The organism is Mannheimia indoligenes (assembly GCF_036880405.1).
GTDB classification, from domain to species: domain Bacteria; phylum Pseudomonadota; class Gammaproteobacteria; order Enterobacterales; family Pasteurellaceae; genus Mannheimia; species Mannheimia indoligenes.
This window is the reverse complement of record NZ_JBAJJM010000012.1, coordinates 1-57,671: the sequence shown is the minus strand read 5'-3', so window position 1 is coordinate 57,671 and position 57,671 is coordinate 1. Positions and strand designations below refer to the sequence as shown.

Genomic DNA, 57,671 nt, shown 5'->3' with positions numbered 1-57,671 from the left:
AACTGGTTAAAACCAGCAATAAGCTATTTGGGTTGAAAGTGGTTAAATCCGTTTCATTAAGGGTGGAAAGGCTCATTGAGTAGTGATTTAAAAAAGGTTGTTGGGCTAACTGTTGGGCAAGTTTCTCTGCGTTGCCAGACTCTGAACCATAAGCGATGTGAATATGGGTAATGAGAGACATAAAAACTCCTCGAAAACTAAAAGGAATAAAAAATTGCGTGCAAAAGAGAGCTTCTTTTACACGCAATCCTAGCTTTTTAATTATTCGCCGTAGAAGTCATCAAAGATTTCTTTTGATAATTCAACTGCTTCAAAGTTTGTCATTAAATCGTTAATTACACGGCGAACGCTGATGTAACCTGTGATATTGCCTGCTTCATCAAACATTGGCTGAACGGTGGTATCAACCACATAAACTACACCACCTTTACCGCAGTTTGGTACGATACCCGTCCAAATTTTACCTGCTTGAATGGTATCCCACATATTTTTATAAACTTCTTTCGGCACTGCTGGGTGGCGAACGATATTGTGAGGTTGTCCGATTAGCTCTTCGCGAGAAAAACCTGTTAAACGACAGAAAAGATCGTTAGCATAAGTAATCACACCTTGTAAATCGGTGGTTGAAATTACTAAGGTATCTTGTACTGCTTTTAAGATAGCTTCATTTGAAGGAACAATTTGTTCAGCCATTTTAAATCTCCCATTAGATAGATTGATGTTGTAATTTACCAGTATCAGCACTGATGAATACAATTAGCATAATAGATAGCCATTGTGATGTAAATTAGAAATAGTGCGAGTTTGTGAAAAATATCCTAGTAAATTAATAAGGTTACTTTTTTGTTAAATATCAATTCCAAAATCATTAAACACACGTTATTTAAAAGTTTATTTTTTGTTGCAAAGTTATTTGTTTGAATATATTTTGCAATTTAATTAATTTAGCCTACAATCACTTTATTGAATTAATAATATGCAAACTCAAAAGGAAAACTTATGTCCAGACCACTCAATTTTGTGATGATTTCCCCACACTTTCCTACGAACTTTGAAACTTTTGCCGTTCGTTTGCGTGAAGCGGGTTTTAATACCTTAGGTATTGCCGATGCACCTTATGAATCGCTCAGCGAAAACCTTCGTAATTCTTTAACGGAATATTATCGTGTTGATAATATGGAAGATTATGAACAGGTTTACCGTGCAGTTGCCTATTTTGCTCACAAATATGGGCGGATTGATCGCATTGAATCGCACAATGAGTATTGGTTGGAATTGGATGCCAAATTGCGTACCGACTTTAACGTGTTTGGTTATAAAACTGACGATATGTTGGCAATTAAAACCAAAGCCCAAATGAAAGAAGTTTTCCGTAAAACAGGCTTAAAAGTGGCAAAAGGTCGAGTGTTCAAAAATGATGAAGATGCTCGCAAATTAGCGAAAGAATTAAAATTCCCGGTGATCATCAAGCCAAACTCAGGCGTCGGAGCAAGCGATACTTATAAAATTAAATCTGCTGAAGAATTAGAAGCCTTCTTTGGTTATAAAACGCCAACCGTTGAATACATTATGGAAGAGTTTATTGATGGCGATATTATTACCTTTGACGGTTTAACCGACCACCAAGGCAATATTGTGTTCTACTCCAGCCTGGAATATTCTGAAGCGGTATTAGATACCGTATCTAAAGATAGTGATATGTATTACTACGTGCCACGCGAAATTTCACCAAAATTAGTTGAAATGGGCAAAAAATGTGTGGACGCTTTTAACGTCAAAGAACGCTTTTTCCACTTTGAATTTTTCCGTGTGAAAGGCAGTAAAAAAGACGAAATATTGCCACTTGAAATTAATTGCCGTCCACCGGGTGGTTTAACCATTGATATGTGGAACTACGCCAACGATTTTGATGTATTCCGTGAATTTGCAAATATTGTGAAAGAAAACAAATTCTACTCAGATATTCAACACCCTTGGAATGTGGTTTATATTTCTCGCAAAGCAAATCAAAACTATGTAAATTCAATTGAAGCCGTATGTGAGAAGTTTGCAGGCAATATTATTAGCGTGCAAACTGTACCGGGCGTATTTGCCAAAGTAATGGGCGAGAAAGGCATTTTAGCTCGCACTGAAACAATGGAACAAATGCGTGAAATCGCACAATTCGCACAAGCTAAACAATAAGAGGTGAACTATGCATTTTGAAAAAAGAAGCCACTGGAGTGGCGAATTAGGGCGTGAGATGTCATTCAACGTTTACGGACACGCAGGCAAACCCGTTATTGTTTTTCCGTCATCAGGCGGTAATGAAAATGAATATGGCAATTTTGGTATGATTGATGCGTGCCGTTCGTTTATCGAAAGAGGTTTGATCAAATTCTATACGCCGGACTCTTATGATGCAGAATCTTGGTTATCTAAGCATAAATCAGGACACGATATGGCATTGGCTCACAATGCTTACGACCGCTACATTATTCACGAACTTGTGCCGTTAATACGCCACGAATCGCAATGGAATGGCACAATGATGGCGACAGGTTGCAGTATGGGGGCATTCCATACGGTGAATTTTGCCCTACGCCACCCTGATTTATTTGATGTTGCTATTGCGTTAAGCGGTGTTTACGATGCACGTTTCTTCACAGGTGAATTTTATGGTGATCAAGCGGTCTATTTTAACTCGCCGATTGATTATGTATGGGGACAAAACGATGATTGGTTCTTAGATCGTTATCGTCAAAACCATTATGTTATTGCCGTTGGACAAGGTGCTTGGGAAGAACAACACGTTGAAGATACCCGTCGCCTACAAGAAGCCTTTAAGGCAAAGGGTATTGAGGCTTGGTTTGATTATTGGGGTTTTGATATCGACCACGACTGGCCGACTTGGCGTAAACAGATGCCTTATTTCTTAAATAAATTAGAAAGACAAGGGATTATTTAATTAGATTAAATAGACAAGCGGTTGATTTTGTAAAAAATTTTGCAAAATCAACCGCTTGTAATTTATAGATAGAAATTAGAAAATCGCTTCTAAACGTACAAATGTGTGAACAAAGTGCTTACGATCTTTATCTTTATCGTTGTAGAAACTAATTTCCGGTTGGATAAAGAGCCAATTACGCCAAATTGGTTGGCGGTAAGTTACAAATGGTCCCCAATAATTAAATCTTGCGAAATCCTTATCCATTCGCCCTCCCATACCAATACCATAGCTGATATGCGTAAGCGGTTTGAAGTTATGCTGACGATATAAACTGTTTCCCCAGCTTCTTTCTTCATCTAAATCATTACGATACTCAAAATGAGTATGGTTCATAATGAAGGTTGTATCCGTTTCATTATATTTATTTTCAAAGTTTGTGCGTAAATAGTGCTTACTCTCTGAACCATAACGATAGATTTGTTCTAAACGAGTAGTAAATTGGTCGGTAATTTTCCAATCTTTACTGACACGGACACGCCCGAAAATATCGCTACCGGAACGAACACCAACGTCAAAATCGGTTTCAATCCCTAATGCTTTAATACCATCAGACCAACGTAAACCGATAGAAGCGTTAGAATCTCTTGCTTCGCGGGAATTATAACGTTTGTTAGCCTTAATATCTTTGTATAATTTTCCAACGTGGTTTTTATCGGTTAATTCATTATCAAGCTCGTCATCACCAAATACCACATTTAGATGTTTTTTTAATACGGGCAATTTGATTTTACCGCGAACACGAGGCTTAACGGTAAATTTGTCATATTTATCCCAGCGGCTGTCTAGCATAACACGCAAAGAAGCCGTACCGGGCTTGTCTGGGTCAGCTTCACCTAACCAATCGTTAATATTATTCGCCCAACGGTCCAATGTATTACTGGCTTTGCTATGTTGCTTATCAACCCAATTTGGATCATTTGGTTGTGCCACAGCAAAAACAGGGGTAAGTGCAAGTAAAGAAACAAGGTATTTTGTTCTCATAATAACTCCTCCTTTTAAAGTAGTTCCCATCATAATTCAATTTATTTGCCATTACAAAGAAAATTACAATGCTGTTTGAGGAAAATAACGTTCAGTTAATTTCACACATTCTGCTAATGAAATGGTGCGAAATTCAGAGAGAGTTTGTTGTAATCCTCTTGCGATAACATCTTGTTCTAAGAGATAACAACGGGGCAAATTTGCAAAAAATTGTGGATTTTTGACCGCTTGTAACACGCCATCTTGCCATAAAATGACGGCATCATTGTCATTCAAATGATGTAACAGACTAAGCATTTCATCATCATATTGTGCTTTGGAAAGGGTATAAAGCATTGTATTCCTTAAAAAGTCATCACTTTTTCAGCTTGATTGAGTAACATCATTATTTCCGCTTGCGTTTTACATTGAACATTTGGCAATATCCAATGTGCATTCTCCAATCTACGCACATTCACGCTCTCTTGGCAGACAAAACATTCTCTTAAATCATAAAGATCTAACAATTTAAACGTAGAGATATGATCTTTTTGCAGAATTTGTTCCGGCTGTTGATTTGAAATTAAATTGAACACGCCATCATTGATAAAGCAAATAGCGAGCTCTTGCTCATCACAAAATGCACTTGCCGCAAGTAAAGCATCTAGCCCTTCACGGCTAACTGATGAGCCAAAAGGAGGCTGGGTAAAAAGAAAGGCAATTTTATATTTTTTCATTTTAAAACGTGAGAAGTCTGTCCGCTTTTAATACAGCCTGGCTGAATTCACCAAGCCCTGCGAGGGTAAAACCTTGTGCTAAATTGGTAGTGGCGGAAGAGGAAGTTTGCTCGTCCACAATACCTCTACGCTGAGCGGCGGCGATGCACAAATGCAGTTGCAAGCGGTGTAATTCGGCTAATTTTTGCCATTTTTCGATTAAATTGATTTCATCACTTGCAGGATTAACCAATGCATTGGCATTGCTTACGCCTTCTTGAAAAAAGAATACTTGGCGAATATTGTGCTTGGCTTGCAATAATTCTTCTGCCACTTGGTAGGCTAAATACGCCCCTTGCGAGCCATACACGGGAGATTTTATCGCTAATACATAGTCCATTAATCACTCTCCCCTTTCTCCGGTTGCTTGATTTGGCGAATGTAGAGATAAACCGTATGGCGGGAAATATCCAGCTTCTCAGCTACTTGGTTAATCGCATCTTTAATATCAAAAATGCCTTTTTCAAACAGAGAAATCACGATTTGGCGATTTTTATTATTGTTAGAAATCGTTCGATCTGCCATCACATCATCAATCGTGGTTTGAATGGTTTGAGCCACTAAATCTTCCACCGAGCTGGCAAAGGTAACATCTGCCGCTTCGTCTTGCGGAGCAATAAAGGAGCTGAGGAATTGCGAAGTCGGCACTTCTAAATTGATATTAATGCACAACAGTCCGATAACGTGTTGCTTGCCGTTACGAATAGCCACCGTGATAGATTTCATCAACACGCCGCCTTTTGCTTTGGTGAAATAAGGCTTAGACACGCTATCCGTTGCCATATGATGTAGCGATTTCAACGCACGGTCAGTAATCGGCGAGCCAATTTTACGATTGGTATTGTGTCCGTTTGCAATATAAATCGCGGAATGTTCAAGAAACTCTAAAGAATGGAGAACAATTTCACAATGCTCGCCGATAAGGGCGGCAATGCCATCTACAATGGGGAAGTAAGAAGCAAGAATTGCGTGATCTTCATCAGAAAAAGGCGTGAATTTTTTGGTCATAATATAAATTACAAGCGGTTAGTTTTATCACATTTTTTGCAAATCTTATAATAAATCTAACCGCTTGTGTAGCTTCAATGAGAATTGAATATCAATTATTTCTTAGCATCTGCCGCTTTGAAATCTAATAATTCAATTTCAAATTTTAAGGTTGAATTGGCTGGAATTTTACCTGCTGCACGTTCACCATAGCCTAATTTCGGTGGAACAACAATTTCCATTTTACCGCCTTTTTTCAACATTGGGATTGCTTCAATCCACGCCGGAATAAGTTGGTTTAATTGGAATTCAATCGGCTCACCACGATCGTATGAGCTATCAAACACCGTACCGTCTGTTAAAGTACCTTTATAATGAACTTTAACCGTATCTTGCGGTTTTGGAGATTCGCCTTCACCTGCTTTTTCAATTTTGTATAACAAGCCCGAAGAGGTTTCTTTCACGCCGGCTTGTTTTTTGTAATCTGCACGGAATTTATCGCCTGCTGAAACAGTGGCTTTCGTTTTTTCTTCGTTAATTTTAGCTTCTTTCGCTGACAAATAAGCATCTAAAGATTTTAACTGTTTTTGTAAATCTTCATCAGTTAATTTACCTGTTTTCTTCAGTGTGTCTTGCACACCCGCTAAAATTTTATCCTGATTATAAGTAAAAATCTCTTTTTGTGATTCGATCACACCATTGATATTTTTACCCATTAATACACCAACCGCATAAGATGATTCATCAACAAATTTTGGATCAGCTTTTTCTTCAGCCATTGCATTTGTTGCAAAAAATGCCCCTGCAAGAACGGCAGCTACGGATAACTTCATTTTTAACATAATTTTTCCTTATAAAAATAACTGTTAAGAAGACTTTAGATAGGGTAAAGTGTAATTTCATTTCACACAACCTTTTTTTCACTAAAATGGATAATAATTGTACATTATCGGCAAGAATTACCGAATTGGAGACGAAAGTTGCCTTTCAAGAGTTGATTATTGAGGAGTTAAATCAATCATTAATCGAGCAACAATTTGCGATAGATAAGCTACAAACTCAAATTCGCCATATTGCTGAAAAATTAAAAGGGGCTCAAGTAAGCCAAGTGGCTTCACGTTCTGAAGAAACACCCCCACCTCACTATTAATGCTGTTAAAATAGCATTTTTTAATTAAATAGAATTGTAGAGAAAGCAAAATAATGAAAATTGGTATTATTGGTGCAATGGCACAAGAAGTTGAAATTTTACGCAACTTAATGGTTGAACCGAAAATCACGGAATTAGCAGGCTGTAAAATTTTTGAAGGAAAAATTAACAATACGCGTATTGCGTTATTACAATCAGGCATTGGTAAAGTATCGGCTGCCATCGGTACAACATTACTTATTCAGCTCACGCAACCTGATATGATTATTAACACGGGTTCTGCTGGTGGCTTAGACTCAAACTTAAATGTGGGCGATATTCTCATTTCAACCGAAGTACGCCATCACGATGTTGATGTAACCGCTTTCGGCTATGAAATCGGGCAACTTCCTGCAAATCCAGCCGCATTTGAGCCAAACGAACAATTAGTCGAACTCGCCCAAAAAGAAGCGAAAAAAGCAGGTTTTAATGTGGTTTCAGGCTTAATTTGTAGTGGCGATGCCTTTATCAATGGCAAAGAAAAAATTAACGAAATCCGCCAAAACTTCCCCAATGTTGTGGCAGTAGAAATGGAAGCGGCGGCGATTGCTCAAGTTTGTAATGGTTTTGGCGTGCCGTTCGTGATTGTGAGAGCAGTTTCTGATGTGGCAGATAAAGAGTCTCATCTATCATTTGAAGAATTTTTACCTTTAGCGGCTGAGAAATCATCTGCTATTGTATTAGCAATGCTGAATGATATTGACTAACTATTTGCAAAACTTTATCAAAAAATGACCGCTTGTTATCGCTATTTGCGGCAATTTTTTGTAAAATCTCGCTAGTTTTTTGCCTACAAGACAAAAGTTGTAGGCATTTTCTTTTTTAATTGTTGAGAGTTATATGAGTGCTACCCCGAATATTGGTTTTATCAGCTTAGGCTGCCCTAAAAATTTAGTTGATTCCGAACGTATTTTAACCGAGCTGCGTGCTGATGGTTATAACATTATTCCAAGCTATGAAGATGCCGATTTAGTGATTGTAAACACCTGCGGATTTATTGATTCTGCGGTGCAAGAATCATTGGAAAGCATTGGCGAAGCCTTAGAAGCAAACGGAAAAGTGATCGTTACAGGTTGCTTAGGTGCAAAAGAGAACCAAATTCGTGAAGTTCACCCGAAAGTATTGGAGATCACAGGTCCGCACAGTTATGAAGCGGTGATGAATCACGTTCACAAATATGTGCCGAAACCGGAATTTAACCCTTACACTAGCCTCGTACCAAAACAAGGCGTAAAACTCACACCAAAGCATTACGCTTACTTAAAAATTTCAGAAGGCTGTGATCATCGTTGTACATTCTGCATCATTCCATCAATGCGTGGCGATTTGGCAAGCCGCCCTATCGTACAAGTATTAGATGAAGCAAAACGCTTGGTGGACGCTGGTGTAAAAGAGTTATTAATTGTCTCTCAAGACACCTCTGCTTACTCATTAGATCGCAAAAAAGAAGAAGCCACTAAAACCGTTTTCTGGAACGGTATGCCGATTAAAAGTAACTTAATCACACTTTGTGAGCAATTAGGTTCAATGGGCGTTTGGGTGCGTTTGCATTATGTGTATCCGTATCCGCACGTCGATGATTTAATTCCACTAATGGCAGCAGGCAAAATTCTGCCGTATTTGGATATTCCACTTCAGCACGCCAGCCCGAAAATTTTAAAAGCGATGAAACGCCCCGGCTCGATTGAAAGAACCCTTGAGCGTATCAAAAAATGGCGTGAAATCTGCCCTGAATTAACGCTACGTTCCACTTTTATTGTCGGTTTCCCGGGCGAAACGGAGGAAGATTTCCAACTATTACTCGATTTCTTAAAAGAAGCCCAACTTGACCGTGTTGGTTGCTTTAAATTCAGCCCTGTTGAAGGTGCAGTTGCAACCGATATGCCGGATCAAGTGCCGGAAGAGGTAAAAGAAGAACGCTTCCACCGCTTTATGCAGTTACAACAAGAGATTTCCGCTGCACGCTTACAAGCTAAAATCGGTAAAACCTTACCTGTAATCATTGATGAAATTGATGAAGAAGGTATTATCGGGCGTTCAATGGCTGATGCACCGGAAATTGACGGTGTCGTGTATGTTGATAATATTGAAAATAAAGACGTGAGTGTCGGTCAAGTTATTTCAGTAACCATTACCAATGCAGATGAGTACGATCTGTGGGGAACGTTGAACTAAGGACAAAATTATGTCAGAAGAAAAACAGCCGAGTGTCATTCGCTTCGAACAAGCGGTGGCTAACAAAGATTATGATTTAGCTTGTGCTGAACTATTATCTATTCTCAACAAGTTAGATAGTCATTTTGGGAATATTTACGATATTGAATTTGATGCACCTCATCAATTAGATGAGTTAGAGCCAGATAGAACAATTTATTTTTGTACTCGTATGGCAGTAGCCATTACGCAATTATTCCAAGACCCTGAATTAGAAATATCGGAATCTGATGCAATTAGCTTTCTAACTGCACAACGTTGGATTGCACTTATTTTTGCAAGTTCTCCGTATATCAATGCAGATCATATATTGCGTACTTATAATCAAAATAAGACTTCCACTAATCCAAATGCAGTAGATTTAGAAGCAACTATACAAGCCTTAACCAAATTCTGTATTTTATATTTACCAGAATCGAATATTCTGTTGAATCTAGATGCTGCCTGGAATGCTTCTAAGGAACTTACAGCTTCACTGTGTTTTGCATTACAATCACCTCGTTTTATTGGAACACCTGTTGCATTCACAAAACGTGCTGCTATTTTACAATGGTTTCCTGAAAAATTAGCCCAATTTGAGAACTTAGATCAACTGCCTAATGCAATTTCTCACGATGTATATATGCACTGCAGTTATGATGTTAAAAACAATAAACATAATATCAAACGAGCATTAAACAGTGTTATCCGTCGCCACTTACTGGCTGCCGGCTGGGAAGATAGGGAAATTAGAACTCTTGGCTATAAGAGTGGAAAACCTATTATGGTAGTATTAATTGAGAATTTTACTTCCTCACATTCTATTTACCGTACACATTCGACTTCTTTAATTGCAGCTCGTGATCATTTTCATATAATTGGTTTAGGGGGAAATTCCATAGATGAAGCAGGCAAATCTGTTTTTGATGAATTTTACACCTATCCACAAGGTGGCACTTTATTCGACAGATTGCTCTTGCTAAAAGAAATTTGTGATAAATATAATCCAGCGGTTTTTTATATGCCTAGTATTGGTATGGACTTAACAACTATCTTTGCAAGTAATACCCGCTTAGCTCCAATCCAAGCAATTGCATTAGGTCATCCGGCAACCACGCATTCAGATTTTATAGAATATGTGATTGTGGAAGATGATTATGTCGGCTCTGAAGAATGCTTTAGTGAACAATTACTACGTTTACCAAAAGATGCTTTGCCTTATGTACCTTCAGCATTAACTCCAAAAGAGATAACCTATAACCTACGTGAAAAGCCTGAAGTAGTTAATATTGGTATTGCTTCAACAACGATGAAATTAAACCCATATTTCTTACAAGCACTAAGGGCTATTCGTGATAACGCAAAAGTGAAAGTCCATTTCCATTTCGCATTAGGACAATCGACAGGTATTACACACCCATATGTAGAGCGTTTTATCAAAAGTTATTTAGGTAATGATGCAACCGCCTACCCACATCAGCCATACGCTCAATATCTAAATATCCTAAAAAACTGCGATATGATGCTAAACCCATTCCCATTCGGGAATACTAATGGCATTATTGATATGGTAACCCTAGGTTTAGTCGGCATTTGTAAAACTGGGGATGAAGTTCACGAACATATTGATGAAGGATTATTTAAACGTCTTGGATTACCTGAGTGGCTTATTACTCAAACCGCAGATGAATATGTTGCTCAAGCAATTCGTTTAGCGGAAAATCACGAAGAACGTTTAGCTCTCAGACGGGATATTATTGAGAATAATAAACTGCAAACCTTATTCTCTGGCGATCCAAGCCCAATGGGGAAAATATTCTTAGCCAAAGTAAATGAATGGCTGGAAACCCAACATTAAATTACCGATAAAGTTAAAGCCTAAGTAATCATTAATTACTTAGGCTTTTTGCAAAAAATTTATCGAATTTGACCGCTTGTATTAACCTAAAGCAGCACCACTTAAGCCGATAAAGAAACCTGCAATAGTTGCACTCATTAAGTTTGCTAATGTACCGCCAATTACCGCTTTTAAGCCTAAGCGAGCGATGTCTGAACGGCGATTTGGAGCCATACTGCCGATACCACCAATTAATACCGCAATGGAGCTAATATTAGCGAAACCACATAATGCGAAGGTAATAATTGCTTTGGTTTTATCGCTTAGTTGCACAACTGAATCAGGTTGCAGATACTTGGCAAATTCCAGATAACCTACAAACTCATTTACCGCTAATTTCATACCGATCATCTGACCTGCAATATCAGCATCTTCCCAAGGCACACCAATAATAAATGCAAGTGGTTGGAAGATGTAGCCCAATAGAATTTGTAGCGTTAAATCTTCACGCCCAAATAAACCACCAATTCCGCCGATAATGCCGTTAAGTAATGCAATCACCGCAATAAAGGCAATTAACATCGCACCAACATTAATCGCTAAAGATACCCCTGAACTTGCACCGTTAGCTAAGGCTTCCACTACATTATTCGGTTTTTCGATTTCAACATTTTCATCAATGGTATCTGAAATGTGCTCATTTTGCGGATACATTAATTTCGCAAATAACAAACCTGCCGGTGCAGCCATAAATGACGCTGCAATTAAGTAAGTTAAAGGCACGCCCATTCCTGCATAACCAGCCATTACAGAACCTGCGATAGATGCTGTTCCACCCACCATCACCGCAAAGAGTTCTGAATCACTCATTCGGCTGATATAAGGTTTTACCACTAATGGCGCTTCTGTTTGCCCAACGAAAATATTCGCTGCCGCAGACATTGATTCCGCCTGTGAAGTGCCGAGTAACTTTTGTAAGCTGCCACCAATAATTTTAATCACCCATTGCATCACGCCAATGTAGTAGAGTAATGAAATCAGTGCAGAGAAGAAGATAATAATCGGTAATACCTTAATGGCGAACACAAAGCCAATGCTGCTATTGCTTGGATCAGCTAAGTTACCAAATAGAAATGAAATCCCTTCATTACCGTAATTGATCACCTTACTCACGCCATTTGCGGTAGCAAGTAACGCATCACGCCCTGCCGGTACATACAGGATAAGTGCAGCAAAAGCAATTTGAATGGCTAATGCTCCAAATACGGTTCGCAAATTAATTGCACGTCGATTATTAGACAGTAAAGCCCCTATACCTAATAGGACAAATACGCCGATAATGCTAATGAATATATCCATAGAGAACTCCGTTAATAGATAGTAATAATTTTGTTTATTCCACACTGTTTGGCAAATGCCGCCAGTTTATCTGTTTGCTCAATGCTTGGTACAAAGCAGGCTAAACCTTCTTCGTCTCTTGCTCCTTTAGTATGCACCCGAATAATTTTGAGCAATACGTTTGGATAAGGCTTAAGTAATTGAGCTACTTTTTCGAGTAAATGATAGGCATCATAAAACTCGTTGAGGTAAACCAAACGCACTTCTTCCACCTTATCAAGCGGTAATAATTTGGCTAAATTTTGCAAATTACGAGCCAAGTTTTCAGGCTTAATATGATTAACGCTTGGAATAACCTGTTCAGGCACTTTGCCGGTTTGATTTTTTCGATCAAAGCAGAGCGTTTGTAAACCTACTCCATCACCTTTAAGGTCAAACAGAAATTTATCGGTAACCTTAATTAACGGCTCTGTTGCCTCAAAATCAAAAAAGCCACTGCTATCTAAATAACAGGTTAAGCCTTTTCGGCGAAATGCTTCAAACAGCGGAACTAATTTTTTATGATGAATCGTCGGCTCGCCCCCCGAAATAGTTACCCCTCGAATAAAAGGCACAGCCTCCATCACCTGATCATATAAGTATTGCAAACTAACCTGTTTTGCCTCCTCTGTATAACGAGGAATTGTTTCCGGATTATGGCAATACAAGCAGTTCAGCTTACAGCCTTGTAGAAAAATACTTGTGCGGTTACCCTGCCCTTCCACATTAGAAAAGGGAATAATGCGATGCAACGGCACAAAAATATCAGAAAGTGCAGCCATTTTATTGTGCCGCAGTTACATTTTCTTCATCACGCAACTGACGGTCGAATACTTTGGCACAATCGTCCGTACCCGCACCATACCAAGTGGTATCACGCAATACGGCTTCGCCTTTACGGTAACGTTCCACCTCACTTTTCTTCACTAAATAACCCGTTACGCGAATTAAATCGGTATTTTTCAAGTAAGTGGTAATGTAGCGATAACCTTGTTCAAATGAGCCATCAATAATATCCACAACGGCATCTAAATGGTCGGTGTAGGTTTGGTCAAACGCAAACAAATCGCCTGTACCCGATGGGAAATATTTATGGAAAGGGGCGGATTGTTTTAAATGAGCCAACAGTGTTGGTTCTTGACCGACACGAATACGGTGAGCCGGCGTATTCAATTTATCTTCTGCGTGGTTACTTGCCCCAACTTGAGCGTGTAGTAAATAGTGATCGTTGGTACGTTCTGCATACACACCTTGATGAGCATTATTGACTTCTTGAAGTTTATCCATAATCAGGGTTGCAATTTCATCGCCACGCTTGCTCTGTCCGAAGGTTTCGCTTAAACCTTCTTGCTCTAATAAATGATTTACCGCATCAGCAAGCCCTACAATCGCAAACATACCCGTGAAGTTCGTGCGTTTAATAAATCCTTCGTGAACTAAGAAACTACTTTCAAAGAAGTTACTTTCTTCTACCAAAAATTTATGGCGTTTATCCATTGTAGAAAGGGCTAACTTCGCTACTTTTGGCAATAGTTTATTGACCATTTCATCTACCGTTGCACACGCTCGCCCAATCGTCCCCAAACGTAAACGGGTTAAGGTGTAAGCACCGCCACATTCCGGTAAGGCGTTATAACAACTCGCAATGCCGTATTCATCGCCTAAATCTTGGCGGTAGTAGGCATCATTGGCGAAAGAAGGTTTTGAAACCAACAAGCAAGCTTTCGCTGCTAATTCCGCAAATTCACGAGAGGTTTTGGTTTTATCATAACGAATCGTCATATTCGGCGTGGTGTTTTCAAGTTCAATCACAGCTTTTAAGATTAAACGCCCTGCTTTGGTATCATAAGGTCCAATATTAGCGTGGCAGAATGAGTCTGAAATGGTTTTATCGATATGATTTAAGAAACGTTTAATTTTGATGTAATCTTGTTCTTCATCGGTAATAAACGGATCTAATAATTCATCTAAACGCCCGATATAGACAGGGAAAGTGGTAATTGACGGAACGTGAGAGTAGAGAATCAATAACCCGTCCAGCACTTCATCAAGATTGGTTGGCGGTGGTAAATCTAAGAATTTACAACCTTTTTGAATATAAACATTATAATCAGGCAGAATATAACGAGGGCGGTAAATCGCATAACCTTCACACAGATCGCAAATCATCTGATTGTTAATATACGCCCACTCTTCTTCGGTATAACCGAGTAACTCAACGGGGCTAAATAACCGCTCGGCAATATTACCCAAACTCATCAACTTTTGTTGATAAGTTAAATTTTTTGCTTTTACCACATCAAGTATATCTTGTAATGAAGCCTGCATAGCATTCTCCTTTTATTGGAAATATCAGGAGGAATTTTAACTAAGCCCGGCTAAAATTACTGTGATTTAGATCACAGTTTCTCTTTTATATATCGAAAAAGAATAAGGCAAACGATTGCTTTAATTTGCAAAAAATTCACTTTTTATGACCGCTTGTTTCTCGTCATAAAATTAAGGTGTAAAATAAGGTTATGACAACATTTAATATCAGAAAGGAATAAACATAATGGCACATAAACATTTCAATCACCACTATCTGGAAATGCAGGAACATTTTTTATATGTGCCATACTTACATCACCATCGCCGTATTCGGGTATTGCTGCCGAAAGATTATCATCACGAAAAATGGGAAACTTACCCTGTGTTATATATGCACGATGGGCAAAATGTGTTTTACAGCAAAGAGTCTTACTCCGGGCATTCGTGGAAAATTATTCCAACCATTAAATCGCACCCGGAGTTACCAAAAATGATTATTGTCGGCATTGATAATGCAGGCACAGAACGTTTAAATGAATATGGTCCTTGGAAAACCACCACAGGTTCAACACCTGAAACCAAAAATGCAGGTGGTTTAGGCGGCGATTATGCCAAATGGGTGGTGGAAACAGTGAAGCCGTTTATTGATATCCACTATCGAACCAAACCACAGCGTGAGCATACATTACTTGCCGGTAGCTCAATGGGGGGCATTATCACTGCTTATATGGGAAGTGCCTACCCTCATATTTTCGGGCATTTAGGCGTATTCTCTCTTGCCTCGTGGTTTAGCGAGCCAGATTTCCTACGCTTTACGCACCAGCACCCAATCCAACCAAACACCAAAGTGTTTATTCAAGTTGGCACAAATGAAGGCGATGAAATCGATTCACACTTTATCTCCAATATGAACCAAACCTACATCGACTGCTCGCTCAATTATTACCGGTCGCTAATTCGCACCGGCGTGCCACTGGACAACATTCTCCTACGCATTATGGCGAACGAAATCCACCACGAAATGCACTGGGCTGATCATTTTGTCGAGTTTTTACATTTCTCGCTCTTAAAACGCTAAACAGGCTGTGCCGATTGCAACAGGATAAAAGATGAAACTCAACCGAGCCATTGCTGACCGTATTGTAAAACGCACGATGCAGATTATTCCCAATTCCGTCAATGTGATGGATAACGAAGGCGTCATTATTGCCTCCGGCGATACCACTCGTATCGGGCAGCGACATACCGGGGCGGTGTTGGCGTTACGCCAAGATCAAGCGGTCGAAATTGATGAAAATCTTGCAAAACAGTGGCACTATGAGGCAAAGGCAGGCATTAACTTACCACTACACTATCTCGGCTCTACCGTGGGGGTAGTAGGAATTTCAGGGCAACCGCAAGACATTCGCCAATATGCTCAGTTAGTGAAAATGGCTGCAGAGCTGATTATGCAACAAGCCTTTGAGCTGGAACAAGAACGTTGGCAACGGCGTTATCGTGAAGAATTTGTGCGAGCTTTGCTAAAAGGCACACTCAGCACGGAAGAAATTCACGAACAAGCGGTCTTTTTTGAGCAAGATTTTGCAAAACCACTGTCGGTTATCTTGATTAAAGTGAATACGCCAACCGCTGAAAAATTGCAACACTTAATAGATTTCTTCGAGCACCATTTCCCAGCATTGCTCACTGCGGTAATTAGCTTGGATAAAATCGCCTTATTGAATAATTTATCCAATGATAAATCACTTATTCGCAATGCGTTAAATAAACTGACTGATCCCGATATTTCCTTTAAAACAGTGGTTGGGTTGGCGGTTGAGAATTTATCGCAAACCAACATTTCATATCAAACCGCCCGCCATACGCTCAACTATGCCGAGCAGATCCAAAGTCGCAAGCGGATTATTTATTTTGAAGATTTCAAACTGCCGGCTTTGCTACATAGTTTTAGCCACTCTTGGGAGGCAAAAACGTTACTTGTCCCTTTCCAAGCGTTGCTGAATTCAGATAAAAAACAGGTGCTACTGAAAAGTCTTCGCCACTATTTTTTTGCAAATTGTGATCTGGATCACGCCGCACAAAAATTGTTTATCCACCCAAATACCCTACGCTATCGGTTAGAGAAGATCGAGCAGATTACCGGCTTATCTTTCAATAACATAGAGCAAAAATTTGTGCTTTATCTTGGTGCGGTTTTATCGTAAAAATTGTAGAAAAATACAAAACAAGCGGTCATTTTTAACAAATTTTTTGCAATTTCATATAAAGATTTTTACCGGCAGATCTCCAATAATGGGTTGATTATTCTACAACGAGGAGACTGATTATGTCCGGTATTGCACTTATTCTCACCTTTGTGGTGGCAATCATTATTATGATCTATATGATTGCCAAACTGAAAGTTCACCCTTTCTTGGCGTTAATGTCGATTTCATTGGCATTGGCTCTATTAGCCGGTTTACCGCTGGCGAAAATTCCGTCTATTGTCGGCGAAGGGTTTAGTAACACCTTCAAAAGTATCGGGATTGTCATCATCTTTGGGGCAATTATCGGAACGATTTTAGAAAAAACAGGAGCCGCCCTGAAACTTGCCGATATGGTAGTTAAAGTGGTTGGGCAAAAACGCCCTGAGCTTGCAATGCTGATTATGGGCTGGGTAGTCGGCATTCCTGTTTTCTGCGATAGCGGTTTTGTGGTGTTAAACCCAATCCGTGAAGCGATTCGCAAAAAAATCTTGGCAAATCCGGTTGGAATGGCAGTTGCACTGAGTGCCGGTTTATATGCTGCTCACGTTTTTATTCCTCCGACACCCGGTCCGATTGCAGCTGCGGGTGCAGTAGGATTAAGCCATAACTTATTATTGGTTATCGGAATGGGCGTTGTGGTTTCTATTCCAGTGTTGATTGCCAGCTACTTCTTTGCAAAATATATCGGTAAACAAGTCTCGGTTAGCGAAGAAGCGGAAGCGGATAAAATCATCAGCCAAAGTTATGAAGACTTACTGAAACACTATGGAAAATTACCGAGTGGCTTTTTAAGCCTTGCCCCGATTTTTGTACCGATTATCTTAATGGCGTTAGGCTCTATTGCTAAAATCGCAGGCGTAAGTGGTGATTTCGGTATATTCTTACAGTTTGTCGGCAACCCGATTATTGCTCTTGCAGTTGGTGTCGTCTTTGCGATTTTCTTACTGGCTTCGAGCGGTAAAATGGCAGAGTTTGACAGCTTAACCAACGATACCTTGAAATTAGTCGGACCAATCCTATTCATTACCGCAGCAGGTGGCGTGTTAGGTAATGTGATTACTCAAGCAGGTTTTGTGGATTACATCAAACAAAATGCTCATATTATCAGCACCGCAGGCATTTTCTTCCCATTCTTGATTTCAGCCATTTTGAAAACCGCACAAGGCAGCTCAACGGTGGCGATTATTACAACTGCTTCTATTATGGGAATGTTCAACGCCCCGGATTCACTAATGAACGCCTTAGGTTTAACCAGCGAAATGGCGGCAGCTCTAACTGTGATGGCAATTGCGGCAGGCTCAATGTGTGTTTCCCACGCCAACGACAGCTATTACTGGGTGGTTACTAACTTTACCAAACTCACGCCGCAACAGGGTTATCGCACACAAACCACGCTAACCTTCATTATGGGCGTGGTTGGTATTCTTACAGTGTATCTACTCTCATTAGTATTATTGTAAGGAAGTATGATGAAGATTGTAATTGCTCCCGATTCATTTAAAGAGAGCCTGACCGCTTTAGAGGTGGCTCAGGCAATTCAAACAGGTTTTTCCCGCATTTTCCCGAATGCTGATTATGAGCTTGTACCAATGGCAGACGGCGGTGAAGGTTCAGTGCAATCGCTGATTGATGCCACTCAAGGTAATTTGCAAAAAATCAGCGTAAAAGCACCGCTTGCAAACCAAGTTGAAGCCTTTTTCGGGCTATCGGGCGATAAAAAAACCGCCTTTATTGAAATGGCGGCGGCAAGTGGTTTACATCTTGTACCAAACAACAAGCGAAATCCGCTGATTACCACTAGCTACGGCACTGGCGAGCTGATTAAAGCCGCACTCGATTTCGGGGTGGAAAAAATCATTCTCGGCATTGGTGGCAGTGCGACTAACGATGGCGGAGTGGGAATGTTACAAGCCTTAGGGGCAACATTTCGCAATGCGGAAAAGCAAGAAATCGGCTTTGGGGGCGAAGCGTTAAATCAAATTCAACAGATTGATTTAAGCGGTTTAGATCCACGTTTATCTCAAGTCGCCTTTGAAGTCGCTTGTGATGTGGATAATCCGTTATGTGGCGAGCGTGGGGCTTCCGCCATTTTTGGACCGCAGAAAGGAGCAACACCTGAGATGGTCAAAACCTTAGATAATGCTCTCCGCCATTTTGCTGAGCAAGCTCAGAAACAGCTTGGTGTGAATATTGCCGATACCGCAGGGGCTGGAGCGGCAGGCGGAATGGGGGGCGGATTATTACTGTTACCAAATGTTACACTTCGTTCCGGAGTGAACATTATTATTGAAGCCACTCGTCTTGCCGAAAAAGTAGCAAATGCGGATTTGGTGATTACAGGCGAAGGCAGAATGGACGCTCAATCCATCGCAGGTAAGACCCCAATTGGCGTTGCCAAAACAGCTAAGCAGTTTGACAAGCCAGTGATTGCGATTGTCGGTTGTTTACGAGAAGACTACCCTGTGGTTTATCAACACGGTATTGATGCAGTGTTTCCGATTATTCGCCAGCTTAATAGCCTTGAAGAAACGCTGAAACTCGGTAAAGAAAATCTGATTTCCACCGCAGAGAATGTTGCAAGGCTATGGAAAATAGCGGCAGCTAAATAACGCTATTTTCAACACATAAAAATAGAGTTCTAGTTGATAGCTAGAACTCTATTCTTTTATAGAGACTCATTAACCCCAATATTTCTCAATTTCTGCACGAATCGCTTCAGCAGTTTGTTTGCCTTTTTCACCCACTAATGCACGACCGGCAATAAAGGCTTTGGCGTTTTTAATTTCTTTGAACAAGTGGATATCTTCCGGCACAATACCACCAGTGATAGAAACTTCAATGCCTAGATCAGACAATTGTTTCATTAACTCGATATCTTCTGCTGTCCAGCCTTTACCTGCTAATTCTGCATCACGAGAGCGATGATAAATTGCTTGCGTAACCCCTAATTCCACCCACTCTTTCGCATCTTTTTCAACTGTCCAGTTGCCGTAGATTTCAATTTGAATCTCTTTTTTCACTTTGAGTTCCGGGTGAGCTGCATTGAACTCATCAGCCACTTTTTTGCAAGCAGCTTTGGTTGCCGGGTGAGCAGCAGCAGAAACAGTAAGCCAATCTGCACCTGCTTCAAACGCCATTTTCGCTAAAATTGCACCACCGTCGGTGGTTTTTAGATCACACACAATGATGTGATTTGGGTGTAATGCACGTAAGGTAGAAATCGCTTTCATACCTTCTGCAAAGGCTAAAATTGTGCCACATTCTATAATTTCTACTAAATTTTCAGCTTGTTTTGCATCCGCAACGGCTTTTTCTAAACTGAGTGAATCTAATGCGATTTGTAGTAAGGGTTTTGACATATTAATATTCCTCTGTGGATTTTAAAATTTGTTAATACTAGCCGTTCAATGCGTTATCAATCATTGCATAAACATCATCAGCAGTTTTACAGGCTAAGACTTTTTCTAAATTGACCCCAGTTTCACTCTCTTCATCGTCTAAAACTTGGGTAATTTCCATCAAACCTTGCATATGGCGGTCTGAATCGCTCCCTGCAAGGGTAAATAACACAGAAACAGGCTCATCTTCGCCATCAAAATAAACAGGTTCTACCAAAGTTACTAACGCAAATGACGTTTTAACCACACCCTCTTCAGGGCGTGCGTGTGGCATTGCTAAACCCGGTGCAAGAATAATATAAGGTCCCATTTCTTCAATTTTACTGATAATGTTATCGTAGTAACGAGGTTCAATAGCCCCTGATTTTTCAAGTAAATTTGTACCTAGTTTAATTGCTTCTTTCCAGTTTGCTGCTTTTTGATTAAGAAGAATTGAATTGTTTTCAATAAGAGATTGTTTTAAGTTCATTTTCTTTCCTTAAAGATAATTACTATACAAATCATAACAGATTAATAACTAGAATTAATTAAAACTTCTTCACCATATCCACCTGCTTGTGGGAACGGTAAATAAGTTGAATTGGTTGCACGCAATAAACGAATACCACGAATACCCGCCTCTTTTGCTGCAAGAATGTCATCATCACTATCGCCATAATGTAACTGTACATTATGTTTTAAAATGCCTGCCGTTTTATTAAATTTAGTTTTAAGCTGATCTACGCCGTGTCCCCCCATAAAATTCACGGGCTGCATATCTTTAATGCCAAATGTTTTTGCTAACAATGGTGTTAATTGATCATCTTTACCGGCTGTACGCCCTGTGATGAAGAAAACTTTATCTCCTCGCTCTTGATGCATATTAATAAGTTCACGGGCAGCCTCTTTTGGAATAGAGTATTTATCACAACCTGCATTGATTTCATCCCAGAAATCTTGATTTTTCAGATAGCTGTAATCATTTGGTGAATATTTTTCTTTACCATAATAGAAACAACCGCTACTTGCCAATACAGTATCATCAATATCAAAACTAACATTCATTGGCGGCTTTCCTTCAAGGCTTGCTTTGATTTGCTCAACTGAAACCCAATGAATTGGTGCTTGTTGTTTTTCAATGCTACGAGTGTCAAAACCCGGTTGAGTGTATGGTTCTTTTGGTGCTGCTTGAGCAGAACATACTAAGGCGGTTGATAGTAAAGTGAATAGAAAAGTACGAGAGAATTTCATATATTATTCCTGTTAGTAAATTTCCCCTTATAAAGTAAGGGGAATTAGGATTATTTTGCCTGATGTTTGTTGATTAATTCAACTAATTCATCGCCGAATGAGTTCGGGTTTAGCATATTTTGCACGCCGAGTACCGCTTTACCCTCCGGCACATCGATTTCATTGGCTAAATGTTTGCTTGATACAATAATATCTACTTCATTTAATTTGCCTTTGTAATCAGTTACCGCACAAGAGTCCATAATATTTGGAATGCCGCGTTTGTCTAAATAGCCTTTGATCTTCATTTTCATCATCATTGATGAACCTTGACCTGAGCCACATACCGCAAGAATACGAATCGGATTTGCAGAAATTTCAGCATTTTCGACCGCTTGTTGTACAACTATTTCTGCTTTTGGCTCTGCTTTTACTTCATCTAAGCCGTAGCCGTCTAACTGTTCAAGGGTTAAACCTTTTGCTGCTGCTTCCGCTTCTTCCGCACGAAGTTGTTTAGAGGCGAAGAACATATACACAAGGGCAGCAGCCACAATCACGAAGAAGAAACCCGGTACGCTGATAATACCTTGTAAGATTGGTGGGAAGAATAATGCCCAGTCTGCCATACCCATCCAGCCGTTGAAGGTTGTGCCTTGGCTCGCTAACATTTGGATTACCCAAGCAGAACCTAGCACTTCGATGATACCCATTACAAAACAGATTTTCATCACCGCTTTCCAACCACCGAATTGGTTCGCAAACACACCGATGGTTGCATTAGAGAAGAACATTGGAATAAAGCCCGGAATGATTAACACCGGTGAACCAACGGCTAACAATCCGCCCACTGCCACGAACTGACCGATAGCACCCCACATAAAGCCGAATACCATTGCATTTGGTGAGAAAGCGTAGATTGCTGCACAGTCAATTGCAAGCACAGAGTTTGGAATTAAGCGTTCTGCGATACCTTTGAATGCTTCTGACAATTCTGCCACAAACATACGCACACCCGTTACGATGATTTGAATCGCTACCGCAAATTTCAAGCCCATTTCAAGAATGTACATAAACCAGTTGGTTTTGCCGGCAAGCTCTTTTAAGTTATCTAAGCCGAAAGAGAGCAAGATAATACCGAAGAAGACGGTCATTACTAAGGCTGTGGCTGAGATACTATCGTGAAAAATGTTTAACCAGTTCGGTAATTTCATTTTATCCACAGTATCGTTTTTATCGCCAAGTTTTGGAGCAAGTTTTACTGCAATCCAAGAAGCAATTTGTTGTTGATGCCCGATAGAGAACCCTGCACCACCTGTTACTGCTTGGGTTGGTTTATACATAATGTTGGAAGAAATACCCCAGTAAAGTGCCATTAATACAGAAGTGTAAATGATGGTTTCCCACATTGAAGCACCAATGATCATATAGAACACTGCAACCAAGCCTGCTTGTTGGAACATAATGTGCCCTGTAAGCATAATCGTGCGGATACCGGTTAAACGGCGGAACACCACCAGTAAGATATTTAAGAATAATGCACCAATTACCGCATAGCCTACCCAAGAGTAATTTTCACCCATTGTTTGAATGGTCGATTGCATACTGGTGTAAGGGTCAATAACCGCACCTGCTAATTGGTGATATTTTGCTAAACCATCAATCACCGGCTTAAAGTTTGTTACCAGGAAACCTGAACCTGCTTGCACAATCATAAAACCGACGATGGTTTTGATCGTACCTTTTAGAATAGTCGATGTGTCTTTTTTCAGTAGGATATAGCCTAAACAAGCCACAATACCTAGTAAAAATGGTGCTTTATTTAACACCTGATCCTTTAAGAAAAGGAGAATTTCAGTTAAAAAGTCCATAATTTAGCCTCTTTTTGAGAGATTTGAATTTGAGGGAAATATAGCCTATTACGGCATCAATTAAATGATAAATGCTCTTATCAGATTGCAAAAGATTATTTTTTATTATTTGTGAGCAAGATCACATTTTATTTTTATATACTCTGATTATTTAATTCCACTGTTATAAATAGCTATAAATACTATTTTATATTTAAAATATAGATAACTAACAAATAGTTAAAATATATTTCTATAAAAATAAATACCAAAATTAGACTTAGATCACATTTTTCTAAAAAAGTAGTTGGCTATTTAATTATGATTATATATGATTTGTTTTGATTAAATTATTCTTTTAAATGAACAAAACAGGAGTTCACAATGAGCAAAATTCAAGAAATTACCCGTGAAAGCTGGATTCTTTCAACTTTTCCAGAATGGGGGACTTGGTTAAACGAAGAAATTGAAGAAGAAGTTGTGCCTGAAGGCAATTTCGCAATGTGGTGGTTAGGCTGTGTAGGTGTTTGGATCAAAACCCCTGCCGGTGCAAATATTTGTATGGATTTATGGTGTGGACGTGGTAAATCAACTAAGAAAGTAAAAGATATGGTGCGTGGGCATCAAATGGCAAATATGGCAGGCGTGCGTAAATTACAACCAAACTTACGAGCTCAACCAATGGTATTAGATCCTTTTGCGATCAATGAGGTTGATTTCATTCTCGCTTCTCACTATCACTCAGATCATATTGACGTAAACGTCGCTGCTGCCATTTGTAATAACCCTAAACTCGAGCACGTTAAATTTGTTGGTCCTTGGCACTGTGCAGAATTATGGAAAAAATGGGGCGTGCCGGAAGAACGTATTATCATCGTGAAACCAGGCGATGTAGTGAAATTAAAAGACGTCGAAATTCACGCTTTAGACTCTTTCGACCGCACCTGTCTAGTAACTTTACCTGTTGAAGGTGCTGAAGAACGAGGTGGCGAGTTAGCCGGACTTTGTCCGTCTGACGAAGAAATGGGGCGTAAAGCAGTAAACTATGTGTTTAAAACCCCTGGCGGTAACATTTATCACGGTGCAGACTCTCACTACTCAATCCAGTTTGCTAAACACGGTAAACAATTTGATATTGACGTTGCTTTAAATAACTATGGCGAAAACCCTGTCGGTATTGCCGATAAAATGACTTCTGTCGATTTATTGCGTATGGCAGAATGCTTACGTTGTAAAGTAATCATTCCTGTTCATCACGATATTTGGACAAACTTTATGGCAAGTACGCAAGAAATCATTGATTTATGGCGTATGCGTAAAGACCGCCTGCAATACCAATTCCACCCATTCATTTGGGAAGTGGGCGGCAAATATGTTTACCCTCGCGATAAAGATTTAATTGAATACCACCACCCTCGTGGTTTTGATGACTGCTTCGAGCAAGAGCCAAATATTCAATTTAAATCAATGCTGTAATGGCTACTTAGAGGCGGATTTCATTCGCCTCTATCTTTAAGGTTCATTACAACTTACAATAACAATGCAAACAAGGAAGGAATAATGAACGAAAGCTACAGACACAAAGAATTATTAGCATTGCTGGGCGAACGTAAAGTTCTCTCAACTACTGATATTATGCAGTTGCTAAATATTTCGCCTGCCACCGCAAGGCGAGATATCAGTAAATTAAATGAGCAAGGCAAATTAAAAAAAGTGAGAAACGGGGCAGAAGCAATTTTTTCACCTTCAAATAAAGAGCCTAAAAAAACCAACAATGCCAAAGAAAAACAACGTATTGCTGAAGCAGCAGGGCATTTATGCAAAGAAGGAGAAAGTTTAATTTTAACTTGCGGCTCAACAATGGAAATGCTCGGCAATGTACTCTGTGGGCGAAAATTGCAAATTATTACCAATTATCTACCGCTTGCAAATCAGTTGATTGAAGGCTCTCACGATGATGTAGTGATTATGGGCGGGCAATATAATAAAAATAAAAAAGTAATGCTCTCGCTCAACACCCAAAATGAGATGACCTATGCTGCGACTACAATGTTCACCAGCGGTAAAGGACTAACCACCGAAGGTTTATTTAAAACCGATATGATCATCGCCAATGCCGAACAACAAATGGCAATGCACGCCGAACGTTATGTGGTGCTAATGGATAGCACCAAGCTCGGCAAAAAAGTCGGAATGTTATTCAAAGAATTTGATAAAATCGATTTGCTGATCACCGGCAAAGAAGCCGACCCCGCAATTATTCAAGAATTAAAGGCAAAAGGATTAGAAATTATTTTGGCATAACAAGCGGTCTGATTTCGGCAAAATTTTGCAAAAATCACACCGCTTGCTGTACTATTTCTATACAATAAAAATCAACCTTAGGGAAAACTATGAGAAAACACAAACTCGGTATTTACGAAAAAGCCTTGCCAAAAAATATTTCGTGGCAAGATAGACTTTCCATCGCTAAAGTCTGCGGTTTTGACTTTGTGGAAATGTCAATTGACGAAACAGACGAACGCCTCGCCCGCCTTGATTGGAGCAAAAAAGAGCGTGCTAAATTAGTGAAAACAATCATTAATACAGGTGTAACCATTCCATCAATGTGCTTATCAGGGCATCGCCGTTTCCCATTCGGTTCTCGTGATGAAGCAACGCGTCAAAAAGCCTATGAGATTATGGAAAAGGCTATCCAATTAGCAGTTGATCTCGGCATTCGCACCATTCAGCTTGCCGGCTATGATGTTTATTATGAAGAGCAAGACGAAGGCACAATCCAACGTTTCCAAGAAGGCTTAGAGTGGGCTGTAGAGCTTGCGGCAAGCAACCAAGTTACTATTGCAGTGGAAATTATGGATACCAAATTTATGAGTTCCATCACTCGCTGGAAGAAATGGGACGATATTATCAAATCTCCTTGGTTTACGGTGTATCCTGATTTAGGTAATCTCTCTGCGTGGAATGATAACGTAGCGGAAGAACTAAAATTGGGAATGGATAAAATTTCAGCAATCCACTTGAAAGATACCTACAAAGTAACTGAAACTTGCAAAGGACAATTCCGTGATGTGCCGTTCGGTGATGGCTGTGTAGATTTTGTTGCTTGCTTTAGAACGCTGGCTAAATTAAATTATCGTGGTGCATTTTTAATCGAAATGTGGACAGAAAAAGCAGAAGAGCCAATCGCTGAGATTATTAATGCTCGCCGTTGGATTGAACAAAAAATGACAGAAGGGGGCTTCACGCTATGACTCAATTAACCGAATTAACACCGGCATTACAAGCATTAAGAGAACGTGTTTTAAAAGCAAATTTAGAATTACCAAAACACGGTTTAGTTACTTTCACTTGGGGCAATGTAAGTGAAATTGACCGTGAAACAGGCTTGGTTGCTATAAAACCATCAGGTGTTGAATATGATGCAATGACGGTTGAAGATATTGTGCTTGTTGATTTACAAGGCAACCGTGTATATGGCGATAAAAAGCCATCTTCGGACACAGAAACTCACTTAGAACTTTATCGTGAATTTACAGATATTGGCGGCGTAGTACATACGCATTCACGCAACGCCGTGGGTTGGGCTCAAGCAGGTAAAGATCTGTTAGCACTCGGTACAACACAAGGTGATTATTTCTACGGTGCAATTCCTTGTACCCGTAAAATGACCCCTGAAGAAATTGCGGGCGGATATGAATTAGAAACGGGTCGTGTAATTGTGGAAACTTTCCGTACTCGTGGTATTGAGCCAACTGCTATTCCGGGCGTATTAGTGCATTCACACGGTCCATTCACTTGGGGTAAAAACGGACACGATGCGGTGCATAATTCAGTTGTGCTAGAAGAAGTTGCTTATATGAATTTTATCAGCCACCAAGTTCGCCCGGATATCGAGCCAATGCAGCAAGAATTGTTAGATAAGCACTATCTCCGCAAACACGGTAAAAATGCTTACTATGGTCAATAATTCAAACTAAAAAAATCAGCACAGCAATGTGCTGATTTTTTTATAACTAATCTCTATAAAAAAGTAGTTCTAATTCTTTCCCTTTTGATTTTACTTCTCACACAATAGCCCTCATTATCCCCAAAGTGTTTATGCGATATGAATTGGACTTATATTTATAATAGTATCCCCAAATTTTTAGATGCAGCTTGGCTTACCCTGCAACTCTCGTTTTGGGGAATTTCCCTTTCTCTCTTTTTCGGGTTGATTGTTGCCGTTATTACTGCTTACAAAATACGACCGCTTGATAGTATTGCAAAAGGTTATATAGAGCTCTCTCGTAATACGCCTTTGCTCATTCAACTCTTTTTCCTTTACTATGGCTTACCGAAAATAGGGATTAAGTGGGACGGCTTCACTTGTGGTGTAATCGCTTTAGTTTTTCTGGGTTCTAGCTATATGGCAGAAAGCCTACGAGCCGGTTTACAAGCTATTCCCAAAGGGCAAACAGAGGCTGCAAAATCTATCGGCTTAAAACCTCACCAAATCTTCCGATATGTTATTTTCCCACAAGCGTGGGCAGTATCTATTCCAGCCATTGGGGCAAATGTACTCTTTTTAATTAAAGAAACCTCTGTTATTAGTGCTATCGCCGTAGCAGAATTATTATTTGTTACTAAAGATATTATTGGTATGGATTACAAAACCAACGAAGCGTTATTTATGCTATTTATTGCTTATTTAATTATCTTGCTACCAATATCGCTTTTGGTCCGTCATTTTGAAAACAGAGTAAGGAAGGCAAAATATGGGGTTTGATTGGTTATGGGAAGGGCAAAATGCCGCCCGCTTGACTCAAGGGCTATGGCTAACAGCTAAAATATCCTTTATATCCGTTACGCTATCGCTGGTTTTAGGCTCGTTATTTGGCTTAATTATGCGTTCAAATAGCCTGATTGTACGTGGATTTGCTCGTTTTTACCTTGAAACAATACGCATTGTGCCAATCTTAGTTTGGCTCTTTATGCTCTATTTTGGCATATCAACGTGGTTAGATATTCACATTAGCGGTGTTTGGGTTTGTATATGGGTGTTTACTTTATGGGGAACGGCTGAAATGGGCGATTTGGTACGCGGTGCTTTAGATTCAATCGAAAAACACCAAATAGAATCCGCAAAAGCAATTGGTTTAACCCGTATGCAGATTTTCCGCCACATTGAATTACCACAGGGTACTCGCCGTCTGTTGCCAAGTGCGATCAATCTATTTACTCGAATGATTAAAACCAGCTCACTCGCCGCCCTCATTGGTGTCATTGAAGTAGTAAAAGTAGGACAACAGATTATTGAAAATTCCCTTCTTACCAACCCTAATGCGTCATTTTTTGTCTATGGGCTAATTTTCGTGCTCTATTTTTTAATTTGCTACCCGCTTTCATTATTGGCGAACAAATTAGAACATAGGTGGGAGAGTTAATAAATGCTCTACAATAAAGGAATTCTTATAATCAAAAGTTATACAAAATAGCGTCTTATAATTTCCTTTCCTAAAAATTTTTTTGCAAAATGAACTCATCAAATAACTTAACCAACGCATATATGCCTTTACTCTCTATTCAAAATTTGCATAAAAAATATGGCGAGACGGTCGCAATTAATAATCTGAGTTTAGATTTACATAAAGGCGAAGTCGTTGTATTACTTGGACCTTCCGGTTGTGGTAAGAGTACTTTGCTTCGTTGTATTAATGGATTGGAAGATAAACAAGGTGGCACAATTACGATGCAAGGTGTCGGTGAATTTGGCAAAGATTTGAGCTGGGAGCAATCTCGGCAAAAAGTGGGAATGGTATTTCAAAGCTATGAATTATTCGCACACTTAAACGTTATCGAAAATATTTTACTTGGTCCATTAAAGGCTCAAAAACGTAGTCGGGAAGAAGTTGAAGCTCAAGCAGATTTACTCTTAAAACGAGTTGGTTTGTTTGATAGAAAAACAGCTTTCCCAAGAGAACTCTCCGGCGGACAAAAACAACGTATTGCTATCGTACGAGCGTTATGTATGAACCCTGAAGTTATTTTGTTAGATGAAATTACTGCGGCTCTTGACCCTGAAATGGTAAGAGAGGTTTTAGATGTGGTATTGGAATTGGCAGATGAGGGAATGTCAATGCTCATTGTTACCCACGAGATGGGGTTTGCAGAGAAGGTAGCCGATCGTATTGTATTTATTGATAAAGGCGAAATCATCGAGCAATCTTCTCCACAAGAATTTTTTAAGGCACCGAAAACCGAGCGGGCAAAACAGTTCTTACACGGTTTAGATTATTAACTACTATTTGAGGAATTATTATGAAACGTTCAACACTCTTAAAAACCCTACTCGCAACAACACTTGCGGCTTTTACATTAACTGCTTGTGATAACAATGGCTCTACTCAAGCGAAAGATAGCGTCGCTCAAATTAAAGAAAAAGGTATAATCCGCATTGGGGTATTTAGCGATAAACCACCATTTGGTTACATTGATGCTAATGGTAAAAATCAAGGTTTTGATGTGGAAATTGCGAAAGAAATCGCTAATGATTTGCTAGGTAGCCCTGACAAAGTGGAGTTCGTACTCACAGAAGCAGCAAACCGTGTAGAATATCTAAAATCAAATAAAGTAGATTTAGTATTAGCCAACTTTACTAAAACACCTGAACGTGCGGAAGTGGTTGATTTTGCCGAGCCTTATATGAACGTAGCATTAGGTGTGGTTTCTCCAAAAAATGCCCCAATTACAGATGTTAAACAACTTGAGGGCAAAACCTTATTAGTGAATAAAGGTACAACAGCTGATGCTTATTTCAGCAAAAATCACCCTGAAATTCAGTTATTAAAATTCGACCATAACACCGAAACCTTTAATGCATTAAAAGACGGACGTGGCGTTGCTCTTGCACACGACAACGCATTAGTTTGGGCTTGGGCAAAAGAGAACGTAGACTTTGATGTTGCGATTGGCAATATCGGTCCATCTGAGCAAATTGCACCAGCGGTACAAAAGGGTAATAAAGCGTTACTTGATTTCGTGAACAAAGAAATTAGCGAACTTAAAGCGAACGGCAAACTAAAAGAAGCTTATAAGAAAACTTTAGTTCCTGTTTATGGCGAAAAAGAAGATCTTTTAGCAAAATAAGTAAGTGAACGGATTGCTTACCTTGCGGTTGACTAACCTAAACTATTTGCAAAAAATTCTACTTTTTTGACCGCTTGCAAGCTTCAAGGAAGAAAAAACCTTATTCAGTGATGAATAAGGTTTTTTTATCGTTACTCTACGGTTACCGCTTTCGCTAAGTTACGAGGTTGATCCACATCGGTGCCTTTAATTAAAGCGATGTGGTATGAAAGTAGTTGTAACGGCACGGTGTAAAAAATTGGGGCAGTTACTTCATCTACTTTTGGTAGAACGATGGTTTTAAAGCCTTCTGCTTCTTCAAAGCCGGCATCGTGATCGGCAAATACATATAATTGACCGCCACGGGCACGTACTTCTTCGATATTTGATTTCACTTTTTCAAGTAAATCATTTTCCGGTGCAACCACCACAACCGGCATATCGCTGTCGATTAACGCTAACGGACCGTGTTTTAATTCACCCGCTGCGTAGGCTTCAGCGTGAATGTATGAAATCTCTTTTAATTTCAAGGCTGATTCCATCGCAATCGGATAATATTCGCCACGTCCTAAGAATAAGGTGTGGTGTTTGTCAGCAAAATCTTCCGATAATTTTTCGATTTGTTTATCGAATACTAACGCACTTTCAATTTGAGCCGGTAAGCGTTGCAAAGATTGCACGATATGATGCTCTTGTTCTTCGCTCATATTGCCTTGTAGGCGACCGATTGCTACATTTAATAACAATAAGCAAGTTAATTGGGTGGTGAAGGCTTTAGTTGATGCTACTCCAATTTCCACACCTGCTTTGGTTAGGAATGCTAAATCAGATTCACGCACTAAAGATGAACTTGCCACGTTACACACCGTCATCGCCGCCATATAGCCAGACTCTTTCGCTAAACGTAATGCCGCTAAAGTATCTGCAGTTTCGCCTGATTGAGAAAGCGTGATTAATAAGCTGTTCGGGCGTGTTACAAATTTACGGTAGCGGAATTCTGAGGCGATTTCCACATCACAGCTTACGCCGGCTAAAGATTCAAACCAATAACGAGCCACCATACCGGCATTGTATGAAGTACCGCAAGCCACAATTTGCACGTGTTGCACTTTAGAGAGAATCTCAGTGGCATTTGGAGCAATCGCTGAAAGATCCACTTTACCGTCTTTAATACGACCATCTAAGGTGTTCATAATTGCCACCGGCTGCTCGAAAATCTCTTTTTGCATATAGTGGCGATATTGACCTTTATCAGCAGCATCTGCTTCAAAGTTACCTTCGTGAATTTCACGTTCTACTTTGTTGCCTTGACGGTCGTAAATCTCAACAGAACGGCGAGTAATTTCTGCAACATCGCCTTCTTCCAAATAAGCAAAACGGCGGGTAACGCTTAATAATGCTAACGGATCTGAGGCTAAGAAGTTTTCACCTACACCATAGCCAATCACAAGTGGGCTGCCTGAACGAGCAACGATTAAATGTTCCGGCTCTTCTTCATTTAATACCACAGTGCCGTATGCACCACGAAGTTGTACTACGGTTTTTTGTACCGCTTCTAATAATGAAGAAGCTGAACGCAATTCCCACTCAACTAAGTGAGCAATAACTTCAGTATCTGTTTGAGATTGGAACACATAGCCACGCTCTTGTAACACAACTTTTAATTCTTCGTAGTTTTCGATAATACCGTTATGTACCACCGCAATTTTACCGCTACGGTGCGGGTGAGCGTTGGTTTCTGATGGCTCGCCGTGTGTTGCCCAACGAGTATGAGCGATACCTGTACCGCCTAATAATGGTTTTGCTTCTAATGCATCGTCTAAAGCTTTTACTTTACCGACACGGCGAACGATCTGCATTTTTTTCTCATCGGCATTTAATACCGCCACACCGGCTGAATCATAGCCACGATATTCTAAACGGTGTAAACCATCAACTAAGATTTCTGCGACATCACGCTGTGCTACTGCACCTACAATTCCACACATAAATTTGCTTTCCTATTAATAAATAACGATAAAATAATTTTGCTTGTGAGGGCGAATTGCAATTCGCCCCTACATATCTGTTTTAATATGCTTACTTCGCAATAAGCACTTCGACACCCATCTTTTCGATTTGTTCTTTCGTTTCGAAACTTAATTGGTTGTCGGTAATAATTTTGGTGATTTTCGACCATTCCAATTCAATATTAGGCATTTTTCGCCCGATTTTTTGTGATTCAATCAACACAATCACTTCTCGGCTCACGTCTGCCATTACTTGGCTTAACCCTACCAATTCATTGAAAGTAGTTGTTCCACGAGCGAGATCTAACCCATCAGCCCCAATGAAAAGTTGGTCAAAATCATACGAACGTAGTACTTGTTCAGCCACTTTTCCTTGAAAAGATTCTGAACGGCTATCCCAAGTACCACCTGTCATTAATACTGTTGGCTCGCATTCCAAAGAGGTTAACTCCGCAGCTAAATTCAGCGAGTTGGTCATCACTACTAAACCTGTTTGGTTTAACACTTTAACCAAAGCCCCCGTCGTGCTGCCGCTATCAATAATGATACGGTTATGATCTCGAATACAATCTCGAGCGGCTTGAGCAATCATTTTCTTTTGAATCGAAAGTTGCTCAATAAATTCTTCCTCCATCATTTCTGATGGGATTTTCACTGCTCCACCATATTTTCGCAATAAAAAACCACTTTCTTCTAAAGCGGTTAGGTCTTTGCGAATGGTAACTTCTGAAGTTTCAAACAGTGTAGCGAGTTCATCAACACTCACTTCTTGTTGCGATTGTACCATCTGTACAATTAAATGACGGCGTTGTTGCGTATTACGTTTTGACATTACAATCTTCACTTAAGTTTCGTTTCAAAACTTTGTGCATTATAAAGAAAGAAAATAAAAAGAAAAGCAAGAAATCCATAATTTACAAAATCTATACAAAACAAAACCGCTTGTTCTTTGGCGATACAAGCGGTTCATTTCTGTCAATTTTTTGCAATTATTTGATTTGGCTACCAATTACGCCACCAAGTGCCGCACCACCTAAGGTTGCACCCGTTGAATTACCGATCACATTGCCTGCAACACCACCAACAGCAGCACCAATCGCTGTATTACGTTGCGATTTTGTCATATTGTTACAGCCTGATACTGCAACCGCTAAAAGGGCTACTCCGACAACTTTTAACATAGATTTCATATTAATCCCTCATTATTAATCAATTTCAAATCGGTCAATCTCCTTGACCCAATTTATAAGATTTTATCTTTTGGAAAAGGTTCAATAAATTAATCGTTAAACCTCTACTCGATTACCTATATCTTTCAATTCTGAGAATTTTTCAACCAATCTTGGCATATCATCAAGGCTCATTGCAAAACTCCACATATAAGTAATGACGGCATAAATATGTCCAGCCTCTACCTTTTTATTTGCAAGAATAGCTAAGGTTACGCCAAATAAAATGCTCAACACAACGCCAATAACCAAAAAGCTCACTGCTTCACGATTAGAAATGGCAATCCGAATTTTCGATAACAAATCATAGTGTTTAACCAATTCAGCATTTCTAATACGTTCGATAGTATGTACTTCATTTTCAAGGCGATTATTCAGTTTAAAATAGAGCCGATCATTTCTACGTGTATAGCTCGGTAAAATCAGCAAAAATAGTATTAAAATCGTCAACGCAATCACACCTGACCAAAATTCAATAATCAGCAACATCACTACTGAGCCGACAATTGAAAATGAAGCTGTAATCAAAATCGGCAAATGCTCTTCAAAAAAGGCGACAAATTGACGAGCTAAGTTTGCGTGAGCCGTTGCCGAAGAAGTTGTGCCTTTTTGCTTTTCATTAATAATTGCCTTGATGGCTAAATCGGCATAAATTCTAACAAACGCTCGAGTATCCACCGCTCGTCTTGCTGAACCAACCACCCAAATAATTAAAACCACTAAAGCATACACTAAGGCGTTGAAAACATTGCCCGCCAATACTGCATTTACCGCAAAGCTACCAACAAGTGGATAAAGCAAAATCAATACATTTTCGAATGCTACAAGCGAAAAAGTTGCCAATAATTTTGAGCGGTACACTTTAGCAATATTTTTTAACGTCTGAAGTGTTCTAGCCACTATGTTTCTCCAGCTTTTGGCTTAAAGCAGTTTGCAATGCTTTAAACTCATCAAGTAAAAATTTTATTCTCTGTATGCCAAACGCATTAATAACTTGATTTTCTCTGCTCAGTAATTCTTCAATAATAGGTTGAGCAAATGCTCTGCCTTTATCCGTAAAATACAAGGTTTTTTCTCGTCTATCTTGCTCACTGATAACACTTTGCAAAATTTCCTCAATTTCCCACCGCTTGCATAGCGTATTAATCGTTTGTTTGGCAATTTGGCATTTTTCAGCAATGTGTTTTTGGGTACAAGCTCCTTCTACCCAAAGCGTGTAGAGAATGGCTAATTCATTTTCATTAATTTGATACTTTTTTGCGAACAAGCCGTAACTTATCAACATATTGGTACAAGTATCGCCGATTTGATCGAGATAATTTTGCAAACTTTTCTCCTAAAAATAATCCTAAAATTGACTAATTTTGTCATATTAGTCATTTTTAGGACTAATTTCAACTTTTATTAGAAGCTGATTTGCAAAATCCCAAGCAAATTCGACCACTTGTTTGGTTGAACTGTGAAGCAGCTCACAGAATTGCGTCCCGTTTTTTGCTATATTTCGCCTAATTTTCTCCCTAACTTTAAGGAAACCACAATGAAATTGAAAAAATTGGCTTTGACAGCATCTACTTTATTACTCGGATCATTATTTACTCAATCAGCATTGGCGGAAGGTCGTTTAACGGTTTATTGTAGTGCGACGAACGAGCTTTGTGAGCAAGAAGTTCAAGCTTTCGGTAAGAAATATGATGTAAAAGTTTCGTTTGTGCGTAACGGTTCGGGTAGCACATTAGCGAAAATTGAAGCGGAAAAAAATAACCCTCAGGCGGATGTTTGGTACGGCGGTACGCTTGATCCGCATTCACAAGCAGCAGAAATGGGCTTGTTAGAACCCTATCAATCGCCAAACCTTACCCAAATTATCGAAAAATTTCGTGATCCTGCAAAATTAAAAGGTAATTATTCCTCTGCGGTGTATATGGGGATTTTAGGTTACGGCGTGAACTTAGATCGTTTGAAAAAATTAGGTATTGAGAAAGTGCCGACCACTTGGGAAGAGTTACTTGACCCACGTTTAGCAGGCGAAATTCAAATTGCAGACCCGCAAAGCTCAGGTACGGCTTATACGGCGATTGCGACTTTCGTGCAACTTTGGGGCGAAGAAAAAGCCTTTGAATACTTCCGTAAATTACACAAAAATATCTCACAATACACCAAGTCAGGCATTACGCCGGCTCGTAACACCGCTCGAGGCGAAACCACTATCGGTATCGGCTTCTTACACGACTACGCTATCGAGAAGAAAAACGGGGCTAACATTGAAATGACTGCACCAACCGATGGTACAGGCTATGAACTTGGTGGTGTGAGTATCTTAAAAGGGGCGAGAAATCTTGAAAATGCGAAATTGTTCGTGGATTGGTCGCTTTCTAAAGAAGCTCAAGAACTCTCTTGGCAAAAAGGGAATGCATTCCAAGTTTTAACCAATACAACAGCAGAAGCCTCGCCTTATGCTCTTAATCCAAAAGATTTAAACTTAATTGACTACAATTTTGAGAAATATGGATCAAGTGAAGAGCGTAAACGCTTGATTGACAAATGGGTTAATGAAGTTAAATTAGCGAAATAATCCTATCTTTTAGAGGGGGCTTTCCCCCTCTTTTCTATCTGTGAGGTATTATGCAGAGTTTTTCTTTTTCCCGACCGCTTGTATGGGTGGTGATCGGTTTACTCGGTTTTCTCTTATTGCCCGCTAAAGCATTAGATTATGGCTTGTTTGATTCAACAAAAGACGAGCTTTTTAATGCGATGGGTTGGTCAAATTTAAATATCACTTGGGCGTGGTTCTTACCGCTTTTTGCATTTTTATTGCCAAATCCGACCGCTTGTAAACGCAGAGCTAAGCTAGAATTAGTCGGCTTAGGTTTATTATTTGCTTTTATTTTCTTATCGGCAATTGTACTTAAAATCAGCTTAGGCTATGCGGTATTGCCTCTGATTATTGCCATTACAGGGCTAGCCACCAATAATCTCGCTATTCTTAAAGTAATGCAGGGCGATCGCTTTATTATCGGCTCATTGATTAGCATTATTTTGCTGATTTTCTTCTTTATTGTTTACCCAACCATTGCGATTTTCGTTTCAATGTTCTACAACGGCGACGAGTTTGTGCCAAGCCAAGTGCTAACCATTTTACAACAGCCTTATGTGGCACGAGTGGTGGGGAACTCTTTATCGGTTGCGGGAACGGTGGGCGTACTTTCCACCCTGTTTGGTTTGGCTTTTGCACTTTATACCACTCGAATTGCTAAACGATCTGCGTTCATCGGGCGAATTTTCTCGATTTTACCTATTGTTACCCCTCCCTTTGTGGTGGGTTTAGGCGTAACGCTAATGCTTGGGCGTTCGGGCTATGTAACCGAATTTTTAGTGGAACACTTTGGTTTTGCCAGTAACTGGCTCTATGGTTATACCGGGATTGTGATTGCTCACACCCTCGCACTTACACCAATGTCTTTTATGATTTTGGAAGGAGCGTTGAAATCCATTCATCCGTCTGTAGAAGAAGCCGCTTACACCTTGCGTTCTAATCGCTATCAAGCCTTCTTTAACATTATTTTCCCGTTACTCAAACCTGCTCTGGCTAACTCATTCTTGGTAGTCGCCATTCAATCTCTTGCCGATTTCAGTACCCCATTAGTTTTAGGTGGCAGTTTTGATGTGATCGCTACTCAAATCTACTTCTATATTGCCGGCTCGCAACTTGATTATGCCTCAGCAAGTACACTTGGGGCAATCTTGCTCGTGTTCTCGCTTGCGATTTTCGTGATCCAATATCTCTGGATCGGCAATCGCTCTTATGTAACGGTATCAGGAAAATCTTATCGTGGCGATGTGCAAGATTTACCAAGCGGTATGAAATGGCTCATTATTTGCACATTGTTGTTCTGGGGAACGTTCAACTTAGTGCTTTACGGTAGTATTTTCTACGGCAGCTTTACCGTGAACTGGGGTGTGGATTACACCTTAACGCTTGATAACTACATCAAGCTGTTCGGGCAAGGCTTTAGCGATGGCGGTTTCCCATCACTCATTCAAACCGTGTTGTTCGCCGCTGCTGCCGCTCCAATTACCGCTCTGTTTGGTTTGTTGATTGCTTATGTTACGGTTCGCCGTGATTTCAAAGGCAAAAAAACGTTGGAATTTCTAACTTTACTTTGCTTTGCCGTGCCGGGAACGGTAGCCGGGGTGTCTTACATTCTCGCCTTCAACGATTCACCGATTTATTTAACGGGTACAGGTATGATTATTATCCTCTCAATGGTAATGCGAAATATGCCTGTGGGTATGCGTGCCGCCATTGCCGGTTTAGGGCAACTGGACAAATCGTTAGATGAAGCCTCCCTTTCGCTAAAAGCCGGCTCATTTAAAACAATGTTGTTTGTGGTGTTACCGCTCCTCAAGCCAGCCTTGCTTTCCGCTTTAGTAACCAGCTTCGTGCGGGCAATGACCACCGTGAGTGCAATTGTATTCTTAGTTACTGCTGATACGCGTGTTGCAACCTCTTATATTCTCAACCGTGTAGAAGATGGAGAATACGGTATTGCGATTGCTTACGGCTCAATTTTGATTGTTGTGATGATGGCAATTATTTTGATTTTCGATTGGATCGTCGGCGATACACGTATTGCTCGCTCTAAGGCAAAGAAAATGTAAAAAGACATCTACTCTCTCCCTTTATGGGGGAGAGACAGAAAAATACTTCGTTCAGAAGTATTTTTCAGAGAGAGGGATATAATTAAAAGGACAAAATATGAATAACGATTTCTTAGTATTAAAAAATGTAACTAAATCTTTCGGCAAAGCAACTGTTATCAATAATCTCAACCTCAGCATTCCAAAAGGAAAAATGATTACCCTGCTTGGACCTTCAGGCTGTGGAAAAACCACCGTGCTACGTTTAGTCGCAGGTTTAGAAAGCCCGACTTCTGGGCAGATTTTTATTGATGGCGAAGATGTAACCCAAAGCTCAATCCAAAACCGTGATATCTGTATTGTATTCCAATCCTATGCCCTCTTTCCGCATATGTCGATTGGCGATAATGTCGGCTATGGCTTAAAAATGCAAGGGGTGCCGAAGGAAGAACGCTTACAGCGTGTGAAAGAGGCGTTGGAATTGGTCGATTTAGCGGGGTTTGAAGACCGTTTTGTCGATCAGATTTCAGGCGGACAACAGCAACGAGTGGCTCTGGCACGTGCGTTAATTCTAAAACCAAAGGTGCTTTTATTTGATGAACCGTTAAGTAACTTAGACGCCAACCTTCGCCGCTCAATGCGGGAAAAGATCCGTGAATTACAGCAACGCCTGAATATTACTTCACTTTATGTTACGCACGACCAATCGGAAGCCTTTGCGGTGTCTGACCAAGTTATTGTGATGGATAAAGGCATTATCAAACAGCAAGATACGGCAAAAAATCTCTATTTACAGCCAAACTCGCTATTCCTTGCCAACTTTATGGGCGAATCAACCATTCTGCCGGCGAAGAAATTGGATGACCAAATCCAAATTGGCAATTTCAGTTTTATTCTTGCTAATTCAGCTCGCTTCAATGTACCGAACGGCGACTGCTTGGTTGGTATCCGCCCAGAAGCAATCCGCTTGCAAGCTGATGGTGAAGAAAATCAACGTTGCCAAATCAAACACGCGGTTTATATGGGTGCTCATTGGGAAATTGCAGTGGAGTGGCAAGGCAAAGAGCTGATGGTAAACCTCAACCCTGATCAATATAATGAAAACCAAGCAGAATATTATATTCACTTAAGCCAAAATGGTATCTTTTTGCTTAATAATGAGTAGCCAATAAAAATACAAGCGGTCTGATTTGCAAAAAAATTTACTAATCAGACCGCTTGCTATTTAAAAAGCATTAATTATTTCTGTTTTTTTAAAAACTCAACGGCAGTATCAGGGAAGTCGGTAAATACCCCCGTTGCCCCTGCTTTATTCAATAGTGCGTCATACATTTGATCTACATTTTCAAAGAATGGAGCTAACGCATCTTTACGCACAGTGTAAGGGTGAATTTCTAACTTATGTTTAGCCAACTCTTTTACAAGTGGGGTATATTTAATATCTCCTACTTTTGAGTTTTTATCGTCAATCAACATATACCAGCCCGGACCTACGCCATCAGCATATTTTGCCACTTCCGCCATCGCTCCTTCTTTGAACATCCAGTCGTAGTCGTAGTTAATCCATTTGCCGTCTTTGTCTTTCTCTTCGGTCTCAAACCAATCGGTGTACGCCACAAGTTGTACTAATTTCACATCCATACCAAGCTGAGGAAGTAATTCAGTTTTAATGCGTTTTAACTCATTGAAATCGAAAGTTTGTAGATAAACTGGCGATGATTTTTTATCGTAGCCATATTTTTTCAACACTTTCAACGTTTCTAATGCAATGTCTTTACCTTCTTTGTGGTGTAACCAAGGTGCTTTAATTTCTGGATAGATCCCAATTTTCTTACCCGTTGATTTTTCTAAGCCTTGAATAAACTCAATTTCTTCTTCAAACGTATGAATTTTAAAATTGGACTGCCAAAGTGGGAAACGTTTTGGATAAACTTGAACCTGCTTACCATCTTCAATTTTGAAGTTTTCAGTCATTTCCAGTGTGCGAATTTCTTCTAAGGTGAAATCTGCTACATAGTAACGCCCATCTTCACGCTTACGTTCCGGAAATTTTTTCGCTACATCGGTTAAGCCATCTAAGAAATGGTCGTGGATCACAATAATGTGATTATCTTTCGTCATTGCAAGATCTTGCTCTAAATAGTCCGCTTGTTGCCCGAATGCAAGTGCCTTAGACTCTAAAGTATGCTCAGGTAAATAACCACTTGCACCACGATGAGCAATAACTAACTTATCCGATTGTTGTGCATAGGCACTCAATGTCGCTGCTGATAATGCTAATGCCGCAACTAATGTTTTGAATTGAAATTTCATAGAATTACCTCATTGTGTTAAAAATAAAGGAAGAACATTTCTGCTCTTCCTTTTGCTAATAGATTAACGACTATTTACCGTAGTGGTCGCCTAATTTTGCTTTGTGTTTACTTTCTTCAATCATCACAATAAACATCAATAACACAGCTAACACACCACCTGTAATCATCACATAGAAGCCACCGTCCCAGCCAAATTCGTGAGCAGCCCAACCTACTACCGCAGATGCAGATACTGTACCGCCTAAGTAACCGAATAAACCGGTGAAACCTGCTGATGTACCCGCTGCTTTTTTCGGTGCTAATTCAAGGGCGTGTAAGCCGATAAGCATTACAGGACCATAAATTAAGAAACCGATAGTGGTCATCAAAATGAAGTCCATTAACTGATATGGGTTTTCATACCACGCTTTGCCTGCATATTGAGCCAGCTCCGCCTCAGGTGTTGCAGGGTTCAACCATAATGCAACAACCGCTGCGGTGGTTAAAATCATAAATACGAAACCGGTTAAACCACGTTTACCTTTGAAGATCTTATCTGACACCCAACCACATAATAACGTACCAGGAATCGCTGCAAGCTCATAAATAATGTACGCAGACGCAGTACCTTTAATGTTGAAATGTTTCACTTCACCTAAATAAACCGGAGACCATTTCAATACACCATAGCGAATTAAGTAAACGAATACGTTCGCAATTGCGATGTACCACAAGAGTTTATTTTTCAATACATAAGTGAATAAAATCTCTTTGGTGGTTAATTCGGTTTCAGATTTTTTCTCATCATAATCATCCGGATAGTCGTTACGCCATTTTTCAACCGGTGGTAAACCGCAAGATTGAGGCGTGTCTTTCATCATAAAATAGATTGGAATCGCCGCAATCATCGCTGCAATACCCGGATAGTATAAGGCTTGTTGCCAAATATCTTTTGCGGTTGCTTCAACACCATATGTGTTGTAGAAAATTGCACCGGCTAAAATCACCATTAAGCCCGGTACCATACCACCCACGTTGTGAGCACAGTTCCAAATAGAAACGATAGTACCGCGTTCAGATTTAGACCACCAGTGAACCATCGTACGACCACACGGCGGCCAACCCATACCTTGGAACCAACCGTTTAAGAAGATCATAACGAACATTACCGCAATGCCTGAAGTTGCCCACGGCATCAAGCCCATCATAGTCATACATAAACCGGACAGTAATAAACCGAACGGTAAGAATACTTTTGGATTTGAGCGGTCTGACATCCACGCCATCACAAATTTTGATAAACCGTACGCTAAACCGGCACCGGTACCGATGATACCGAGTTCCGCTTTGTTGTATAAACCGGCTTCAATTAAACCTTTTTGTGCTAAGTCGAAGTTAGCACGCACAAAATAATAAGCGGCATAGCCGAAAAAAATACCTGCAAACACTTGCCAACGTAAGAATTTGTATCTTGCATCAACTTTGTCCGCCGGCAACTCCGCAATATGCGGAGCGGGTTTAAATGGACCAAACATTTTTATTCTCCAGTATAATTATTAAGTAATACCTATTCTTAGGTCGGTCAATAATATCTGAAAATAACAAATGACAAAGTTATTTTTTGCAAAAGTGTGATTTATTTCACAAAATTTTCACTTTAAATCATTTTAAATTTTCGAAAATACGCATTTTGTTCTTGTATATCTAATCTAACTACTTATAAAAAAGCCACTTTACACAACTGAAAAAGCAGTAACTTACGATTTAAATTCAATAATTTTGTGATATAGATCTGATTTTCAAACAAATCTATTTGAACTCATTTTATTTTCGTTTATGCTAATAAAGTTTAAATTAAGTTCAAATTCGAGCAATCAGCATCGAACAAAAGGAGCAAAAAATGCAAAGAAATCAACAACTCGCTCAAGTGCAACAAACACAAAAATGGGATTTCATTATTATTGGTGGCGGTGCAAGCGGTTTAGGTATTGCAGTAGATACCGCCTCTCGTGGCTATAAAACCTTATTGTTAGAAAGCCACGACTTCGCTAAAGGGACGTCAAGCCGTAGTACTAAATTAGTACACGGTGGTGTGCGTTATTTAGCCAATGGCGATATCGCATTAGTAAGAGAGGCATTGCGTGAACGTGGTCGCTTAGCTAAAAATGCGGCTCACCTCTTTAAAAACCAAAGTTTCATTATTCCAAACTACACCCTTAAAGATTGTTTAATGTACCGTGTTGGTTTAGGAATGTACGATATGCTTTCAGGCAACCTCAGTTTAGGTAAAACGCAAAATATTGATAAAGCTGAAGCAAAAAGACGTTTACCAACATTAAACGATTTGGGTTTGCGTGCAGGAACAGTTTATCAAGACGGACAATTTGATGATGCTCGTTTAGCCGTAAATATGGCTCAAACGGTGGTTGAGCAAGGCGGAACCGTGCTAAACCACGCTAAAGTAACGTCATTGCACAAAACACCACAGGGCAAAATTGATGGCGTAACTTTCTACGATGAGCTAAACCAACAAGAGTATACGGTATTTGGTACAGCAGTGATTAATGCAACCGGCGTATTTATGAATGATATTTTAAGTATGGATCACGGCAGCCCAAAAAAATTCGTTGTGCCAAGTCAAGGGATTCACTTAGTGTTAGATAAATCATTCTTACCAAGTAATGATGCATTAATGATTCCTAAAACCTCAGACGGTCGTGTGTTATTCGCAGTGCCTTGGCACGATGTGCTAGTTGTAGGCACAACGGATACGTTAATCGAACACCCATCTTACGAACCTATTCCGTTAGAACAAGAGGTAAACTTTATTTTAACTACTGCTGGGCAATATCTGACAAAAAAACCAACCCGAGATGATGTAAAAGCCGTATTCGCAGGACAACGCCCGCTTGCTGCACCTGAAAAAGAAGGTCAAAGCACGAAAGAAGTTTCTCGTAGCCATAAAGTTTTAACCGACCCGACTAGTGGCTTGGTTACTATCACAGGTGGTAAATGGACAACTTATCGCCAAATGGCAGAAGATACGGTGGAAGAAGCATTAAAAGTTCACCCACAATTAGGCAACAAACCTTGTAGAACGGTCGATTTATCTATTCACGGTAATATTCCAGCGGAATTAGTTAATTTACAAGATCATCTCTACGTTTATGGTTCAGACATTCCGGAACTACGAGGCTTAATGACCGCTTACCCTGAATATGCGGAAAAACTCCACCCAAGATTGGATTACACTGTGGCTGAAGTGATTTGGGCGGTTCGTAATGAGATGGCTCAAACAGTAGAAGATGTATTAGCACGCCGCGTTCGCTTACTCTTTACTGATGCAAGAGCTGCAATTGACAGTGCAGCTAAAGTTGCTGCAATTATGGCGAAAGAAATGGGTAAAGATGAAGCTTGGCAACAAGCCCAAGTATCTCAATTCCTTGAAGTGGCAAAACACTACTTACTTGTGGATTACCAACCGCAAAATTAATCACAAGCGGTCATATTTTTCATAAAAATTACAAAAAAATAGCGAACTTAATGTTCGCTATTTTTATTTCAATACTTTAGCCTTTGTAAACCGGCAACATCTCAAACATTGCAAGGAAGTGGAATACCGCCACCAATACACCAAACAGGATAACCGCACCAATCAATAGATTGCCACCACCCACTTTAAATCCCTCTTGCAAACCTTGCTGGCGAACTTTATAAACCAACACAGCAGGGATAATGCACGTCCAAATCGTTGCTACTGCCCCTGCATACCCAATCGCCGTCACAAAACCGAATGGGAACAGAATAGAGAGTACCAACGGCGGCAAGAAAGTAACAAGATAACTTTTAGTTCTGCCTGCTTTGTCATTTTGGAAACCAAAGAAGTCTGCCAAAAAATCAAACATTCCCAACCCCACACCGATAAATGAGGATAAAATTGCCGCCATCGAAAACGCATTCAATGAGTGTTTGACTGACGCTGAATCAACCACACCACCTAAGATTTTCAACAACACATCCACATTACCACCACTTTCAATAATAGGGGCAAATTGATCTCGTGGTAAATTACCGAAAATACTTACCACCCAAACAAAGTAAAGCAGGAATGAAATTAAAGTACCATAGAAAATTGCTTTTGCCGCTTTTTTCTCCTCACCGTAGTAAGCTCGCATTGATGACACTGAGTGATGATAACCAAAGGAAGTTAATGCTACAGGTAACATCATCATCGCATATTTAAAGTAGCCTGAATCATTGGTGGATTGGGTGTCAAACAACGTATCAAGACTGATATTTGCCGTTAATCCAAAAATACTAAATGCAAAGCTCAGCACCATAAAGACGATTAGAATAACCGAAATTCTGTCCACCGCACGAGTTGAATGCCAGACAAAAGCCCCAAACACCAACACAAACAACGCTGAGGCGACTTTGCTATTTAGTCCCAGAAGCTCTTGTAAAATCAAACCGGAAGAGGTGATATACGCATAAAGTAAAATCCCACCAACAAAATAGACTGCTAAGTTATTAATCATATTAACTTGGCAGCCTAATACATCTTTGGTAACTGTATTAAACGAAGCTCGTAAATCATACTTTCTATAGGCTTCTAAAAGCATAGAACCAGAAAGCATCATCACTGACATAGTTAGCAACAACACTAATATTGTCCAGATTGTCCAAGCCCCTGAGCCGGCACTAGGAAGTCCTAGCATTCCCGCACCAACACACACGCTGGCAATAATACACGCACCGCCAAAAACAGAAGGTTGTTTTTTCATAAGGAACTCCTTATTGAATATTATTTGGCTACCCCTTCCTTAGCAGGGGTAGCTATTCGTGTAGTTATTCCACTTCTTTTAATAACGCGGTGAAATGTCTTAACACTTTCGGTTCATAGGTAAAAGTCAGCCCTTTGATATTTGCAGCATTTTCTTTCACTTTTTGGAACGCTTCAATAATAAAATCCATATGAGTTTGGGTATAAGTTGCACGCGGAATCGTTAAACGTAGTAACTCCGCAGGGCAAGGCAGTTGTTTGCCTGTTTTCGGGTCGCGTCCAAGCAGGAACGAGCCGATTTCCACCGCACGAATACCTGCTACTTTATACAATTCACAAGCAAGAGCTTGTGCCGGGAACTGCTCTGGTGGGATATGTGGCAATAGTTTGCCTGCATCCACGAACGCCGCGTGCCCGCCAGCTTGTTGGCAAACCACACCGATCGCTTCCAAACCATCCACTAAATATTGCACTTGATTGATGCGATATGCTAACCAATCTTGACGCATACCATCACGCAGCCCGACAGCTAAACGCTCCATAGCACCGCCTTCTAAACCGCCGTAGGTTGGGAAACCTTCCTGCACTACACAAAGCGTGCGGCATTCAGTATAAACGTCGAACCATTTATCATCTTTAAAGCAGAGCAAACCGCCCATCTGTACCATCGCATCTTTTTTCGCCGACATCGCCAACATATCAGCATATTTATAGCTTTCAAAGGTAATCTGCTCAATCGTCCAATCTTTGTAGGCTTCTTCACGCTGCTGAATAAAGTAGGCATTTTCGGCAAAGCGGGCAGAATCCATCACTACAGGGATATCATATTTCTGGGCAATCGCATACATACCTTTCATATTTTCAATTGAAACAGGCTGACCACCCGCAGAGTTACAAGTGATGGTACAAACAATATACGGTACGTTTTTCGGTTCAGCTTCTAAAATCGTTTTTTCAAGCTGTTCTAAGTCAAAATTACCTTTGAAATCGCTACGCACGCCGGTATCAAATGCCTCTTTGGTATAAGTATTTTTCACCGTACAACCGTTGATTTGACTATGCCCTTGCGTGGTATCAAAGAAATAGTTGGAGATCACCACCATTTTGCTACGATCTAAGCCCTTTTCCTGCTCACGCTTTTTGATCAACACAGGAATATAGATCTGCTCCGCACCTCGCCCTTGGTGGGTTGGAATGGTATATTGATAGCCAAAAATCTCTTTCACAGCATTCGCCAACGCATAGTAGCTACGACTACCACTATAAGCTTCATCACCACGTAGCATTGCAGCTTGCATATCTTGAGTAATTGCCCCCGTACCACTGTCGGTCAGCAAATCAATAAAAACATCATCGCTGTCTAATAAAAATGGATTCATTCCGGCTTTTAAAATCGCTTGATCACGATATTCACGTGTAGTGCGTTTAACAGGTTCAATAACACGAATACGGAACGGTTCAGGTAAATGTTTAAAATTTTGCATAAAAAATCCCTTACTAACCTTAGTTAGCAAAAATAAAAATAGAAAGATTGATTAAAAATAAAAGAAGAACCAATTGGTTGAATTAGCAGGAGATTAAGGGAAAGAAAAAGGAGAGCTTATGATCGAGATTAAACCATCGACTTAATACACTTTTGAGAAATTTCATAATATGTCCCTCCATAATATGTTTCTCAAGGGTTGGTAGAAAATAGTGATAGATAATGGTTGGATAAGTATATAGAAAGTAAAGCTTTTATCATCTCCTAAATATCAAAAATGTGATCTAATTCACAACATTTACACCAGAAATAAAATTAATGCGAATAAAAACAAGCGGTCAATTTTGCAAAAAAAGTTGTAAAATTGACCGCTTGTATCTTGATTATCGTCTATTTTGCTTCTGCTTCAATAAAAACAGAGCAATTAATCCCAATGCGGAATAACCAACTCCTTTAGTTTTCAGGAATTTCTTCAACATAAACTCTAATACTGCCGTTGTTGCAACAGGAGACGAAATAAGCGATAAGCCCGTATTTCTCGCTTGTTTAAAGGGTTGAACAATATCATTTTTAGTTTTTTTGGTTTCCGCTTTAAAACGCATTCTCAGGGCATTGCCTTTCATTATCAACAATTCTTTCTCGGTTAGTTTTAAATCTTCCATTTTATTACTCCCCATTATTATCCCTAAAAGTATCTTTAAAAGTTAATGCACTTTTAAATGCGGCAATATCTAATTTCAGTTCATCTAATGTGCTTTGCATAAAACTGGTTTGTTTTTTCAATGAAGCTATAATTCCCCAAACAAAAAGTAAAACTAACACTAAACTTATGCCTGAAATAGCAAAAAATGCTACTACTTTATATTCTGGTAATAAATAATTATCTAAAGCAAATAATAAACTAATAAATGAAAATAATAAAAATATAAAGACTAATAATGCTAAAACCAAAACAGAAATTAATTGATTTTTTTGTTCATTAATTTCCAACCTTGCCATTTCACCACGAACTTGAATTATTTCCAATAAAGTAACAAGACTATTTCTAAATCCGGATTTAATATTATCTAACATATCACATTCCTTGTATTAAACAATAAGCCACACCAAAAGGCGTGGCTTAATTATCTAATTAAAACATTTTAATTAATTTAAAGAAAATTATTATCTTCTTGCAACTAAAACACCTAATAATAATCCAACCACACCGGCAACAGTAATTGCTTTATATGGATTATCGTGCACTAAGGTATCTGTTTGTTTTGCAACGTTTTTAGCACTCTCAACAGTATCGTCTTTTAATGTAGCGAAACGATATTTAACATCATCAAACTGTTCAGATAATCTGTGTTTTAATTTTTTATATTCTTCTGTAGATGAATCTGATGTTTCGTTAAATAATTCTTCTGCATTTTTTAAGATTTCACGAATTTCATTCGTTAATTCTTCACGTTTTGCATCTAAACTCTTAGCCATAATTACTCTCCTTAATATTTAGTGAATATGACATAAAACATAATTCATTTATGCTTCACTATTTAAAATACAGACCCTATACACCGATGTCAATCTTTATTTTTAAACTTTATTTAATTTATTTTTAAAATTAAATAAACCACAAGCGGTCATAATTTGCGATTTTTTACAAAATATGACCGCTTGTTGTTATTTTCTGTTATAGAAATTATAGGCATTGTCAATAGTATCAAAGGTATGCATAATCCCCTCTTCTAAAACCATTGCTGAATCACAATATTCTTTGATAGAGGCAGGGCTATGGGAGACTAAAATGAGTGAGCGATCCTTGCGTTTTTCAAATAGTTCGTGCTTACATTTTGCTGCAAATCGAGAATCCCCTACCGCAATAACCTCATCAATCAAGTAGCAATCAAATTCAATTGAAAGTGATAAAGCAAAAGCAAGTCTTGCTTTCATACCGGATGAGTAGCTTTTTACCGGCTCATATAAGTATTCGCCTAGTTCAGAAAATTCTTCCGTAAAGGATTTTACATAATCAAAATCTGCACCATAAATTCTACTTACAAACCGTAGATTATCCATTCCGGTTAAACTTCCTTGAAATGCACCACTAAATGCCAAGGGCCAAGAGATAGACATTTGACGATCTATTTCACCTGTTGTTGGTGGTTCTACACCACTCATTAAGCGAATTAGTGTTGATTTCCCTGCCCCATTTCTACCTAAAATACCGACTTTTTCGCCTTTTTTCAGCTCAAAATTGATATCTTTTAATACAGTTTTCCAACCACTATTTGTTCGATATCGCTTACTTACATTTTTAACACTAATCATCTAGGTTCGATTCCTTTACGAAAACTTCTTACTAAAAGTAAACCAATGAAGATAAGAATTAGATCACTTACAATAATATAACTTATACTTTCATAAGTTATTACTATTTCTCCAAAATAACCGTGTCTAAACATTTCCGTACCGTGAATCATCGGAAATAAAAGAGCAATTTCTTGAGCTTTAGGAGGTAAATTATGGACAAAAAAGAATGCACCTGAAAGAGGTAATAATATGAAACTTATTGTCCCCCAAATTTTACCAAAAGGCTCTATATAATGAGCTAAAGCACAAATAATTAATCCTAATCCTAATGCAAAAAACGCCATTAATACCCAAGCACAAAGCATATAAAATATATCGTGTGGTATATCAATCCAACCTATGGCTATAAATATTGCTACCAATATTATTTGAGCAATAGATGCTCCGGCTACTTCAAGTAAAACACGCGTGAATATCGTATCTAAAACTTTCACATTTCTATGATAAAGTAAACTTAAATTAGCCGATATTGCACCTTTAGCTCTATTAGAGGCATTTCGCCACATCATAGCAATGGGGTAGCCCGTTATCATAAAAGCAATAATATTAAGCGTTGAAAACTTATCTGCTTTTATATATTTCCAAGCGACAGCAATCAATAATGTTAATAATAAGGGCTCGACAAAAAGCCACAAAAAACCAATATTTTTACGTCCATAGCGAGTGATTAGCTCCCTCATTAAGAGGGCGTGAATCACTCTTTTTTGAATAACGCAAGAACGTTTAAACGTTGTATTATCACCATATCGCATTAGTTTTTATGCTCTTTGATACTTGCAACCAACAAACTTAATACCCCAAATAGAATTAAGCCGATAAAGAAAGTCGCAATAATATTATAAATTCGGTAGGGTTCTAATGCCCAGTCCGGCTTGCTTGGTTTACCAATCACCTCTAAATAAAGTTGCTGACGATCAGCTTCACCACGCGTATTTTGTAATGAGGTCATTGCTGCAGAAAGTTGTTGCTGAGCAAGCTCATTTGCTAATACTAAACGTTGATATTCTGCTGTTTGAGTTGCAACAGAAGTGCTTCCACCGGAAAGTTGTTTTGATTGTTCATCAATTTCTTTTCTCAAACTCTTTTGTCTTGTTTGTAGTGCTGCAACTTGAGGATTCTCCGGTGTAATAGATTGTAGTTGTGCTAACTGAGTTTCAACGCGGATTAATTCGCTTTTTAAAGTTGAAATTAACGAAAGTTGAACCCCTGACTGAGCAGGTAAATCATAAATTTTATTTTTTGTACGGTACTGGCTTAATGCTAGGGCTGTATCACTCACATTTTTTTCAGCATCTTGAACTGACTGTTCCGCAAACTCAACAGTATCCTTTCTAGCCCGCTCATTTAAACGATTAATTAAATCCTCACCTTGTCTGAGAAGATTTTCATTAATTTGTTGCCCTTCTTCAGCATTAAAGGCTCGAACGCGTAAAGTAGCAATGCCAGAAATTGCATCAACATCAATATTAAGACGCTCTCTAAAATAACGATAAAATGCTTCTTGTGAATCATTTAAACCCAAACCATTAAAACGGCTTAAAATATCACCTTGTGTGCTATAAAAGCTTTTTACAGGTAATTCCGTTTCAAGTTGCTCCAACGCAGTACGCGAACGCATATATTCTTGTACAGAATAAGTATCATCTTGTGAACGAGAAAAGCCGGAGTTTTGTAATATCGCTCCCACACCGGTTAAGCTAGATTGATTACGAGGAGAACGTACAACAAAACTTGATTCTGAAACATAAATATCAGAAGCAAATAACGTGTAATAGATACTCGCACAAGCTGTTGGAATAATTACTGTTAGCCAAAGTAATGGATTGGCTAAAAAACTTTTTTTCTTTTTCGACATAATGTCCTCAATAAATAGCTTACAAGCGGTTATTTTTTTAGATTTTTTTGCAAATATATTTTTAATCAATAATTAAAAAGTTCTGATCGTATTCGCTGTACCTGTAATTGGCGATGTAATCGAGAAAATCATTCTCAAGAATTTTTGGAATTCAGACAGCGGTGCATTTGATACATAAACGATATCTTTATCCTGAACAGGAAAACGCTGTAATAAAAACATCGATTGTGGCTCAAGTAGATTTACTTGATAAACCGTTGGTACATCCATTCCTTCTGTATAACCTTTTTCACGCCATAAAGACTGATCGTTATAATCTAATTGTGTAAATGGAATATGACGGAATACAAAAACACCTCGGGGGTCTGAACGCTCATCAATTAAACCGCCCATTTTACCGATAGCCTCGGCTAAAGTGATTCCTTTACTTGAAAAACGCACCTGCTGATTATTACCCACTGCCCCTAATCCGGTAAAACTATAAGGCGTGTTCATTAAAGCTACAACATCACCGGAACGCAACACAATATTTTGCGATGGATCTGCAATTAATGTTTCAAATGCCATAGAACGCACTTTATTTCCACGTGTTAAACGAACAGTTACATCTTCAATATTTTCACTTGTACCGCCTACTGCTGCAACTGCATCTAAAATACGTTCATTATTCGCACTTAACGGCATACGGATACTATTACCTTGACGAACCACCGTTACATCAGATGATAAATTACTCGCAATGCGTACTAAAGCTTGAGGTTGATTCGCTTTACGACTTAATGCCCCAACAATTTGGCTTTGAACAGCTTCCGGTGTTTTACCTGCCACTTTCATATTACCAATAAATGGCACTGTTATCGTCCCATTCTTATTAACCATTTGCGGAGGAAGTTGGGTTAAATGCCCGCTTCCTTGCCCCTCAGTACTAAATGTTCCACCGAATAAAACCGCAGGCGGAGCTTCCCAAATAGAAATTTCCAATACATCACCTACATTGACTGTACCGGCATAACCACCGCCACCCATTGAGCCATCAAAACCCGAAAAACGTTGGGCTTGTTGGGCTTGGTATAAATTCTGTGCAGTAATATTATCTAGTTTGATTAGATTAACTTCGGGTAGGTTTGCTTCAGATGTTCTCTCATTTGCCTCTAACACCTTACTATAACTAGGACCTGAGGTGGGTAGGCTAGAGCAGGCTGATAGAAGGCTAAGAGTGATTAGATTAAGCAAAGATATTTTTTTCATTAGATACCTCATTACATTTAGTATTAGTATACCACTAATGTAGAGAGTGGCGTATTTTTTAGGAGAATTTAAAGTTAAATTTAAAAGGTAAAAAATTGATTTCTATCAGAAATACTTTTTATTTTCATAATAAAAACAATAGCCTACTCTTTTTTGTTTGCTTTTTAAACAACTCGTATGATATTATTTTTAAGCTAAAATTTCTAGCTAAATATTGTAAAGTAGAGAGTTTCTTTACTTTAAGAATATAGCTTATTAAAATACGTACAGTAACTGATATTTTAAAATAATAAAGTGGAACTAAGATGAAAAAAAAGCTTAAAAAAACTATAAAATTTTACTCTCATCCTATTAGATTTTTCAAAGATTCGTGGTTGTTTAAACATCAGCATTTAGAAGAACAGCATAAAACAAAAAATTTATTTGTTATCTCCCACTTAGGTCAGTTAGCACAGGTAGAAGCCTTAATTAAAAAAGAAGCTTTCTTGAATTGTGTTCTTGTTATTCTTTATACACGTAAAAACCGAAAAATGCCTGAGTTAACTCGTAAAAATGCAAATAAACTTTTGTTTAGAAGAGTTCTATTACTAGAAATCCCAACATATCCAAACAAAATCTATATAAAAAATCTAATGCAAATGAATAATTCCTATCAACGAATGATCGATGAAATTAAACCTCATAGATTGTTTGTGTTTAGTTTTGAAAAACATTATGGAATGTTATTGGCTTATGCAGAAAAGAAAAAAATAGAAGTTAATTTAATAGAAGAAGGCACTGCAACTTATAAGTATGATTCAATAGAAGAGGCTAATGAAAAAATTAAGAATTCATTTAGTTTTAAAGAAAAACTAAAAGCCAGATTGATTCTTACTCTTCCATTATTATCAGATTTACGACCTTCTTTATCTGTATATAATCGTTTTAATACAATTTATAGTGTAGATTCTAAAGCATTAGAAAAAGTATTTTTTGCTAAAAACTACAAGTATTTTTTTCTATATGAGAATATAGAAACTGATGTTTTGGTTAAGTCAATTCAACAAAAATATAAAATTACGAGTCAAGATATTATTTTTCTTAATCAACGATACCCGTTTCCCGTCAATATATATGCCGATATATTGATTGATATACTAAAATCACATAAGCCTTCTGGTAGTAAAGTTTTTCTAAAGCTTCATCCAAAAGACACTGAAGAGCTAAAAGCCGCATTAAAAAATGCGATAAATGAAGAACACTTGATTCCTCAATTTGTACTTATAGAAGAAAGTGGTTTTCTTGTAGAGAATTTGATTCATTTTACTAAACCAAAACAGGTTATTGCTTTAACCTCAACGGGCTTAGTTTATGCACCTAAAACTTCACAAGAGACAGAGGCAATAAGTATTTATCCCCTATTAAGACAGAAAATGTTGGAAAAAATACCTTATTCAGATAGTGTATTTAAAGAATCAGATGAACATTTCCATATTTTACAGAAGTTTTCTGGTATTCATTTTTTAGAATAGGAAATAAATGAGCTATAAAATATTAGTAGTTGCGACCTATGATTCTTTTTTAAAAGTAGGAATTAATCTTGCACAACGGCTCAATCATAGTATGATTGAAATTGCAATACAATATGTAAAAAAGAATCAACTCTCTGTTCGTCAATTAGTTGAAAGTGGAGCAAATAACTACCGTGTCTTTGATTATCAAACACTGAATAATTCAGATTTTTCAGAATATGATATAGTTATTGTAGCATTAGGAAATATTGCTTCACAGAAACTAATTACACGTTTGTATTCCTTAAAAAATAGACCTCTGATTATTACTTGTTTCTCAGGTGTTATTTTTGGCAATGCTGAAAGTATATCAGCTCGTATTAATGCAGATATTCTGCTGGTAAATAATGAGTTTGACAGAGATATTGCTCAATCTATTGCATCTGAATATGGTTTAAAAACCACTATATTAAATTACGGACTAATTAATCTTGATTTAAATTTTCAACGCAACGAGGGAAGTGGTAAAAATATTTTTTTTATTGATCAGGTAAAAATTCCAGAACTAAAAACTGAACGAGAGTATGTATTAGAAAAACTACTAAATTTAGCCAGAAATAACCCGGATTATCGTATTTTCTTAAAAACTCGTTTATATGGGAGTGAAATAACTGTTCATAAAGAGCAATATCCATACGCTCATTTACTAAAAAATAAAAAGAATATACCATCAAATTTTAACTTATTTAACGACTCCATTGAAGTTGCTTTGAAGGAAATGGATGCTTGTATATCTTTTTCTTCAACTTCTGCCTTAGAAGCAATTTATTATGGTATTTCTACTTATATTATTAAAGATTTAGGCATTAGAGAAAGTTTTTATAACCATCCTTTTTTGCAAAGTGGTTTGCTGACCTATTTTAACGAATTAGATAATTTAAATGATTTATCAAAAATCCCACAGAAGGATTGGTTTGATAAACAACTAAGTTTTAGTCTGAATAGAGATTATATATTAAATAATATTATTGACGAGCTGGTTTATGAACCAAGATTAATATTACCTTTAAATTATAAAGTGCAAGAAAAACATAAAAGAGGAGTTTATCCTAAATTTAGGAAATTACTTCGATCACCAAAGCTATTTTTCTTAGACTCTGCAATTATAAAAAAATTAAAGAATAAAAAACGATAGATACATATCTAGCAATTTGTTTTATACTCTATAGAGCAAATTTTAATTATAATGAATTATTTTTAGGAGGATGAATGAACCTTAAAGAACTTAATGAACTTAGCGAAGGCTGCTACGAGTTTGCATTTTTTGATGATTGCTCTGAGAATTTAATAATTACATTTTCACCTACTTCATCGTTTTTTCTATATAACAGAGAAATGAATGCTAAGAAACTTTGTATTATTAGTACTCAACCTAATTACTATCTTCTCAACCCCGGAAGTACTTGTAAGCTAATCGCAAAGTTTCTTCAAAATATAAAAGTAAAAAATATTATTTTGTTAGGAAGTAGTAAGGCTGGTTTTGCATCTATTCTTTGGGCAGATTTATTGAAGAGAGTGCTAAATAACAGAAATATTAATATTTTTTCGCTGGCTTTTAGCCCTCAAACTCAACTTTACCCATTTAATGAAAACTTAGGATTCCCATCTTATCAGAAATTTTACCTGGGTTTAGAACGTAATCCTGCAATGAAAAAATGTGCAGAAAAATATGGAAATCTGGCTGATTTCTTAAAAGATAGCACACTGGAAGGCTTGATTATATATCCAAGTGATCATAAAACAGACCGTGAAGAAGCATTGAAATTATCTAGTAATAATATTACTTTACATTCAATTCCAAGCCCAATACATGGTACAATTTTTCCTTTTATGTCAGATGTAACTAAAAAAGCAAATGCAGAAAAATTAGTTAATAAACTGTATCAAAACGCAGAAAAGGATCCGGACTTAAAAAGCACTCTACCGGAAGAACAAAATATATTGCTTTCTATTATAATGAAGATAGAGGCTCCATCTTTAGAAGATTTATGTAATAGTTTATTCTTATATATGAGTAACAAAAAGGAATATTTAATTTTAAATAGATTTGGCTTAGGAACAGCCTAACTTAGACAAGTTAAATATTACTCTTTTCTCTTATTATTTATTATTATGTCTGAATATGAACTAAAACAACTTTTAAATAATTTTATTTCCACTTGGGAAAATGAAATTATTGAATTTAAGCAAGCTGATAACACATATAGCACCGACAGTATAGGTGAATATTTTTCAGCATTATCAAATGAAGCAAGGCTGAATAATAGAAACTCTGCTTGGTTAGTCTTTGGCGTAAATAATAAAACTAAAAAGGTGGTTGGTACAAATTATCGTTCAGATAATAATGAGAACCTTAACCTCAATAAGTTGAAACTTCAGATTCAGAAGAATACTGATCCTGCAATGACTTTCCGACATATTTATGAAATCAATGACTATGATGGAAAAAGAGTTGTTTTATTCGAGATACCGGCAACACCTTTGGGAATGCCTCTAGCTTGGAAAGGGCATTTCTATAGTCGTTCAGGTGAGAGCTTAGTTCCTCTAACGATGAATAAATTAGATCAACTTCGTATAGTAGAAGATTGGTCTGCTCAGATTATCCCTAATGCAACTTTAGAAGATTTAGATGCAAAAGCTATTAAAGTTGCAAAGAGTGCATTTATTGAAAAATATGCAAACCGATTTTCTGCTGATGAAGTAGAGAATTGGGATATTTCAACTTTTTTAGATAAAGCTAAACTAACCCAAGATGGTAAAATTACTCGAACAACAATGCTTCTACTTGGGAAAAGCGAATCTTCATTTTTACTTTCTCCTCACCCAGCTCAAATGACTTGGAAATTAGAAACAAAAGATGAAAGAGCTTACGAGCATTTTTCAATTCCTTTTTTATTAACTACAACAGAGCTGTACAGAAAAATTCGCAATTTTCAGATTCGTTTATTGGAGAATGACTCTTTAATGGCAAGAGAAATCTCTAAATATGATCAGAAAATCGTTTTAGAGGCTCTACATAATTGCATAGCTCACCAAGATTATTTATTAAATGCTCGTATCATTGTTACTGAAAAATCAGATAAACTTATTTTTGAAAATATAGGATCCTTTTCTGAAGGGAAACCGGAAGACTATATAAATGGCTCTAAAACTCCGAAACAATATCGCAATACATTTCTTGCACAAGCAATGGTGCAATTAAATATGATTGATACTATGGGATATGGTATTTACGAAATGCATCGGAAACAAGCTCAACGATATCTACCTTTGCCTGATTACAACCTTGAACAAAGCAATACTGTAATACTCACGTTATATGGTGATATTATGAATGAGGCTTATACTAGCCAACTTATTAATAATTCGAATATTTCATTTACAGATATTTGTGCTTTGGATAGGGTGCAAAAAAATCTACCAATAACAAAGGAGTCTGCAACACAGTTAAGAAAACAAGGGTTTATTGAGGGGCGTAAGCCTAACTATAGAGTTTCATCAGTAGTACAAAGATCTTATCCTCTAGAAGATAAAGTAAAATATATACATACTAAAACACAAGATGATGATTTTTATACTAAATTAATTGTGGAATATTTAACCCAATTCAGCACTGCAGATCGTTCAACTATCAATCATTTATTAGAAAGCAAGTTAAGTAATGAATTAGATATTCTGCAAAAAGATAAGAAAATAGCAAATTTATTAACAAAATTACGCCGAAATAATATTATCAAGAATATAGGCACTACAAAAAAATCGCTTTGGGTTCTTGTTCAATAAAGAATTTGCAGAAATACTG

The 57,671-nt window shown here is 38.4% G+C and carries 58 protein-coding genes (1 of these 58 running past the window's edge); 26 read left to right on the top strand and 32 right to left on the bottom strand.

The genetic code is table 11. The features are described 5' to 3' along the window. Window positions 1-181, bottom strand: the 5' end (the start) of a protein-coding gene (locus V6W77_RS08945; RefSeq protein ID WP_334254431.1) for a diflavin oxidoreductase. 1,376 nt of this gene lie to the left of the window's left edge; only the first 181 of its 1,557 coding nucleotides appear in the window; it begins with the start codon at window positions 179-181; its stop codon lies off the left edge, out of view. Between the two features lie 80 nt (window positions 182-261). Then, window positions 262-693 carry a PAS domain-containing protein gene (locus V6W77_RS08940; protein ID WP_334235487.1) on the bottom strand — a complete coding sequence of 144 codons (432 nt, stop codon included), beginning with the start codon at window positions 691-693 and terminating at the stop codon, window positions 262-264. A 306-nt stretch (window positions 694-999) separates the two neighbouring features. Here V6W77_RS08940 and V6W77_RS08935 point away from each other — a divergent pair, with 306 nt between their 5' ends. Both V6W77_RS08935 and V6W77_RS08930 read left to right on the top strand, forming a co-directional pair. Further along, window positions 1,000-2,184, top strand: coding sequence for an ATP-grasp domain-containing protein (locus V6W77_RS08935; protein ID WP_025235089.1), 1,185 nt, complete (start codon window positions 1,000-1,002; stop codon window positions 2,182-2,184). 10 nt (window positions 2,185-2,194) lie between these two features. Then, entirely contained in the window at window positions 2,195-2,947 is a 753-nt protein-coding gene (locus V6W77_RS08930; RefSeq protein ID WP_334229526.1) for an esterase family protein, read from the top strand. A 75-nt stretch (window positions 2,948-3,022) separates the two neighbouring features. On the opposite strand, the gene V6W77_RS08925 is transcribed toward V6W77_RS08930, so the two are convergent. From V6W77_RS08925 to fkpA, 6 genes are all read right to left on the bottom strand, one after another. Further along, complete coding sequence (locus V6W77_RS08925) at window positions 3,023-3,970, bottom strand: hypothetical protein (protein WP_334254430.1); 948 nt, start codon at window positions 3,968-3,970, stop codon at window positions 3,023-3,025. Between the two features lie 63 nt (window positions 3,971-4,033). Continuing rightward, window positions 4,034-4,306 (bottom strand): sulfurtransferase complex subunit TusB, encoded by a 273-nt coding sequence (gene tusB / locus V6W77_RS08920; protein WP_025235085.1) that lies wholly within the window; start codon window positions 4,304-4,306, stop codon window positions 4,034-4,036. A gap of 8 nt (window positions 4,307-4,314) precedes the next feature. Further along, window positions 4,315-4,686 (bottom strand): sulfurtransferase complex subunit TusC, encoded by a 372-nt coding sequence (gene tusC, locus V6W77_RS08915; protein WP_334254429.1) that lies wholly within the window; start codon window positions 4,684-4,686, stop codon window positions 4,315-4,317. A gap of 1 nt (window position 4,687) precedes the next feature. Further along, window positions 4,688-5,065, bottom strand: a complete 378-nt coding sequence (tusD, locus tag V6W77_RS08910) for a sulfurtransferase complex subunit TusD (protein ID WP_334254428.1) — start codon at window positions 5,063-5,065, stop codon at window positions 4,688-4,690. Further along, window positions 5,065-5,733, bottom strand: a complete 669-nt coding sequence (locus tag V6W77_RS08905; RefSeq protein ID WP_025235082.1) for a helix-turn-helix transcriptional regulator — start codon at window positions 5,731-5,733, stop codon at window positions 5,065-5,067. Before V6W77_RS08905 ends, tusD begins: the two co-directional genes overlap by 1 nt. Before the next feature lie 95 nt (window positions 5,734-5,828). Further along, window positions 5,829-6,554 (bottom strand): FKBP-type peptidyl-prolyl cis-trans isomerase, encoded by a 726-nt coding sequence (fkpA, locus tag V6W77_RS08900; protein WP_025235081.1) that lies wholly within the window; start codon window positions 6,552-6,554, stop codon window positions 5,829-5,831. Between the two features lie 86 nt (window positions 6,555-6,640). Between fkpA and V6W77_RS08895 the strand changes: the two genes are divergently transcribed. The 4 genes from V6W77_RS08895 (at window position 6,641) to V6W77_RS08880 (ending at window position 10,952) form a co-directional block, all read left to right on the top strand. Further along, entirely contained in the window at window positions 6,641-6,862 is a 222-nt protein-coding gene (locus V6W77_RS08895) for a SlyX family protein (RefSeq protein ID WP_025235080.1), read from the top strand. 53 nt (window positions 6,863-6,915) lie between these two features. Next, complete coding sequence (gene mtnN, locus V6W77_RS08890; RefSeq protein ID WP_025235079.1) at window positions 6,916-7,608, top strand: 5'-methylthioadenosine/S-adenosylhomocysteine nucleosidase; 693 nt, start codon at window positions 6,916-6,918, stop codon at window positions 7,606-7,608. A 133-nt stretch (window positions 7,609-7,741) separates the two neighbouring features. Continuing rightward, window positions 7,742-9,076: a 30S ribosomal protein S12 methylthiotransferase RimO gene (gene rimO / locus V6W77_RS08885; protein ID WP_334254427.1), complete on the top strand. Its 1,335-nt coding sequence runs from the start codon at window positions 7,742-7,744 to the stop codon at window positions 9,074-9,076. Window positions 9,077-9,086: 10 nt separating this feature from the next. Then, the gene (locus V6W77_RS08880; RefSeq protein ID WP_334254426.1) at window positions 9,087-10,952 is read left to right on the top strand and encodes a UDP-glucose:protein N-beta-glucosyltransferase; all 1,866 of its coding nucleotides are present in this window, start codon (window positions 9,087-9,089) and stop codon (window positions 10,950-10,952) included. An 81-nt stretch (window positions 10,953-11,033) separates the two neighbouring features. Here V6W77_RS08880 and V6W77_RS08875 read toward each other — a convergent pair whose 3' ends face one another. The 3 genes from V6W77_RS08875 to V6W77_RS08865 are packed head-to-tail and all read right to left on the bottom strand — an operon-like array spanning window position 11,034 to window position 14,636. After that, window positions 11,034-12,290, bottom strand: coding sequence for a NupC/NupG family nucleoside CNT transporter (locus tag V6W77_RS08875; protein ID WP_188157078.1), 1,257 nt, complete (start codon window positions 12,288-12,290; stop codon window positions 11,034-11,036). A gap of 11 nt (window positions 12,291-12,301) precedes the next feature. Further along, entirely contained in the window at window positions 12,302-13,090 is a 789-nt protein-coding gene (locus tag V6W77_RS08870; protein WP_334249007.1) for a 4Fe-4S cluster-binding domain-containing protein, read from the bottom strand. A 1-nt stretch (window position 13,091) separates the two neighbouring features. Further along, entirely contained in the window at window positions 13,092-14,636 is a 1,545-nt protein-coding gene (locus V6W77_RS08865; protein ID WP_334254425.1) for a YjjI family glycine radical enzyme, read from the bottom strand. A 226-nt stretch (window positions 14,637-14,862) separates the two neighbouring features. Here V6W77_RS08865 and V6W77_RS08860 point away from each other — a divergent pair, with 226 nt between their 5' ends. From V6W77_RS08860 to V6W77_RS08845, 4 genes are all read left to right on the top strand, one after another. After that, complete coding sequence (locus V6W77_RS08860) at window positions 14,863-15,696, top strand: alpha/beta hydrolase (RefSeq protein ID WP_025235073.1); 834 nt, start codon at window positions 14,863-14,865, stop codon at window positions 15,694-15,696. Window positions 15,697-15,727: 31 nt separating this feature from the next. Continuing rightward, the gene (locus tag V6W77_RS08855) at window positions 15,728-16,822 is read left to right on the top strand and encodes a CdaR family transcriptional regulator (protein ID WP_334254424.1); all 1,095 of its coding nucleotides are present in this window, start codon (window positions 15,728-15,730) and stop codon (window positions 16,820-16,822) included. Window positions 16,823-16,944: 122 nt separating this feature from the next. After that, window positions 16,945-18,324: a GntP family permease gene (locus V6W77_RS08850; RefSeq protein ID WP_334235467.1), complete on the top strand. Its 1,380-nt coding sequence runs from the start codon at window positions 16,945-16,947 to the stop codon at window positions 18,322-18,324. A gap of 9 nt (window positions 18,325-18,333) precedes the next feature. Beyond that, window positions 18,334-19,473 carry a glycerate kinase gene (locus tag V6W77_RS08845; protein ID WP_334254423.1) on the top strand — a complete coding sequence of 380 codons (1,140 nt, stop codon included), beginning with the start codon at window positions 18,334-18,336 and terminating at the stop codon, window positions 19,471-19,473. Window positions 19,474-19,542: 69 nt separating this feature from the next. On the opposite strand, the gene V6W77_RS08840 is transcribed toward V6W77_RS08845, so the two are convergent. From V6W77_RS08840 to V6W77_RS08825, 4 genes are read right to left on the bottom strand one after another with little or no spacing between them, the layout of a single operon-like run. After that, entirely contained in the window at window positions 19,543-20,223 is a 681-nt protein-coding gene (locus V6W77_RS08840; RefSeq protein WP_025235069.1) for a 3-keto-L-gulonate-6-phosphate decarboxylase UlaD, read from the bottom strand. Between the two features lie 37 nt (window positions 20,224-20,260). Next, entirely contained in the window at window positions 20,261-20,731 is a 471-nt protein-coding gene (locus V6W77_RS08835) for a PTS sugar transporter subunit IIA (RefSeq protein WP_025235068.1), read from the bottom strand. Between the two features lie 41 nt (window positions 20,732-20,772). Beyond that, window positions 20,773-21,492, bottom strand: coding sequence for an acid phosphatase AphA (aphA, locus tag V6W77_RS08830; protein ID WP_025235067.1), 720 nt, complete (start codon window positions 21,490-21,492; stop codon window positions 20,773-20,775). 50 nt (window positions 21,493-21,542) lie between these two features. Further along, window positions 21,543-23,339, bottom strand: coding sequence for a PTS ascorbate-specific subunit IIBC (locus tag V6W77_RS08825; RefSeq protein ID WP_334254422.1), 1,797 nt, complete (start codon window positions 23,337-23,339; stop codon window positions 21,543-21,545). Window positions 23,340-23,702: 363 nt separating this feature from the next. Here V6W77_RS08825 and ulaG point away from each other — a divergent pair, with 363 nt between their 5' ends. The 8 genes from ulaG to V6W77_RS08785 all read left to right on the top strand — a co-directional run bounded on the left by ulaG (window position 23,703) and on the right by V6W77_RS08785 (window position 30,446). Beyond that, a complete protein-coding gene (gene ulaG / locus V6W77_RS08820) occupies window positions 23,703-24,794 on the top strand; it encodes an L-ascorbate 6-phosphate lactonase (protein ID WP_334254421.1) in 1,092 nt (363 codons plus the stop codon). An 84-nt stretch (window positions 24,795-24,878) separates the two neighbouring features. Next, window positions 24,879-25,622, top strand: coding sequence for an HTH-type transcriptional regulator UlaR (gene ulaR, locus V6W77_RS08815; RefSeq protein ID WP_025235064.1), 744 nt, complete (start codon window positions 24,879-24,881; stop codon window positions 25,620-25,622). A gap of 89 nt (window positions 25,623-25,711) precedes the next feature. Next, window positions 25,712-26,572 carry an L-ribulose-5-phosphate 3-epimerase gene (locus V6W77_RS08810; protein WP_334254420.1) on the top strand — a complete coding sequence of 287 codons (861 nt, stop codon included), beginning with the start codon at window positions 25,712-25,714 and terminating at the stop codon, window positions 26,570-26,572. After that, on the top strand, window positions 26,569-27,288 hold the full coding sequence (locus V6W77_RS08805) for an L-ribulose-5-phosphate 4-epimerase (RefSeq protein ID WP_283386572.1): 720 nt from the start codon (window positions 26,569-26,571) through the stop codon (window positions 27,286-27,288). Before V6W77_RS08810 ends, V6W77_RS08805 begins: the two co-directional genes overlap by 4 nt. Before the next feature lie 138 nt (window positions 27,289-27,426). Further along, window positions 27,427-28,086: an amino acid ABC transporter permease gene (locus V6W77_RS08800; RefSeq protein WP_283386573.1), complete on the top strand. Its 660-nt coding sequence runs from the start codon at window positions 27,427-27,429 to the stop codon at window positions 28,084-28,086. Continuing rightward, on the top strand, window positions 28,076-28,744 hold the full coding sequence (locus V6W77_RS08795; protein ID WP_334254419.1) for an amino acid ABC transporter permease: 669 nt from the start codon (window positions 28,076-28,078) through the stop codon (window positions 28,742-28,744). The genes V6W77_RS08800 and V6W77_RS08795 overlap by 11 nt, the downstream gene beginning before the upstream one ends. A 122-nt stretch (window positions 28,745-28,866) precedes the next feature. Continuing rightward, entirely contained in the window at window positions 28,867-29,598 is a 732-nt protein-coding gene (locus V6W77_RS08790; protein ID WP_283387060.1) for an amino acid ABC transporter ATP-binding protein, read from the top strand. A 20-nt stretch (window positions 29,599-29,618) separates the two neighbouring features. Next, window positions 29,619-30,446, top strand: coding sequence for a cysteine ABC transporter substrate-binding protein (locus V6W77_RS08785; RefSeq protein ID WP_334234151.1), 828 nt, complete (start codon window positions 29,619-29,621; stop codon window positions 30,444-30,446). A gap of 131 nt (window positions 30,447-30,577) precedes the next feature. Here the strand turns inward: V6W77_RS08785 and glmS are convergent, their stop codons facing one another. The 5 genes from glmS to V6W77_RS08760 all read right to left on the bottom strand — a co-directional run bounded on the left by glmS (window position 30,578) and on the right by V6W77_RS08760 (window position 34,990). Further along, a complete protein-coding gene (gene glmS, locus V6W77_RS08780) occupies window positions 30,578-32,413 on the bottom strand; it encodes a glutamine--fructose-6-phosphate transaminase (isomerizing) (RefSeq protein ID WP_334229550.1) in 1,836 nt (611 codons plus the stop codon). A 91-nt stretch (window positions 32,414-32,504) separates the two neighbouring features. Further along, window positions 32,505-33,266, bottom strand: coding sequence for a DeoR/GlpR family DNA-binding transcription regulator (locus tag V6W77_RS08775; RefSeq protein ID WP_025235048.1), 762 nt, complete (start codon window positions 33,264-33,266; stop codon window positions 32,505-32,507). A gap of 157 nt (window positions 33,267-33,423) precedes the next feature. Beyond that, complete coding sequence (locus tag V6W77_RS08770; protein WP_025235047.1) at window positions 33,424-33,624, bottom strand: YMGG-like glycine zipper-containing protein; 201 nt, start codon at window positions 33,622-33,624, stop codon at window positions 33,424-33,426. Between the two features lie 96 nt (window positions 33,625-33,720). Then, window positions 33,721-34,563, bottom strand: a complete 843-nt coding sequence (locus tag V6W77_RS08765; protein ID WP_334238351.1) for an ABC transporter six-transmembrane domain-containing protein — start codon at window positions 34,561-34,563, stop codon at window positions 33,721-33,723. Continuing rightward, on the bottom strand, window positions 34,556-34,990 hold the full coding sequence (locus tag V6W77_RS08760) for a MarR family transcriptional regulator (RefSeq protein ID WP_283386589.1): 435 nt from the start codon (window positions 34,988-34,990) through the stop codon (window positions 34,556-34,558). Before V6W77_RS08760 ends, V6W77_RS08765 begins: the two co-directional genes overlap by 8 nt. Window positions 34,991-35,200: 210 nt before the next feature. On the opposite strand from V6W77_RS08760, the gene V6W77_RS08755 reads away from it, so the two are divergent. The 3 genes from V6W77_RS08755 (at window position 35,201) to fbpC (ending at window position 39,466) form a co-directional block, all read left to right on the top strand. Continuing rightward, window positions 35,201-36,235 (top strand): ABC transporter substrate-binding protein, encoded by a 1,035-nt coding sequence (locus V6W77_RS08755; protein WP_025235044.1) that lies wholly within the window; start codon window positions 35,201-35,203, stop codon window positions 36,233-36,235. Window positions 36,236-36,285: 50 nt separating this feature from the next. Continuing rightward, on the top strand, window positions 36,286-38,322 hold the full coding sequence (locus V6W77_RS08750; protein WP_025235043.1) for an ABC transporter permease: 2,037 nt from the start codon (window positions 36,286-36,288) through the stop codon (window positions 38,320-38,322). Between the two features lie 97 nt (window positions 38,323-38,419). After that, complete coding sequence (gene fbpC / locus V6W77_RS08745; RefSeq protein ID WP_334248996.1) at window positions 38,420-39,466, top strand: ferric ABC transporter ATP-binding protein; 1,047 nt, start codon at window positions 38,420-38,422, stop codon at window positions 39,464-39,466. Window positions 39,467-39,540: 74 nt separating this feature from the next. On the opposite strand, the gene glpQ is transcribed toward fbpC, so the two are convergent. Further along, window positions 39,541-40,614 (bottom strand): glycerophosphodiester phosphodiesterase, encoded by a 1,074-nt coding sequence (gene glpQ, locus V6W77_RS08740; RefSeq protein ID WP_025235041.1) that lies wholly within the window; start codon window positions 40,612-40,614, stop codon window positions 39,541-39,543. A 70-nt stretch (window positions 40,615-40,684) separates the two neighbouring features. Next, complete coding sequence (gene glpT / locus V6W77_RS08735) at window positions 40,685-42,130, bottom strand: glycerol-3-phosphate transporter (RefSeq protein ID WP_334254418.1); 1,446 nt, start codon at window positions 42,128-42,130, stop codon at window positions 40,685-40,687. Between the two features lie 365 nt (window positions 42,131-42,495). On the opposite strand from glpT, the gene V6W77_RS08730 reads away from it, so the two are divergent. After that, entirely contained in the window at window positions 42,496-44,088 is a 1,593-nt protein-coding gene (locus tag V6W77_RS08730; protein WP_334254417.1) for a glycerol-3-phosphate dehydrogenase/oxidase, read from the top strand. A 76-nt stretch (window positions 44,089-44,164) separates the two neighbouring features. Here the strand turns inward: V6W77_RS08730 and V6W77_RS08725 are convergent, their stop codons facing one another. From V6W77_RS08725 to V6W77_RS08685, 10 genes are all read right to left on the bottom strand, one after another. Beyond that, window positions 44,165-45,379 carry an aromatic amino acid transporter gene (locus tag V6W77_RS08725; RefSeq protein ID WP_334254416.1) on the bottom strand — a complete coding sequence of 405 codons (1,215 nt, stop codon included), beginning with the start codon at window positions 45,377-45,379 and terminating at the stop codon, window positions 44,165-44,167. Between the two features lie 64 nt (window positions 45,380-45,443). Further along, window positions 45,444-46,862: a tryptophanase gene (tnaA, locus tag V6W77_RS08720; protein WP_025235037.1), complete on the bottom strand. Its 1,419-nt coding sequence runs from the start codon at window positions 46,860-46,862 to the stop codon at window positions 45,444-45,446. A gap of 82 nt (window positions 46,863-46,944) precedes the next feature. Then, entirely contained in the window at window positions 46,945-47,028 is an 84-nt protein-coding gene (gene tnaC / locus V6W77_RS11035) for a tryptophanase leader peptide (protein ID WP_428981785.1), read from the bottom strand. A gap of 216 nt (window positions 47,029-47,244) precedes the next feature. Then, window positions 47,245-47,523 carry a hypothetical protein gene (locus V6W77_RS08715; RefSeq protein WP_235068755.1) on the bottom strand — a complete coding sequence of 93 codons (279 nt, stop codon included), beginning with the start codon at window positions 47,521-47,523 and terminating at the stop codon, window positions 47,245-47,247. A 4-nt stretch (window positions 47,524-47,527) separates the two neighbouring features. Further along, window positions 47,528-47,935 (bottom strand): phage holin family protein, encoded by a 408-nt coding sequence (locus tag V6W77_RS08710; protein ID WP_178218963.1) that lies wholly within the window; start codon window positions 47,933-47,935, stop codon window positions 47,528-47,530. 90 nt (window positions 47,936-48,025) lie between these two features. Then, window positions 48,026-48,337 (bottom strand): ElaB/YgaM/YqjD family protein, encoded by a 312-nt coding sequence (locus V6W77_RS08705; protein ID WP_283386594.1) that lies wholly within the window; start codon window positions 48,335-48,337, stop codon window positions 48,026-48,028. Window positions 48,338-48,526: 189 nt separating this feature from the next. Beyond that, entirely contained in the window at window positions 48,527-49,174 is a 648-nt protein-coding gene (locus tag V6W77_RS08700) for an ABC transporter ATP-binding protein (protein WP_025235033.1), read from the bottom strand. Further along, entirely contained in the window at window positions 49,171-49,968 is a 798-nt protein-coding gene (locus tag V6W77_RS08695; protein ID WP_283386595.1) for an ABC transporter permease, read from the bottom strand. The genes V6W77_RS08700 and V6W77_RS08695 overlap by 4 nt, the downstream gene beginning before the upstream one ends. After that, complete coding sequence (locus V6W77_RS08690) at window positions 49,968-51,071, bottom strand: capsule biosynthesis protein (RefSeq protein ID WP_025235031.1); 1,104 nt, start codon at window positions 51,069-51,071, stop codon at window positions 49,968-49,970. Before V6W77_RS08690 ends, V6W77_RS08695 begins: the two co-directional genes overlap by 1 nt. Before the next feature lie 72 nt (window positions 51,072-51,143). Beyond that, the gene (locus V6W77_RS08685; RefSeq protein ID WP_334232612.1) at window positions 51,144-52,319 is read right to left on the bottom strand and encodes a polysaccharide biosynthesis/export family protein; all 1,176 of its coding nucleotides are present in this window, start codon (window positions 52,317-52,319) and stop codon (window positions 51,144-51,146) included. A 305-nt stretch (window positions 52,320-52,624) separates the two neighbouring features. On the opposite strand from V6W77_RS08685, the gene V6W77_RS08680 reads away from it, so the two are divergent. From V6W77_RS08680 to V6W77_RS08665, 4 genes are all read left to right on the top strand, one after another. Further along, window positions 52,625-53,830 (top strand): alpha-2,8-polysialyltransferase family protein, encoded by a 1,206-nt coding sequence (locus tag V6W77_RS08680; RefSeq protein ID WP_334254415.1) that lies wholly within the window; start codon window positions 52,625-52,627, stop codon window positions 53,828-53,830. Between the two features lie 7 nt (window positions 53,831-53,837). Then, on the top strand, window positions 53,838-55,004 hold the full coding sequence (locus V6W77_RS08675; RefSeq protein WP_334232608.1) for a DUF6716 putative glycosyltransferase: 1,167 nt from the start codon (window positions 53,838-53,840) through the stop codon (window positions 55,002-55,004). A gap of 74 nt (window positions 55,005-55,078) precedes the next feature. Beyond that, window positions 55,079-55,936 (top strand): hypothetical protein, encoded by an 858-nt coding sequence (locus V6W77_RS08670; RefSeq protein WP_334254414.1) that lies wholly within the window; start codon window positions 55,079-55,081, stop codon window positions 55,934-55,936. A 45-nt stretch (window positions 55,937-55,981) separates the two neighbouring features. Continuing rightward, on the top strand, window positions 55,982-57,652 hold the full coding sequence (locus tag V6W77_RS08665; protein ID WP_334254413.1) for an RNA-binding domain-containing protein: 1,671 nt from the start codon (window positions 55,982-55,984) through the stop codon (window positions 57,650-57,652). The last annotated feature ends 19 nt before the right edge of the window (window positions 57,653-57,671 follow it).

Coding starts and splice junctions, on each gene's coding strand:
- V6W77_RS08940 (WP_334235487.1), bottom strand. CDS start 693: ATGGCTGAACAAATTGTTCCTTCAAATGAAGCTATCTTAAAAGCAGTA.
- V6W77_RS08935 (WP_025235089.1), top strand. CDS start 1,000: ATGTCCAGACCACTCAATTTTGTGATGATTTCCCCACACTTTCCTACG.
- V6W77_RS08930 (WP_334229526.1), top strand. CDS start 2,195: ATGCATTTTGAAAAAAGAAGCCACTGGAGTGGCGAATTAGGGCGTGAG.
- V6W77_RS08925 (WP_334254430.1), bottom strand. CDS start 3,970: ATGAGAACAAAATACCTTGTTTCTTTACTTGCACTTACCCCTGTTTTT.
- tusB (WP_025235085.1), bottom strand. CDS start 4,306: ATGCTTTATACCCTTTCCAAAGCACAATATGATGATGAAATGCTTAGT.
- tusC (WP_334254429.1), bottom strand. CDS start 4,686: ATGAAAAAATATAAAATTGCCTTTCTTTTTACCCAGCCTCCTTTTGGC.
- tusD (WP_334254428.1), bottom strand. CDS start 5,065: ATGGACTATGTATTAGCGATAAAATCTCCCGTGTATGGCTCGCAAGGG.
- V6W77_RS08905 (WP_025235082.1), bottom strand. CDS start 5,733: ATGACCAAAAAATTCACGCCTTTTTCTGATGAAGATCACGCAATTCTT.
- fkpA (WP_025235081.1), bottom strand. CDS start 6,554: ATGTTAAAAATGAAGTTATCCGTAGCTGCCGTTCTTGCAGGGGCATTT.
- V6W77_RS08895 (WP_025235080.1), top strand. CDS start 6,641: ATGGATAATAATTGTACATTATCGGCAAGAATTACCGAATTGGAGACG.
- mtnN (WP_025235079.1), top strand. CDS start 6,916: ATGAAAATTGGTATTATTGGTGCAATGGCACAAGAAGTTGAAATTTTA.
- rimO (WP_334254427.1), top strand. CDS start 7,742: ATGAGTGCTACCCCGAATATTGGTTTTATCAGCTTAGGCTGCCCTAAA.
- V6W77_RS08880 (WP_334254426.1), top strand. CDS start 9,087: ATGTCAGAAGAAAAACAGCCGAGTGTCATTCGCTTCGAACAAGCGGTG.
- V6W77_RS08875 (WP_188157078.1), bottom strand. CDS start 12,290: ATGGATATATTCATTAGCATTATCGGCGTATTTGTCCTATTAGGTATA.
- V6W77_RS08870 (WP_334249007.1), bottom strand. CDS start 13,090: ATGGCTGCACTTTCTGATATTTTTGTGCCGTTGCATCGCATTATTCCC.
- V6W77_RS08865 (WP_334254425.1), bottom strand. CDS start 14,636: ATGCAGGCTTCATTACAAGATATACTTGATGTGGTAAAAGCAAAAAAT.
- V6W77_RS08860 (WP_025235073.1), top strand. CDS start 14,863: ATGGCACATAAACATTTCAATCACCACTATCTGGAAATGCAGGAACAT.
- V6W77_RS08855 (WP_334254424.1), top strand. CDS start 15,728: ATGAAACTCAACCGAGCCATTGCTGACCGTATTGTAAAACGCACGATG.
- V6W77_RS08850 (WP_334235467.1), top strand. CDS start 16,945: ATGTCCGGTATTGCACTTATTCTCACCTTTGTGGTGGCAATCATTATT.
- V6W77_RS08845 (WP_334254423.1), top strand. CDS start 18,334: ATGAAGATTGTAATTGCTCCCGATTCATTTAAAGAGAGCCTGACCGCT.
- V6W77_RS08840 (WP_025235069.1), bottom strand. CDS start 20,223: ATGTCAAAACCCTTACTACAAATCGCATTAGATTCACTCAGTTTAGAA.
- V6W77_RS08835 (WP_025235068.1), bottom strand. CDS start 20,731: ATGAACTTAAAACAATCTCTTATTGAAAACAATTCAATTCTTCTTAAT.
- aphA (WP_025235067.1), bottom strand. CDS start 21,492: ATGAAATTCTCTCGTACTTTTCTATTCACTTTACTATCAACCGCCTTA.
- V6W77_RS08825 (WP_334254422.1), bottom strand. CDS start 23,339: ATGGACTTTTTAACTGAAATTCTCCTTTTCTTAAAGGATCAGGTGTTA.
- ulaG (WP_334254421.1), top strand. CDS start 23,703: ATGAGCAAAATTCAAGAAATTACCCGTGAAAGCTGGATTCTTTCAACT.
- ulaR (WP_025235064.1), top strand. CDS start 24,879: ATGAACGAAAGCTACAGACACAAAGAATTATTAGCATTGCTGGGCGAA.
- V6W77_RS08810 (WP_334254420.1), top strand. CDS start 25,712: ATGAGAAAACACAAACTCGGTATTTACGAAAAAGCCTTGCCAAAAAAT.
- V6W77_RS08805 (WP_283386572.1), top strand. CDS start 26,569: ATGACTCAATTAACCGAATTAACACCGGCATTACAAGCATTAAGAGAA.
- V6W77_RS08800 (WP_283386573.1), top strand. CDS start 27,427: ATGAATTGGACTTATATTTATAATAGTATCCCCAAATTTTTAGATGCA.
- V6W77_RS08795 (WP_334254419.1), top strand. CDS start 28,076: ATGGGGTTTGATTGGTTATGGGAAGGGCAAAATGCCGCCCGCTTGACT.
- V6W77_RS08790 (WP_283387060.1), top strand. CDS start 28,867: ATGCCTTTACTCTCTATTCAAAATTTGCATAAAAAATATGGCGAGACG.
- V6W77_RS08785 (WP_334234151.1), top strand. CDS start 29,619: ATGAAACGTTCAACACTCTTAAAAACCCTACTCGCAACAACACTTGCG.
- glmS (WP_334229550.1), bottom strand. CDS start 32,413: ATGTGTGGAATTGTAGGTGCAGTAGCACAGCGTGATGTCGCAGAAATC.
- V6W77_RS08775 (WP_025235048.1), bottom strand. CDS start 33,266: ATGTCAAAACGTAATACGCAACAACGCCGTCATTTAATTGTACAGATG.
- V6W77_RS08770 (WP_025235047.1), bottom strand. CDS start 33,624: ATGAAATCTATGTTAAAAGTTGTCGGAGTAGCCCTTTTAGCGGTTGCA.
- V6W77_RS08755 (WP_025235044.1), top strand. CDS start 35,201: ATGAAATTGAAAAAATTGGCTTTGACAGCATCTACTTTATTACTCGGA.
- V6W77_RS08750 (WP_025235043.1), top strand. CDS start 36,286: ATGCAGAGTTTTTCTTTTTCCCGACCGCTTGTATGGGTGGTGATCGGT.
- fbpC (WP_334248996.1), top strand. CDS start 38,420: ATGAATAACGATTTCTTAGTATTAAAAAATGTAACTAAATCTTTCGGC.
- glpQ (WP_025235041.1), bottom strand. CDS start 40,614: ATGAAATTTCAATTCAAAACATTAGTTGCGGCATTAGCATTATCAGCA.
- glpT (WP_334254418.1), bottom strand. CDS start 42,130: ATGTTTGGTCCATTTAAACCCGCTCCGCATATTGCGGAGTTGCCGGCG.
- V6W77_RS08730 (WP_334254417.1), top strand. CDS start 42,496: ATGCAAAGAAATCAACAACTCGCTCAAGTGCAACAAACACAAAAATGG.
- V6W77_RS08725 (WP_334254416.1), bottom strand. CDS start 45,379: ATGAAAAAACAACCTTCTGTTTTTGGCGGTGCGTGTATTATTGCCAGC.
- tnaA (WP_025235037.1), bottom strand. CDS start 46,862: ATGCAAAATTTTAAACATTTACCTGAACCGTTCCGTATTCGTGTTATT.
- tnaC (WP_428981785.1), bottom strand. CDS start 47,028: ATGAAATTTCTCAAAAGTGTATTAAGTCGATGGTTTAATCTCGATCAT.
- V6W77_RS08715 (WP_235068755.1), bottom strand. CDS start 47,523: ATGGAAGATTTAAAACTAACCGAGAAAGAATTGTTGATAATGAAAGGC.
- V6W77_RS08710 (WP_178218963.1), bottom strand. CDS start 47,935: ATGTTAGATAATATTAAATCCGGATTTAGAAATAGTCTTGTTACTTTA.
- V6W77_RS08705 (WP_283386594.1), bottom strand. CDS start 48,337: ATGGCTAAGAGTTTAGATGCAAAACGTGAAGAATTAACGAATGAAATT.
- V6W77_RS08700 (WP_025235033.1), bottom strand. CDS start 49,174: ATGATTAGTGTTAAAAATGTAAGTAAGCGATATCGAACAAATAGTGGT.
- V6W77_RS08695 (WP_283386595.1), bottom strand. CDS start 49,968: ATGCGATATGGTGATAATACAACGTTTAAACGTTCTTGCGTTATTCAA.
- V6W77_RS08690 (WP_025235031.1), bottom strand. CDS start 51,071: ATGTCGAAAAAGAAAAAAAGTTTTTTAGCCAATCCATTACTTTGGCTA.
- V6W77_RS08685 (WP_334232612.1), bottom strand. CDS start 52,319: ATGAAAAAAATATCTTTGCTTAATCTAATCACTCTTAGCCTTCTATCA.
- V6W77_RS08680 (WP_334254415.1), top strand. CDS start 52,625: ATGAAAAAAAAGCTTAAAAAAACTATAAAATTTTACTCTCATCCTATT.
- V6W77_RS08675 (WP_334232608.1), top strand. CDS start 53,838: ATGAGCTATAAAATATTAGTAGTTGCGACCTATGATTCTTTTTTAAAA.
- V6W77_RS08670 (WP_334254414.1), top strand. CDS start 55,079: ATGAACCTTAAAGAACTTAATGAACTTAGCGAAGGCTGCTACGAGTTT.
- V6W77_RS08665 (WP_334254413.1), top strand. CDS start 55,982: ATGTCTGAATATGAACTAAAACAACTTTTAAATAATTTTATTTCCACT.